The sequence below is a fragment of the Clostridium sp. KLE 1755 genome (genome assembly GCF_000466465.2).
In the GTDB taxonomy this organism is placed as follows: domain Bacteria; phylum Bacillota; class Clostridia; order Lachnospirales; family Lachnospiraceae; genus Eisenbergiella; species Eisenbergiella porci.
On record NZ_KE992670.1, the window covers coordinates 1 to 57,671 of the forward strand.

At 47.1% G+C, this 57,671-nt stretch carries 50 protein-coding genes and 1 tRNA gene; 42 read left to right on the forward strand and 9 right to left on the reverse strand.

Features of this window, described 5'->3' with window-relative positions; all coding sequences use genetic code 11:
- The first annotated feature begins 63 nt into the window (after positions 1–63).
- The 9 genes from HMPREF1548_RS05350 (at position 64) to HMPREF1548_RS05395 (ending at position 7,989) form a co-directional block, all read left to right on the forward strand.
- Positions 64–636 carry a nitroreductase family protein gene (locus tag HMPREF1548_RS05350; RefSeq protein ID WP_021634809.1) on the forward strand — a complete coding sequence of 191 codons (573 nt, stop codon included), beginning with the start codon at positions 64–66 and terminating at the stop codon, positions 634–636.
- Between the two features lie 83 nt (positions 637–719).
- Positions 720–1,382, forward strand: coding sequence for a TetR/AcrR family transcriptional regulator (locus HMPREF1548_RS05355; protein WP_021634810.1), 663 nt, complete (start codon positions 720–722; stop codon positions 1,380–1,382).
- 90 nt (positions 1,383–1,472) lie between these two features.
- The gene (locus HMPREF1548_RS05360) at positions 1,473–2,387 is read left to right on the forward strand and encodes a DUF4097 family beta strand repeat-containing protein (protein ID WP_021634811.1); all 915 of its coding nucleotides are present in this window, start codon (positions 1,473–1,475) and stop codon (positions 2,385–2,387) included.
- A gap of 56 nt (positions 2,388–2,443) precedes the next feature.
- Complete coding sequence (locus HMPREF1548_RS05365) at positions 2,444–3,742, forward strand: hypothetical protein (RefSeq protein ID WP_021634812.1); 1,299 nt, start codon at positions 2,444–2,446, stop codon at positions 3,740–3,742.
- A gap of 224 nt (positions 3,743–3,966) precedes the next feature.
- Complete coding sequence (locus HMPREF1548_RS30810) at positions 3,967–4,149, forward strand: YARHG domain-containing protein (protein ID WP_021634813.1); 183 nt, start codon at positions 3,967–3,969, stop codon at positions 4,147–4,149.
- A 20-nt stretch (positions 4,150–4,169) separates the two neighbouring features.
- A complete protein-coding gene (locus HMPREF1548_RS05375) occupies positions 4,170–4,949 on the forward strand; it encodes a putative periplasmic lipoprotein (protein WP_021634814.1) in 780 nt (259 codons plus the stop codon).
- Between the two features lie 124 nt (positions 4,950–5,073).
- Positions 5,074–5,214, forward strand: a complete 141-nt coding sequence (locus tag HMPREF1548_RS29830; RefSeq protein WP_021634815.1) for a hypothetical protein — start codon at positions 5,074–5,076, stop codon at positions 5,212–5,214.
- A 49-nt stretch (positions 5,215–5,263) separates the two neighbouring features.
- Entirely contained in the window at positions 5,264–6,652 is a 1,389-nt protein-coding gene (locus HMPREF1548_RS05380; RefSeq protein WP_198168614.1) for a DUF2971 domain-containing protein, read from the forward strand.
- 875 nt (positions 6,653–7,527) lie between these two features.
- The gene (locus tag HMPREF1548_RS05395) at positions 7,528–7,989 is read left to right on the forward strand and encodes a low molecular weight protein-tyrosine-phosphatase (RefSeq protein WP_035321212.1); all 462 of its coding nucleotides are present in this window, start codon (positions 7,528–7,530) and stop codon (positions 7,987–7,989) included.
- A gap of 18 nt (positions 7,990–8,007) precedes the next feature.
- Here the strand turns inward: HMPREF1548_RS05395 and HMPREF1548_RS05400 are convergent, their stop codons facing one another.
- Positions 8,008–8,937 (reverse strand): AraC family transcriptional regulator, encoded by a 930-nt coding sequence (locus HMPREF1548_RS05400; RefSeq protein ID WP_051358326.1) that lies wholly within the window; start codon positions 8,935–8,937, stop codon positions 8,008–8,010.
- Between the two features lie 201 nt (positions 8,938–9,138).
- On the opposite strand from HMPREF1548_RS05400, the gene HMPREF1548_RS05405 reads away from it, so the two are divergent.
- The 7 genes from HMPREF1548_RS05405 to HMPREF1548_RS05435 all read left to right on the forward strand — a co-directional run bounded on the left by HMPREF1548_RS05405 (position 9,139) and on the right by HMPREF1548_RS05435 (position 19,262).
- Entirely contained in the window at positions 9,139–10,461 is a 1,323-nt protein-coding gene (locus HMPREF1548_RS05405) for an alpha-glucosidase/alpha-galactosidase (RefSeq protein ID WP_021634822.1), read from the forward strand.
- 560 nt (positions 10,462–11,021) lie between these two features.
- Positions 11,022–12,419, forward strand: a complete 1,398-nt coding sequence (locus HMPREF1548_RS05410) for an SMI1/KNR4 family protein (RefSeq protein ID WP_021634824.1) — start codon at positions 11,022–11,024, stop codon at positions 12,417–12,419.
- Positions 12,420–12,692: 273 nt separating this feature from the next.
- Positions 12,693–14,030, forward strand: a complete 1,338-nt coding sequence (gene glmM / locus HMPREF1548_RS05415) for a phosphoglucosamine mutase (protein WP_025487717.1) — start codon at positions 12,693–12,695, stop codon at positions 14,028–14,030.
- Positions 14,031–14,230: 200 nt separating this feature from the next.
- Positions 14,231–15,472 carry an ABC transporter substrate-binding protein gene (locus HMPREF1548_RS05420; protein ID WP_021634826.1) on the forward strand — a complete coding sequence of 414 codons (1,242 nt, stop codon included), beginning with the start codon at positions 14,231–14,233 and terminating at the stop codon, positions 15,470–15,472.
- Positions 15,469–17,208 carry a sensor histidine kinase gene (locus HMPREF1548_RS05425; protein ID WP_021634827.1) on the forward strand — a complete coding sequence of 580 codons (1,740 nt, stop codon included), beginning with the start codon at positions 15,469–15,471 and terminating at the stop codon, positions 17,206–17,208. Before HMPREF1548_RS05420 ends, HMPREF1548_RS05425 begins: the two co-directional genes overlap by 4 nt.
- The gene (locus HMPREF1548_RS05430; RefSeq protein WP_021634828.1) at positions 17,192–18,712 is read left to right on the forward strand and encodes a response regulator transcription factor; all 1,521 of its coding nucleotides are present in this window, start codon (positions 17,192–17,194) and stop codon (positions 18,710–18,712) included. Before HMPREF1548_RS05425 ends, HMPREF1548_RS05430 begins: the two co-directional genes overlap by 17 nt.
- Positions 18,713–19,022: 310 nt before the next feature.
- Positions 19,023–19,262: an HPr family phosphocarrier protein gene (locus tag HMPREF1548_RS05435; RefSeq protein WP_021634829.1), complete on the forward strand. Its 240-nt coding sequence runs from the start codon at positions 19,023–19,025 to the stop codon at positions 19,260–19,262.
- A 72-nt stretch (positions 19,263–19,334) separates the two neighbouring features.
- Here HMPREF1548_RS05435 and HMPREF1548_RS05440 read toward each other — a convergent pair whose 3' ends face one another.
- A complete protein-coding gene (locus HMPREF1548_RS05440; RefSeq protein WP_021634830.1) occupies positions 19,335–20,159 on the reverse strand; it encodes an AraC family transcriptional regulator in 825 nt (274 codons plus the stop codon).
- Between the two features lie 374 nt (positions 20,160–20,533).
- Here HMPREF1548_RS05440 and HMPREF1548_RS05450 point away from each other — a divergent pair, with 374 nt between their 5' ends.
- The 14 genes from HMPREF1548_RS05450 (at position 20,534) to HMPREF1548_RS05515 (ending at position 37,848) form a co-directional block, all read left to right on the forward strand.
- Positions 20,534–21,313, forward strand: coding sequence for a response regulator transcription factor (locus tag HMPREF1548_RS05450; protein ID WP_051358327.1), 780 nt, complete (start codon positions 20,534–20,536; stop codon positions 21,311–21,313).
- Positions 21,310–23,031 (forward strand): cache domain-containing sensor histidine kinase, encoded by a 1,722-nt coding sequence (locus tag HMPREF1548_RS05455; protein WP_021634833.1) that lies wholly within the window; start codon positions 21,310–21,312, stop codon positions 23,029–23,031. The genes HMPREF1548_RS05450 and HMPREF1548_RS05455 overlap by 4 nt, the downstream gene beginning before the upstream one ends.
- Positions 23,032–23,215: 184 nt before the next feature.
- The gene (locus HMPREF1548_RS05460; protein WP_021634834.1) at positions 23,216–24,130 is read left to right on the forward strand and encodes an ABC transporter permease; all 915 of its coding nucleotides are present in this window, start codon (positions 23,216–23,218) and stop codon (positions 24,128–24,130) included.
- Between the two features lie 12 nt (positions 24,131–24,142).
- On the forward strand, positions 24,143–25,045 hold the full coding sequence (locus tag HMPREF1548_RS05465; protein ID WP_021634835.1) for a carbohydrate ABC transporter permease: 903 nt from the start codon (positions 24,143–24,145) through the stop codon (positions 25,043–25,045).
- A gap of 52 nt (positions 25,046–25,097) precedes the next feature.
- Entirely contained in the window at positions 25,098–26,756 is a 1,659-nt protein-coding gene (locus tag HMPREF1548_RS05470) for an extracellular solute-binding protein (protein ID WP_035321219.1), read from the forward strand.
- 76 nt (positions 26,757–26,832) lie between these two features.
- Entirely contained in the window at positions 26,833–28,323 is a 1,491-nt protein-coding gene (locus HMPREF1548_RS05475) for a sulfatase family protein (protein WP_035321222.1), read from the forward strand.
- Between the two features lie 345 nt (positions 28,324–28,668).
- Positions 28,669–29,943, forward strand: a complete 1,275-nt coding sequence (locus HMPREF1548_RS05480) for an L-cysteine desulfidase family protein (RefSeq protein WP_021634839.1) — start codon at positions 28,669–28,671, stop codon at positions 29,941–29,943.
- A gap of 17 nt (positions 29,944–29,960) precedes the next feature.
- On the forward strand, positions 29,961–30,938 hold the full coding sequence (locus HMPREF1548_RS05485) for a uroporphyrinogen decarboxylase family protein (RefSeq protein WP_025487710.1): 978 nt from the start codon (positions 29,961–29,963) through the stop codon (positions 30,936–30,938).
- 59 nt (positions 30,939–30,997) lie between these two features.
- Entirely contained in the window at positions 30,998–32,329 is a 1,332-nt protein-coding gene (locus HMPREF1548_RS05490) for an ABC transporter substrate-binding protein (RefSeq protein WP_035321224.1), read from the forward strand.
- A 70-nt stretch (positions 32,330–32,399) separates the two neighbouring features.
- Positions 32,400–33,314: a carbohydrate ABC transporter permease gene (locus HMPREF1548_RS05495; protein WP_021634842.1), complete on the forward strand. Its 915-nt coding sequence runs from the start codon at positions 32,400–32,402 to the stop codon at positions 33,312–33,314.
- A gap of 11 nt (positions 33,315–33,325) precedes the next feature.
- Complete coding sequence (locus HMPREF1548_RS05500; RefSeq protein ID WP_021634843.1) at positions 33,326–34,153, forward strand: carbohydrate ABC transporter permease; 828 nt, start codon at positions 33,326–33,328, stop codon at positions 34,151–34,153.
- An 8-nt stretch (positions 34,154–34,161) separates the two neighbouring features.
- Positions 34,162–35,475 (forward strand): M20/M25/M40 family metallo-hydrolase, encoded by a 1,314-nt coding sequence (locus HMPREF1548_RS05505; protein WP_021634844.1) that lies wholly within the window; start codon positions 34,162–34,164, stop codon positions 35,473–35,475.
- 64 nt (positions 35,476–35,539) lie between these two features.
- Complete coding sequence (locus HMPREF1548_RS05510; RefSeq protein WP_021634845.1) at positions 35,540–36,607, forward strand: M24 family metallopeptidase; 1,068 nt, start codon at positions 35,540–35,542, stop codon at positions 36,605–36,607.
- Between the two features lie 59 nt (positions 36,608–36,666).
- Positions 36,667–37,848 (forward strand): iron-containing alcohol dehydrogenase, encoded by a 1,182-nt coding sequence (locus tag HMPREF1548_RS05515; protein ID WP_021634846.1) that lies wholly within the window; start codon positions 36,667–36,669, stop codon positions 37,846–37,848.
- A 119-nt stretch (positions 37,849–37,967) separates the two neighbouring features.
- On the opposite strand, the gene trxB is transcribed toward HMPREF1548_RS05515, so the two are convergent.
- Together trxB and trxA are read right to left on the reverse strand one after the other, a co-directional pair.
- Positions 37,968–38,882, reverse strand: a complete 915-nt coding sequence (gene trxB, locus HMPREF1548_RS05520; RefSeq protein WP_021634847.1) for a thioredoxin-disulfide reductase — start codon at positions 38,880–38,882, stop codon at positions 37,968–37,970.
- 33 nt (positions 38,883–38,915) lie between these two features.
- Positions 38,916–39,242 (reverse strand): thioredoxin, encoded by a 327-nt coding sequence (gene trxA, locus HMPREF1548_RS05525; protein WP_035321226.1) that lies wholly within the window; start codon positions 39,240–39,242, stop codon positions 38,916–38,918.
- A gap of 286 nt (positions 39,243–39,528) precedes the next feature.
- On the opposite strand from trxA, the gene HMPREF1548_RS05530 reads away from it, so the two are divergent.
- The gene (locus HMPREF1548_RS05530; RefSeq protein WP_035321249.1) at positions 39,529–40,965 is read left to right on the forward strand and encodes a spore germination protein; all 1,437 of its coding nucleotides are present in this window, start codon (positions 39,529–39,531) and stop codon (positions 40,963–40,965) included.
- Between the two features lie 97 nt (positions 40,966–41,062).
- Entirely contained in the window at positions 41,063–41,731 is a 669-nt protein-coding gene (locus HMPREF1548_RS05535; protein ID WP_021634851.1) for a hypothetical protein, read from the forward strand.
- Positions 41,732–41,790: 59 nt separating this feature from the next.
- Here the strand turns inward: HMPREF1548_RS05535 and HMPREF1548_RS05540 are convergent, their stop codons facing one another.
- From HMPREF1548_RS05540 to HMPREF1548_RS05550, 3 genes are read right to left on the reverse strand one after another with little or no spacing between them, the layout of a single operon-like run.
- Positions 41,791–42,510: a hypothetical protein gene (locus HMPREF1548_RS05540; RefSeq protein ID WP_021634852.1), complete on the reverse strand. Its 720-nt coding sequence runs from the start codon at positions 42,508–42,510 to the stop codon at positions 41,791–41,793.
- Entirely contained in the window at positions 42,503–44,689 is a 2,187-nt protein-coding gene (locus HMPREF1548_RS05545; RefSeq protein WP_021634853.1) for a M1 aminopeptidase family protein, read from the reverse strand. Before HMPREF1548_RS05545 ends, HMPREF1548_RS05540 begins: the two co-directional genes overlap by 8 nt.
- The gene (locus tag HMPREF1548_RS05550; protein WP_035321232.1) at positions 44,686–45,552 is read right to left on the reverse strand and encodes an ATP-binding cassette domain-containing protein; all 867 of its coding nucleotides are present in this window, start codon (positions 45,550–45,552) and stop codon (positions 44,686–44,688) included. Before HMPREF1548_RS05550 ends, HMPREF1548_RS05545 begins: the two co-directional genes overlap by 4 nt.
- 304 nt (positions 45,553–45,856) lie before the next feature.
- Here HMPREF1548_RS05550 and HMPREF1548_RS05555 point away from each other — a divergent pair, with 304 nt between their 5' ends.
- The 3 genes from HMPREF1548_RS05555 to HMPREF1548_RS30405 are packed head-to-tail and all read left to right on the forward strand — an operon-like array spanning position 45,857 to position 47,760.
- Positions 45,857–47,179 (forward strand): AAA family ATPase, encoded by a 1,323-nt coding sequence (locus HMPREF1548_RS05555; RefSeq protein ID WP_021634855.1) that lies wholly within the window; start codon positions 45,857–45,859, stop codon positions 47,177–47,179.
- 4 nt (positions 47,180–47,183) lie between these two features.
- A complete protein-coding gene (locus tag HMPREF1548_RS30400; protein WP_243003165.1) occupies positions 47,184–47,432 on the forward strand; it encodes a hypothetical protein in 249 nt (82 codons plus the stop codon).
- Complete coding sequence (locus tag HMPREF1548_RS30405; RefSeq protein ID WP_021634857.1) at positions 47,410–47,760, forward strand: RloB domain-containing protein; 351 nt, start codon at positions 47,410–47,412, stop codon at positions 47,758–47,760. Before HMPREF1548_RS30400 ends, HMPREF1548_RS30405 begins: the two co-directional genes overlap by 23 nt.
- 87 nt (positions 47,761–47,847) lie before the next feature.
- On the opposite strand, the gene HMPREF1548_RS05565 is transcribed toward HMPREF1548_RS30405, so the two are convergent.
- Positions 47,848–47,935, reverse strand: a tRNA-Ser gene (locus tag HMPREF1548_RS05565).
- Between the two features lie 149 nt (positions 47,936–48,084).
- Positions 48,085–49,365, reverse strand: coding sequence for a cation:proton antiporter (locus tag HMPREF1548_RS05570; protein ID WP_021634858.1), 1,281 nt, complete (start codon positions 49,363–49,365; stop codon positions 48,085–48,087).
- Between the two features lie 122 nt (positions 49,366–49,487).
- Here HMPREF1548_RS05570 and HMPREF1548_RS05575 point away from each other — a divergent pair, with 122 nt between their 5' ends.
- From HMPREF1548_RS05575 to HMPREF1548_RS05605, 7 genes are all read left to right on the forward strand, one after another.
- Positions 49,488–50,447, forward strand: coding sequence for a LysR substrate-binding domain-containing protein (locus HMPREF1548_RS05575; RefSeq protein WP_021634859.1), 960 nt, complete (start codon positions 49,488–49,490; stop codon positions 50,445–50,447).
- 52 nt (positions 50,448–50,499) lie between these two features.
- Positions 50,500–52,011 (forward strand): sensor histidine kinase, encoded by a 1,512-nt coding sequence (locus tag HMPREF1548_RS05580; protein WP_021634860.1) that lies wholly within the window; start codon positions 50,500–50,502, stop codon positions 52,009–52,011.
- Between the two features lie 85 nt (positions 52,012–52,096).
- Complete coding sequence (locus tag HMPREF1548_RS05585; protein WP_021634861.1) at positions 52,097–52,798, forward strand: response regulator transcription factor; 702 nt, start codon at positions 52,097–52,099, stop codon at positions 52,796–52,798.
- Positions 52,795–54,081, forward strand: coding sequence for an ABC transporter substrate-binding protein (locus tag HMPREF1548_RS05590; RefSeq protein WP_021634862.1), 1,287 nt, complete (start codon positions 52,795–52,797; stop codon positions 54,079–54,081). Before HMPREF1548_RS05585 ends, HMPREF1548_RS05590 begins: the two co-directional genes overlap by 4 nt.
- Positions 54,082–54,404: 323 nt before the next feature.
- A complete protein-coding gene (locus HMPREF1548_RS05595; protein ID WP_035321235.1) occupies positions 54,405–55,709 on the forward strand; it encodes an ABC transporter substrate-binding protein in 1,305 nt (434 codons plus the stop codon).
- A 141-nt stretch (positions 55,710–55,850) separates the two neighbouring features.
- Positions 55,851–56,771, forward strand: a complete 921-nt coding sequence (locus HMPREF1548_RS05600) for a carbohydrate ABC transporter permease (RefSeq protein WP_021634865.1) — start codon at positions 55,851–55,853, stop codon at positions 56,769–56,771.
- A 12-nt stretch (positions 56,772–56,783) separates the two neighbouring features.
- Positions 56,784–57,635, forward strand: a complete 852-nt coding sequence (locus tag HMPREF1548_RS05605) for a carbohydrate ABC transporter permease (RefSeq protein ID WP_021634866.1) — start codon at positions 56,784–56,786, stop codon at positions 57,633–57,635.
- Positions 57,636–57,671: the final 36 nt, after the last annotated feature.

Sequence of the window (57,671 nt, forward strand, 5' to 3'; positions counted from 1 at the left end):
AATTTAAGCTTAATCAGCAGGCACTAATTACCAGATACGGTGCAAAATGAAAGGAGATTTTTTATGAAAATCACAGAAGCTTTAAGGGCACGCAGAACATATTACGCGATTAACAGAGAGTTACCTGTTTCTATCGACCGGGTAATTGATATGACGAAAGAGTTAACGGAACTGGTTCCCGACGCCTATAATATGAAGAGCAGCAGAGTGGTTGTCGTATACGGTGAAAAGCAGGATCAGCTCTGGAACAGGATATATGATGTTTTTGAAGGTAAAATTGCCCGTGATAAAATCGACAGTTTTCGTGCGGGCAGCGGTACAATCCTCTACTTCTATGACAGAAAGGTCGTGGAGAATTTCCAGAAACAGTTTCCGCGCTATGCAGACAATTTCCCGATATGGGCATCTCAATCCAGCGGTATGCTGCAGCTTTCCATCTGGAGCGGTCTTAGGGAATTGAATATCGGGGCGTCTCTGCAGCATTACAATCCTGTGATCGACAAGGCTGTGAAAGAGCTTTTTAATCTTCCGGAAGGATATGTACTTGTAGCAGAAATGCCATTCGGCGGAATTGTGGAAGAACCTGCGCCGAAAGATAAGGAAGATATCACAAAACGTGTTTTTTCTGTCTGCTGAATGAAAGAATACATTATTGACATTCATACATTGCGGCAGTAATATATAAATGAACAGTTCATTCACTGGGAGGAGGACGGTACATGAATGACCGCATAAAATCAATCACAGACGCGGCGGCCTGTTTATTCTTACAACAAGGATATTCCAAAACGCAGATTAGCCATATTGCAAAAGCGGTCGGTGTTTCTGTTGGTACAATTTATCTTGATTTTACCGGGAAAAAGGAAATTATGCACTTTGTTTTAAAATGTACCATTGACCCTGCGTTTATCAACCGGAATTTTGAAAGACCAGTCACTGATGATTTATTTGACGGTTTGGAAAAAGATATTGTTGCCGTATTTGAAAAAACAGGAAATGATTTTGCAAAACACCTTGAAAATAACGCTGCTGATTATGACCTTGAAACCCTTGTGTCTGACGCATTTGACCTGCTTGCAAAATATGCCGTCGGCTGTCTGTTTATTGAAAAAAATCAATTTGATTTTAAGTTTTTAGCAGATAATTACAGGGTATATCGCAAAAAATTCTTTGAAACTATGAAACAATACTTAGCGGCCTTTATTGAAAGCGGAAAAGTACGTCCATTGGAACAAATTGAACTATCCACCATGTTGATTATTGAAATTTTATCATGGTGGGCAATGGATATAAGATATACATCCTTTGAAACACAGGACATTTCCCCTGAACTTGCCAAAAAAGTCTGTATAGACAATATTCTATCTGCATATAAGGCGTAAGTAAAAATTTAGCGGGCAGACAACTGCCCTCTAATTTTACCCATAATATGAATGAATAATTCATTTTTATAAGGAAGAGAGGGTTTCACTATGAAAATGAAAAGAAAATTTATCAACAGCTTACTTTTGGCTGCCTGTCTGTTTATCCTGTCAGGCTGTTCACACGTGCCGCCAATCCAGGCCGCAAACGAACTACGCTTTAATCTGAACTCCATTTCAGAAATAACTATATCCTATGATGAAGAAGCTGTTACCTTTTTTCAATCAGATAGTGACGAACTGGTAATCAGGGAATATATGACTGAAAACAAAAGCCGGTATTATGCTGATGTGAAACAAGACAGCGGAGGCATCCAGATTAACGAGGGTGGTAAACCATTTCTCAAAAGTAATTTTACACGGTATATTGAAGTATATTTCCCGGAAGAATATCGTGGAAATCTTACCGTTACAACAACTGACGGCAACATTGAATTCACCGATGTAACCTTAGACCTGAATTCGCTACGTGTTGACAGTACCGCCGGGACAGTTCAGTTAGACAATGCCAATGCTTCTGTTATCCATTTATCATCTACAAGCGGGAAAATGGATTTAGGAAACATAACGGGAGAACAAATCAGGCTGGATACAACAAGCGGAAAATTCACTTGCGCAAAACTTGCAGGGAATGTTGCTTATACCTCCACAAGCGGTGACATTGATGTAAAAGCTGCTGTCGGTTCTGGAAGCTATCGGGCAAATAACTCCGGTAAGATAAAAGTAATCTATACTGATGTGACAGGTAATCTGACATTTTTCAATAAAAATGGCAGTATCGAATTGACACTCCCGCAGGATTTGGAATTTGAGTTTGAGGCGACTACAAAAAATGGTTCTGTTTCCACCTCATTCCAGGAAAGCATCAATATTGACGGACGTACTACTCGTGGAACTGTCGGCAATTCGCCCATGGTCACGGTGAAAACAGAAACTAACAATGGGAATATAGAGGTTACGCAATAAAAAAGATAAATCGCAGACAGGTTATTGTTTACTGTATATTTATAGGGGTAACAAATATGAATGTCGGAAAATCTATAATTACTGGTATTATCGGGTTTGTTGGGATTGGTTTTAAAGAAAAGGTAATCAGTTTTTGTCAGCGCAAGGCAAACAAAGTGCAAATACCCATAAATAAATGTGAGAGCTTGGATTTTGTTGAAGCAACACACAGGCACAAGGTTTATCCGCTTATGTACTGTTATATGGAGTTAGACAGAAATTTAGACATTGCTCAATTACAGACTGCTGTCATTCGTTCCTGCCAATATGTGCCGGAAATCCTCCAGGCTTATGATTTTGCAAGAGGACGTTTTATTGACAAAGGTTTTACAGTAGGTGATATCATAAGCCACGCTTCGGACTTGCCACAATGGAAACTAGATAAAAGGCCGCAGCTTCAAATTGTGATAAATGATGAAAAAAAGAAAATGATTATCAGTATGAGCCACATTCTGGCTGATGGCGTGGGCTTTTTACAATATTTGTATTTATTATCTTTTCTTTATAACGGACATACACCTGCTTTTCCATTAGAGAATTGCAGGGATATTGCACCTGTTTTGAAAAATGTCCATATTGGGCGGACAACGGAGCAGACGCGGCAGCATAAGCATATTACAGTGCCGCCTTTAAGGAAAAGCAGCAATGGGAAAAAACAATTTTGTTTATGTAGCCATATTTATCCTGAAGACTTTTCTGCTCTTTATTGTAAGAGCAGAAAACAAAATGTGACCCTTAACGACGTGTTTATTACTGCTTATGCCCGTGTAATATCCCGATTACATGAGATACAGACTGTAGTTATCCCCTGTCCCGCGGACCTGCGGAAATTTTCATCCATGCAGGGGAAATTTACCGTAGCGAATATGACGGGGATTTACAGAAAGATTGTTGTTGAGATTAAACCGCAACACTCTTTCAGCCAAACCTTGTCACAGGTACATATTGAAATGGAATTACAAAAATCACGTTTTCGTTGCCTGGTTGGTATTCGATCGCTAGACTATACGTTTCATAAAATACCGCGATTTATACTTGCTCTGGGAATAAAATGGTTTTACCGTTTATTCCCTGTTTCGTATACGAACTTTGGGAAAATCGACCATACAAAATTGTTTTTTAATAACTGTAAAATCACGAGTTGTTATACAACAGGGACTTACAGATTTCCACCCGATTTTCAAATATCCATAAGTACTTTTCAAAACGTGTGTACACTGAATTGCACTTTAACAGGACAAGACACGGACAAAATGACCGGGCAGCATATTTTAGATGAAGTTAAGAACGAAATTATAGATTGGGGGAACACCTGATGAAAGCATTACGGTCAAGAGGTAACAGCAGTTTTGATTTGGGTTAGAGTCATGATATGGCAAGAAAAGTGAAAATAAGATAAGATTTGTATTATTGTAGATTCTTGTGGGATATTTTATTATAATATGAATTGGGTAGACAGTTTCTATCTAATTCAACTGGGAGGTTATTGCATGGAAAAGATCATGAAAGGTGATTTTTAATAGAGTAATAGACACTTTAAATGGCAAAAAATGAAATATATGCAAGGCATGGGTATATTTTCAAGAATGAAGATTTGTATAATTATTTTATGGGGTGTGTAAGGTATCATCCAACTTGTGAAGCAAAAGATTTTGATGATAGTGTGTTAAACGAATATGAAAAAGCTAATCATGAGATATTGGCATCGATGGATACCTTTTAGAAGCGATAAAGGAGTAACTTATGAAAAAAAAGTGTGTTTTGTTTGTATTGTGTATGATGTTTCTAGTGGGGTGTTCTGAACAAAACGAAGAACAAAAAAAGCCCATAATTGAAGAAAATATAGAAACGGAAAGCAATATCATCGTTGAAGAAGAAACGGTAGAAAATAATGATATTCAAACAGAAAATGCTGCACCTACAAAAAAAGAAGTTCTGGCTATGAGAGAATTGGTATTAGATGGAATGTCCGATGATGAAAAGGAAAGATTAACGGAAAATATTAAAGTTGCAAATCTTCAAATGGAATACGCTTATCTAAATGATAATATATTCGACAAATTATCTGATAAAGACAGTTTGTTTTGGAATTATTTTGACCAGAAAGGTGATATACAAATTGGTTGGGCGTATGAAGGCAATAAGAAAACAGTTATGAATGAAGAAGGCATTACTGAAAGTGAATTCTATCAAAAGTATGGGGAACCAGTAATGGAGTACAATAGATTTGATGGAGCAAATTTTGTGGAGCTTATTCAGGATATGCAAAAATCTGTTCAAAATGAAAGTTTATCAGCAGATCTCCAGCAACTGATTGATCTGACGAATTTGGCAATAGAGACGCATGAAGTAGAATATGCAAATGAAATATATAAGATATTACATGATCTCGATTATTTTCTTTTGAGATACGGAATTGAAGATGTCGGAAAATATACAAAAGATGGGAGTGTAGTAGCAAAATATTACGGTGTGCTTATGGTATATGAAAAAGATAAAAATACAAGTTCGAACGAAGGATAACTTAGTGTCCAAACTACCTTTAAGTAGCCAAAATGTACAAACCAGCAGGTAAAACACAGACACCCTTTTTGATTTTAACCAGCCCATAGGACTGCATCTGAATCCTGATAACCGTTGGGTTCGGATGGCAGATAAAGTGCCCTGGGATGTGTTTGAAGCAAGGTATACCGGCCTGTTCCCGAGACACACGGGAAATGTTGCAAAGCCGCTGCGTATGGCACAGACGGATTTAGATGTGCTGAAGAAGTGGAATAATCAGAATTGAGGAAAAATAAATGTTAATATACCATTATAGACCGATAGAAAGTGCATTGTTGGAAATTGAAAAAGGAACATTCCATTTTGCGTCTCGTGAAGAACTGAATGATCCGATAGAAGGTTATGTCCGTGTTTTCTGGCAGGGAGATAAGGCTGCATGGGAAGGTTTGTTTAGAAATTATATATGCAGTTTGAGTCAGGCTATTGATTTGTATCTCCTTCGTGGGGATGAGGAAATGCTTCATCATGAGACATTACTCGTGAGTTTGCATCGTTATGATAATGTCCCGTTAGGGGATATTCTAAAATCTTTAGGAGATGGTTTCCTCGCAGATGAAGAAATTCAAAAGCTGTCAGCTTTTTATGGAAATAATCGGACGAAAGTATTCGATGGAGAGTTACAAATGATTCTTCATTTTATACATAATAAAGCCCTTATACGCTGCATTCATAACTGTAAGGATTGTAGAATGATACCGGAGGAAACTGCTGATAGCCTATTAAATATGTTTAGAACGAAAGAAAATTCGTTTCCGTTTGAACTGATGGAAGCTGAATTCCTGAACGATGAATATCGCTCAGAAATTATAAAGAAAGCAAAAGAAGTTTTTGAAGATGCGAGAGATTTCCAGTATGTTCGATTAGGATTTGAGGATGATACTTTTTTATATGGTAACCATAGAAATGAAAACGGCCAGATTTCCAAGGAGCAGACGATTACAGAAGCACGTCAGCGCAGAAATTGGATGACAATTGCAGTGGATTTTCCTAAAGTGTATATAGAACAGTTGAAGGATATGATATATCCCGCAAACTATGTGGTTTGTTTCTCAGGCAGAGATAATGATTCTGCCATGTGGGGTAATTATGCGGATCATCACAAGGGAGTTTGCCTGATTTACGAAACGGATGAAAACAACAACATGGCAATTATTAAAAAGAATAGTACTATACATTTAAAAGTGAAGCCAGTTCATTATGAAGGGGAAATGACGGAACGTAATTTCTTTGAAACCTTTGGAAGACTTACTTTTAAGGAAATAGAATCATGGTTAACAGGTGTTGATGGGGTCAGCAGTGTTTTAGATACGTTCTCAGACGAGGAGGAATGGCGAAAAAGGTACTGGGAAGTGTTTGATGCAAAAACATATCGGAAAATCAAAGCATGGGAGCATGAAAATGAATATAGACTTTCACTGGACAACATGTTCTCCGAATATAATGAACCAGTGAACAGAAATTTGAAATATTCACCTGAACATTTCAAAGGGCTGATTTTTGGTATGAATATTTCAGAGTATGATAAAATGAGGATAATGGAGAAATTGCTTACACGTGCAGATGAACTGAAGGAGTTTAAATTTTATCAGGCAGAATATGATGATGAAAAGCAAAGCATTTCAACACGTGAGAAACTGTTTTGGAGACTGGATAACGATAAGTGAAATCATGAATTTTCTATGAGTTTTTCTACCCATAAACTCAGAAGTGTAGGAAGGACATTTTGCATCCGGTAAAATATCTGTGAGGTCAGGAGAAAACAGGTTGCTATTGTTATGGGCATTTAAAATGGCATAGCGGACAACGGCGGTAAAGAAGACATGTTTTCCTCTATGGAGCAGAGAACGTCTGCTTTTTCTTTTCCGATGAAGGAAATGCTGTCCGTTATCAGTTCTTCCATTTGGTTTCCTGCCTGTGTTTCAAACAATCAACTTCAGTCTGTATCTGTAAAACTCTGTTTTCTGTCTCTTACAAAAATATGTAAGCTGATTGATGATCATCTGGATGCAGAATTTATTTTGTGGAACGGTTCCGGAGTACAGATAAAACGCAGATTATTTGAGAAGTATGTTGACGAATATTTGAATGCAAAATAGTCAGATTTCAATAGATTAAGAGTCAGGTTTATGGTATAGTTATGTTACTAATGTCAGAGCCTGACTCTTCTTTCATGCCGTAGGGCAATCAGAAAAGAGAGATAAGAATGTCCGATAGACGAATGAGATGCCTATTATTACACCACATGTTTGAAGGCACATGTTCTGCTTCAACATATCATGGGGCATTCAGATATCAGTGTAACATTGAATACCTATACCCATGTTAAGTTTGAATATGCAGAGGAGGAAATGAAAAAGGTTGCTGGTTGGAAGAAAATCCAGTGTCATATGAAATCTCATGTTTATGACAGATTTATGACACTTGATGGAAAAGATATAACAAAATAAGCAGATTTATACCAGGAAAGTTTCGTTTCACAATGCCGCAGAAATGCTGCAAAATCAAGGAAAAACCAGAGTTTTCAAGGAGTTAAGCGAACATGATAAAAGTATTATTTGTCTGTCATGGCAACATCTGCCGCTCCCCCATGGCAGAATTCATCCTGCGTGACATGGTAAGAGCCAGAAACCTTGCGGCCGAATTCCACATAGAATCCGCCGCCACAAGCACCGAAGAAATCGGCAACCCGGTGCACCACGGAACCCGCCGCAAGCTCTTGGAGCACGGCATTTTCCAGGAGGAGATTTCACAAAAACACGCCCGCCAGATGAGAAAAGAAGACTACAATAAATTCGACTACATCATCGGCATGGATGAAATGAACCTGCGCAACATCATGCGGATCCTCCGTTCCGACCCGGAAAACAAAGTCCATCTTCTCCTGGACTATACAGACCGTCCCGGCGCCATAGCGGACCCCTGGTACACAGGCAATTTTGAAGCCACCTACCGAGATGTATGTGAAGGCTGTGAGGGCTTCTTAAACAGCCTGGGAAAATAAATAAGCAATTAAATAATCCTATCCCCCATAATTCCCCGCCAGTCGCCTGTACTGCAGCGGCGTCCGCCCGGTGGTCTTTTTAAACTGCCGGCAGAAGGACGGGGAATCCGTAAAACCGCAGGAATATGCAATTTCCGTTATATCCCTGCGTGTTTTCTTCAGCATATCCATGGCAGCCTCCAGCCGCAGATCCAGTAAATACTGCTGAACACTTTTCCCGGAATGTGAAATAAATATTTTATACAGATAAGTACGGCTCACCCCCACCTGCCTTGCCAGCTGCTCAATTTTTACCGGATAACTGAAATTATGCTCCAGATACTCCACAGCCTGGCGGAAATAAATTTCCTGCAGCGTTCCGGTCTGGGAAGCATTCCCGGATTCCGGGAGAAGATGCGCAGGAAGCTGTTCCTGATACATGCAGGAGAACAGCAGATAAAAATTCCCCAGGATTTTCAGCAGGTTCTGGCTATTTTCGTGAAAACTGTCCTCAAACACAATTGTCTGTGTAAGCAGCCGCTGTGCACTCTCCTCGTCCGGTGCCCGGTAGACAACCTGGGAATCCGTAAAACCACAGTGACGCAGCAGCGTCCCTGCATCCGGACCATCAAAGGCAATCCAGGTGTATTCCCACGGCTCTTCTTCGTCCGCCATATATTTTGTCGTTTCACCGGGAAGGATCAGGAACGCATCCCCTTTTTTCAAAGCATATTCGGAATTGCCGCGCATATACCTGCCCTTCCCGCTCCTGATAAAATGGATCAGATAATGAGTCCTTACGGCCGGGCCGAAAAAATGTCCCGGGGCACAGGACTCGCTTCCGGAATAATAAAGACGCAGCGCAATGCGCGTCTGTGACTCTGTTAAAAGCCGGATTGTCTCCCGGATGTTATTTTTTTCATCTGTTATATGCCTCAATTCATTAACCTGCGTCAATTCATTTTTCATAAAAACCTGTCCTTCCGATATCCGGTTCCATCCGCGTCCGCCATACCCTTCCGCCCTACGGAAAGAAAACACGAAAGGAAACATAAATACAAAAATAAGAAACAATTAATATAGAAAAAAAGTCCAGAAATCTTAAAATAAAAGCAGATACCATGATTTTAAAGGAATCATAAGTTAAATGCAAGAGAAGGAGGAACTCTCATGGTAAAAATTACTTTTCTGGGGGCAGGAAGTACGGTATTTGCAAGGAATGTCCTTGGGGACTGCATGTGCACACCGGTGCTCAGAGATGCGGAAATCGCATTATACGACATTGACGGAGAACGTCTGAAGGATTCAGAAATCATCCTGAAGGCTATCAACCATAATGTAAACGAAGACAGAGCGGTTATCAAAACCTATCTTGGTGTGGAAAACAGAAAAGAAGCGCTGCGTGACGCTGACTTTGTTGTAAATGCCATTCAGGTAGGCGGCTATGAGCCCTGCACCGTAACTGATTTTGAAATTCCCAAGAAATACGGCCTGAAGCAGACTATCGGTGATACGCTGGGAATCGGCGGCATCATGCGCGGACTCCGTACCATTCCCGTAATGGAAGGCTTTGCAAGGGATATGGAAGAGGTCTGCCCCAACACCCTTTTCCTGAATTACACCAACCCTATGGCAATTCTCAGCGGCTACATGCAGAGATATACGAAAATCAGAACCGTAGGCCTTTGCCACAGCGTTCAGGTCTGCACCGAAGGACTTTTGAAGGGTCTGGGAATGGAAGACAAGCTGGAAGGCGCCACGGACTATATCGCTGGCATTAACCATATGGCCTGGCTTTTGGATATCAGGGACAAAGACGGAATCGATCTTTACCCCGAAATCAAAAAGCGTGCGCTGGAGAAGAATAAAAATGAAAAGCATAACGATATGGTGCGTTATGAATACATTAGAACCCTTGGCTATTACTGCACAGAATCCAGTGAACATAACTCCGAGTATAACCCGTTTTTTATTAAGTCCCGTTATCCGGAAATGATCGATAAGTTCAATATTCCGCTCGACGAATATCCCAGACGCTGCATCAAGCAGATCGCGGACTGGGAGCAGGAAAGGGATAACATCCTTAAGGACGGCAAGATAACCCACGAACGTTCCAGGGAATATGCTTCTTATATTATGGAGGCAGTCGTAACCAACCATCCTTACCAGATTGGCGGAAACGTACTGAATACAGGCCTGATTGACAATCTGCCTTCCGACGCATGCGTGGAGGTTCCCTGCATGATCAATGCAAAAGGTGTAAATCCCTGCCATGTAGGCCGCCTGCCCGTACAGCTGGCCGCCATGAACCAGACAAACATCAACGTACAGCTGCTTACCATTGAAGCTGCGAGGACAAGGGATAAGAACTACATTTACCAGGCAGCTATGCTGGATCCCCATACTGCGGCAGAGCTGAATATCGATGATATCCGCAGCATGTGCGATGAGCTGATTGAAGCCCATGGCGAGTACATGGCAATGTATAAATAAATGCATTCCGGAGGCTCTGCCAGTACACGAACCATGGCGTACTGCGTGCGGATAAGCAAAAGTAAAAAAGTAAGAGCTACTCCGGACAGCAGTTTTAAATGAGAGAAAGCCTTTCTTAGGAAGGTATTTCCAAAAGAAGAAGTAAGCTAAGAAACAAAAGGCTAAGAAACAATAAGCGGTTATACAAACGTTGGTTTTGTATAACCGTTTATTGTTTCTATCTATATTCCATAAATCATTTCCCGCCAATAAGAAAATGCCATATAATATTTATATTTAATACCGAACTGCGCTCATAGACTTAATTCCCATAAAATATTATAATATTCAAGACACTTTATATCCTTTATCAAGATAAAAAGCCATTTAAAAAAGAGGACTAAAAGCCAGATAAAAACAAGTGAACAAATAAACAAACCAATCAGAAAAAAAATCATATTGCCGCGTGCAAAGGTGCATATTACCGCACGGACAGGCACAGGCTGTAAATCACCCTGAAAACTACTCATTAATGCAGCATCGCAGGCAAGACTACAATATACAGGATACAGGAGATAATTATGGAAGAAAAATACCACCCATCCCCGGACTCCCCAACAGAAATACCATTCCAACCAGCCCCTGCCTCTTATCTGAAATCCCTGGTAACCCAGGCCGGAGCCCGGGATCCTTCCCATCTGATATTTGGCGCGGATCGCCACAAATACAAGCTGAATCCCCCTGCTTCACCGGAGCAGGTACGCCGGTTTGAGGAAAAACATAATCTTCTGCTTCCCGAGGAATACAAATTTTTCCTCACTCAGATAGGGAACGGAGGGGCAGGCCCTTACTATGGCCTCTATTCTCTTGAAGAAGCGGAACGGTATACGGAATACCTGGAAACAACGCAAACCGCTGTAAAGGAAAAGGATGAAGAGGCCCCAGCGCCCGCCTTCATCGACCGGCGCATGACGCCGGAGGACTGGGCCGTCCGCATGGAGGAGCTTGATAACTGCAGCGATGAGGAATACGACTCATTGATGTATAAGCTCTGCGCGGGAATGCTGGTCATCGGAACCCAGGGCTGTACCTATGACACTGTTTTGATGTGCAGAGGAAGTGAGCGCGGTAAAATCGTCTATATCGACTGGAACCTGGAACCGGGGTACGGCCCCTTTTTTACCGGAATGCCCTTTCTTTACTGGTACGAAATGTATTTTCAGGAAATCCTTCAGGATCACAATCTTACCTCCTACGGATACCTGTGCCTGAAATCCGAAGAAGAGCTTGTTAAGGACTTCTGCGAAATGGACAAAAAAACAGGGGAGGAAGACAACAACATGGACTTTCCGCCCCTGAACAAGGAACAGCTTCTGTCAAGCCTCTTCCGGTTCAAAACCGCCGCTGCAGAAACCATAGATTTTCTTGTAGCATTGAAGGAACCAGAATTGGATGCCATGAGGACGGAGCTTCTTTTCCGTTTTGATTTACACAGGGGCCGGGAGGTCTTTGAACAGCTTTTGTCAGGAAGCAAACCTGACGCTGCCATTTGCTGCGCCAGAAGACTGCCGGAGGGTGAAAAGTGCCGCTATTACCAGCCCATGCTGCAGCTTTTATATAGAGAAAATATTACAGAAAAAAACAGGCTTCTGTATTTCCTCCATGACTGCAAATGCCGCCGTGCCGGGGATATCATCGCTTTTGCAATGGATAACAACAATAAAGAGGAAACAAGAAAAACCGCTGTCTACGTCATCGGCACCTGCGATGATAAAATGAACTATGTGAGAGAGCTTTCCGAATTAATGCGGGGAGAGTCCTACTGGCTGGCCCATACGGCGCTTCAGGCTGTCTTCAGAAGCAAATGCAGGGGGCTTGACGATACCTATCTTTGGATGTGGGAGAAATATAAAACCGACCGGATGATGAGCGCAAATCTGAAAATCGCCTTCCAGACAAATGGAATCAGCCCACAGTAGAATCATCAGGATAAACGCATCAGCGTAGGCGGCGTCCTTCCTGCCGTCCGAAGCTTCAACTGCCAGCTGTCTTTTTTCCCGGGCAGGAAGGACGCCGCCTACGCTGATGCGTTTATCCTGGCAGAATCATAAAAATGTCAAAATCCGCGTTTACTTTTCCTCATCCTCACATATGCTACTTTAGTACAAAAAAAAGATTTAATAGTGCAAATTTTCCAAAACTGTGATAAAATGGCAGACGGAAATCGTGGTTGACCCATGAAAGGAGATCATATGAAGTATTTTGGTACCGATGGATTCAGAGGAAAAGCAAACGAGGTTCTGACGGCGGACCATGCCTTTAATATCGGAAAGTTCCTGGGCTGGTATTTTACGGACGGCGCCCATAAAAAGGCGAGCTGCGTTATCGGAAAGGATACCAGACGCTCCAGCTATATGTTTGAATATGCCCTGGCGGCAGGCTTAAGCTCAGGCGGCGTAGATGTCAACCTGCTTCACGTTACCACCACGCCCAGCGTATCCTATGTGACAAAGAGCGGGGATTTTGACTTTGGCATCATGATTACCGCCAGCCATAACCCTTTTTATGACAACGGAATTAAAATCATAGACAAAGACGGCTTTAAAATGGAGGATGCCGTACTGGAAAAGGTGGAGGACTATCTGGACGGCAAGGTGGAAATCACCTGCGCCCGCAATGAAAATATCGGTAAAATTACCGACTACATCCAGGGAAGAAACCAGTATATCAGCTATCTCACCTCCACTACCATACATTCCTTCCGCGGCTACAAGGTGGGTCTGGACTGTGCCAACGGCGCAGCCAGCAGCATTGCCAAGACGGTATTTGAAATGCTTGGCGCCCGCACTTATATGATTCATGATGAGCCGGACGGCCTGAATATTAACGTGGACTGCGGTTCCACGCATATTGAGTCCCTGCAGAAGTTCGTAGTGGAAAAAGGTCTGGATGTGGGCTTTGCCTTTGACGGCGATGCTGACAGATGCTTTGCTGTGGACGAAAAAGGAAATGTTCTGGACGGCGATTTGATTATGTATCTGTGCGCCGTGCACATGAAGGAAAGGAATGCGCTGATTGACGATACGGTGGTTGCCACAATCGCTTCCAACATGGGAGTGGAAAAGGCTCTGGAAAAGCAGGGCATCCGCATGAAACGCACGCCGGTCGGCGATAAATACGTATCCCTTGAAATGCAGGAGCATGGCTACAGTATAGGCGGCGAGGAATCCGGACATATTATTTTTAACAAATACAGCACCACAGGGGATGGAATTCTGACCGCCATCCGGGTGATGGAAATTATTGTGGGAAAGAAAACCATGCCTTCCTTCCTGACCGCAGGAGTCACCCTGTTCCCCAAGACACAGATTAACAAACGGGTGCAGGATGCCGCGGCAGTATTGGAAAATCCCGTGGTGAAAGAGGCCATTGACCAGGCTTCTCTGGAGCTTGACGGCTCAGGCCGCGTGCTGATCCGCAAAAGCGGCACGGAGCCGGTGATCCGGATTCTGGTGGAGGCCCGTGAGGAAGAGGTCTGCCGGAAGCTGGCTGAACAGATTGCCGCGAAGATGGAAGAGGCAGGACAGTAAAAATAAGGCATACAGGAAAATAAAGAGCTGAGGCAGGGGAGCCATAACGGAAAAGATTTCCGTAAGGCTCCCTTCTTTCATACGAATATGATATACTTTTAGTAACTATTCAACAGGCCAGCGTTTTGTGCTGACCATAAGAAAATGATTCAGTTAGTAACCATTCAGCTGGTCCGCTGTAGAAAACAGGGAGATTGAAAATGAACGTCAGAAAAATCGGGCTGAGGGCAGGCATGGCATTTCTTCTTACATTGCTGCTTTTTACGGCAGGCTGCGGCAGGCAGGCGCAGGAGGAGGAAAGCGCACCTGAAAAAACGGTGGTAACGCTCTGGCATTACTGGGATATCCCAGCCTGCCAGCAGACTCTTTCGAAGCTGGTGAAGACATTTAACGCATCCCAGGAGCGCATTACGGTGGAAATAAAATATGTACCGGATGAGGATTTTAAAAAACAGCTTGCCCTGAGCATGGCGGATGGAACCATGCCGGACATTGCGGTGGTGGATTCCTCAGATTTCCGGTTTTTCCATAATATGAAGCACTTTGCGGATTTGACAGGGAAGCTGGAGGTGCTTCCCGAATATCTGCCCCAGGCGATGGAACCCTGTGAAATTGACGGAAGGGTTTACGGCCTTCCCTTTGGAATGAACTGTCCGGCGCTGATTTACAATAAACAGATGCTGGAGGAGGCAGGCTGCGCTGTGCCTGCAACCTGGGAGGAATTCTGCGATACGGCGGTCCGTACCACAAACGAATCCCACTACGGGTTTGCAGTGGCGGGAATACAGAGTGAGGAAAGCCTGTATGCCTTTCTTCCGGTGCTGTGGTCTATGGGAGGGGATGTGACGCGGATAGACAGTGAAGCGGGCAGAAACGCATTCAGCCTCCTTGGGACGCTTTCGGAACAGGGCGTTTTAAACAGACAGAGCGTGAGCATGACGCTGGCGGATGTGATGCACCAGTTTTCAAAGGGAAAGACGGCGATGATGTTCAATACCTGCATGACAGTGGGGTATATCCGCAAAAACGCGCCGGATATAGAATTCGGCATTGCCCCCATTCCCTCGGATGGGGAAAGGATAACCACGGTAGGAGGCGAAATCATGGCCGTATCGGAGGATGGACATGTGGAAGAGGCGCTGGAGTTTATGCGCTACCTGGCAGAACCCCGGAGGATGCAGTCCTATATGGATGATTTCGGCTTCCTTGCCCCAAGGGATGACGTCATGGAAAAGCAGTTTCCCGACGACGAAGAGCGTAGAGCTTTTGTAGGGCTGTTTCAAACGGCCAGATGCAGGGAATTTGCACCCTGGTGGCCCAGCGTATCAGGAACGGTGACCGAAGCCATGGAAAATGTCATTCTTGGGGCCGACGTGGAGGAAACCTTAAAGGAAGCGGAGAAAACCATTACGCTCCTGCTGGAGCAGGGAGGCGGCGAATGAAAAGACCCTGGGGAATTCGTATCAGATTGATTTTTATGCTTCTCACATTGCTTTTTATCCCCATCCTGATTTTTGCAGGGGTATCCCAGCTGCGGCTGAATTCATCCATGGAGGAAAGCCTGGACAGCCGGGTGCAGGCAGGCCTGGAAAAGTCCAACCGCAGTCTTTCCCTTACCCTGGAGAAATATTATACGCTCCTTTACGACTTCTGCACGGATGACGATATGATAGATTTGGTGGAAAAATTCAATGCCGGCGCAGAAGATATGGAATCCGTTAAAATCCGTATCCGCAGGGAACTGAAGCACATCTGCAACCGGAATGACGGCGTGATTGGGCTGGCTGTTTTTACAGCGGACGGAACCTGCCTTTACTATGACGGCCTGTCCTCCTCCACCAGCGAAAGCCTCTGGATAAACAGCAGCATGAACCTGCTGCAGGATGAAGTGGAGATGTATCAGCCCATAAAATACGCCACAGTGGCGGGAAATGATCCGGTATATGTTTTTTCCATCCAGAGAAGGCTGATTGATTACAGGGATATCCATAAGGAAGTGGGAAGCGTTCTTATCAGCGTGGATGAAAGAGTGCTGCAGGACGCCATGAAGGGAACCGGGAGTGAAATCTTTGTTCTGGAGCAGGACGGCAGAGTGCTGAGCGCGCCGAACAACAGCATGATCGGGTCCACCATCAGGCTGGATCAAATCAGCCGCATCGGAAACAGGTCATATTCGGAATATAAGGCGGCATCGGTAACAAACGAAAAGAGCGGCTGGAACATTGTGGAGTTCTATCCCCTGTCCCATTACCAGAAAACCATGCGGGATCAGTTCTGGCTGCAGGTGGGAATGGTTTTCGGCGTCTGCATTGTCCTGGTGTCCGCCGTACTGATTGTGATTCATCCTGTAATAGTGTCCGTGGAAGCCGTTTTGAAGGCCATGCACCGGGTGGAGGAGGGCGATTTTACCACCCGGGTGGAAAAACGGGGCAACATGCCCGCGGAGGTTGTGGAGATTGCGGACGGCTTCAACGAAATGGTGGCGCAGACCGATTTGCTGCTGGGACAGGTCAGGCAATCCGCCCTGGAACAGAAAAACGCGGAAATATCCGCCCTGGAGGCCCAAATTGATCCACATTTCCTCTACAACACCCTGGATACCATTAACTGGAAGGCGATTGCCAGAGAGGAATATGAAATCAGTGAAATGGTTGGGGATTTGGGAGATATCCTCCGTTATGCCATCAAGAATGCAGGCGGTGTCACCACACTGGGAGAAGAGATCGCCTGGCTGAAAAAGTACACCCGCCTCCAACAGGAGAAGCTGGGAAAGGAAATCCAGATTTTCTGCAGCCTCACCTCCGAAGCCGCAAAATGCCCCATGCATAAGCTGCTTCTGCAGCCCTTTGTGGAAAACAGCATCAGACACGGGCTGCATGGCAGCAAAAAAGAACCGCTCCTGATAATAACCGGAGAGCTGGAAAACGGTATGCTCCGGGTAAAAATCGAAGACAACGGAAAGGGTATGCCTGAAGAAACGGTGACAATCCTGAATCAGCCGGATTATCACAGGGAAGACCATTTCGGAATAGAAAATGTGAGAAAAAGGCTGCGGCTCTATTACGGGGAGGCCGCCAGCGTTCTCTTTGAAAGCCGCCCGTCCGAATATACGAGGGTGACGTTGTGTATTCCCGTAATGGAGGAAAAGAAAATTGAGAATTGTGATAGTGGAAGATGAAGCGCCCATCAGGGAAGGCATGGAAGGAATCCTGAAAAAACTCAATCCTTCCTATGAGCTGGCGGGAAAAGCCGCCGACGGCATTGAGGGCCTGGAGGTCATCCGTCGTGTAAAACCGGATTTAATCATAATGGATATCCGCATGCCTGATATGGATGGCCTGACCATGCTAAAAAAGCTGCGGGAAGAGGGCGTTGCCAGCAAGGCCCTGATCCTGAGCGCATATTCTGATTTTTCCTATGCCAAACAGGCCATGGAGCTTGGAGTGAGCACCTATCTTCTCAAACCTGTAAAAATCCAGGAGCTGAAAAAAGTGTTGAAGCAGATGGAGGAAGAGGTACAGGAGAAAAATCACCAGGGAACGCTGCTGAGCCTGGAAAGCATGACCCGCAGCGCATTGACGGGAATTCTGGAAAAAACGGAGGAAACCGCCGCCGCGCTTGAGAAAAAATATGATATTAAAGCAACGGATCCGATGACCGTTTTCATCATTTGGCTGGGACGGTTTTATGATGAAAGGAAGGACATTGTGCTCCGTATCCTCGGTGAGGTGGACGGGCATGTGCAGGGCTTCAGCAGCGTGGTGACCGCATTCCCGGAACGGACGCAGTGCACGATGGTGCTGTACCATATGGAGCAGGATCGGGACTGGGAAGCTTATTTTAACCGTTCCGTAGTCCCTATGCTGCTTTCCAATACCGACAGCAAAGCGGTGTGTGTCTGGGATGAATGCGGGGGCTTTTATGAACTGGAGGAAAGCCGGAAGCGGATACGCCGGCTTCTGGAATGGAGCCTTTCACTGGGCAACGGGAAAATCATATCTGAGCGGCGCATCGCGGACATTCCCGTATATCCGCTGAAATATCCGCCGGAGCTGTCCCTGCGGCTGAAACAGTCCGTCATCAAGGGCGATGAAAAGGAGTTTAAAGCCTGCTTCACGGAATTCCTGAATTACTGCAGGGATCAGGTGCATAAACCAAAGGATATCAAGGAAGCGTGCATTACATTTCTGTGGACAGCTCTGAATACGGCCCGGGAATACATAACCTTTGAGGAAAATGAGCTGGAGGTTCCGGAGCTGCTGGAGGCCATAATGAACGCTTATACCTGGGACGACGTGGGTGTGAGCATGAAGCGCCTGTTTGACGCCATCATGGCGGGGGGAATTACCGGAAAGCAGGAAGTAAGCCCCCTGATCGCCCGGGCGAAGCGCATGATTGAGGAATACTACAGCCAGGGCATTACCATGGAGGAGGTCGCCAGGAAGCTGGCTGTTTCCCCGGAATATCTGAGCCGCCAGTTCAAAAAGGAAACCGGCATATCCTTTACGGAGGAGGTCCGGAATGTGAAAGTGGAAAAGGTAAAGACCCTGCTTCTGGGAACCAGCCAGAATCTGACCCAAATCGCAGCAATGACCGGCTTCTCCGATCCGAAATATATGAGTAAGGTATTTAAAGAGGAGGTAGGCGTCCTCCCCGCGGAGTACCGCCAGATGAACAGCTGAACCCTTATTATCATGGAGGAAAGCCGTATCCGACAGCGGTACAGGCCGTATTTTCCCCTTTTCCAAAAAGGATAACACCCCGTTTCACCGTTGAAAAAGGACACGAAAACCCACTTTTTCACCGTGAAACGGGTTACAAAGTGCAAAAATTTCCCCCAATATTAAGATTTTCCTCCTAACAGGGAGGAATTTTTTTTGTATGATAAATACAACGAAAAAAGAAACTAATCGATGACGGCTTACAGATGCGCCAAACGTAAAAAGCGAACATAAAGAACACAACAAAAGATGAATTTCAGGAGGTATTGAAATGAAATCAGTTAATATTTATCTGGAAAATGCAGCGGCGGCAGAATCCTTCGTACAGACCATGAGACAGTTCGAAGGAGAATATGACCTGGCTCTCGGAAGCTATACTGTGGATGCCAAATCCATCCTGGGCGTATTCGCCCTTGGTATCGGAAAAACTCTGAACCTTGTATTTGTGAACTCCAAAGGAGAAGACGAGGATGTATTGAATGCAGTGGAACGTTACCGTATGGCTGCATAAATACGATTTGTATAATTAACAGTTTCCCCCAAACAAAGACGGTTCCCCGGAAAAACAGGGAACCGTCTTTGTTTATTGAGGAATCCATATTTCCACCAGGCAGGTATCCTCCGCGTCGTTCCAGGACACATATTTTTCAATGGTGGGAAGCGGCCCCTTATGGAACCTGCTGGAGGGCAGAAACTCCGTGTTAATCTGGCGCCAGACATTTCCCAGCGTATTGTCCGAAATCTTACCGCTTGCCTCGAACTTCAGCCAGGTGGTTGCAGGATATTGGTACACACTGTACTCATCCCCGTCGTAATCCTCACATTCCACGGCGCACATATAGTCGTTATTTCCCTCATCGTCAAAACCGAAGCATAATCCCAGGTCAAAGAAGCTGCCGGTAAGCGAACGGATCCGGTCATTGCTGCCGTCGCTCTTTACGATGGCCCAGGTACCGCCGCCGTAGGGCGTAATCCTCCTTATACCGATGACCTGAAAGGCTTCTTTCTCCACTACGCTGTAATTCATTTTTTCTATCCCCCTGATATTAATTTCAAAAGTGAGGCGGCAGTAAAAAACCAGGCTGGGGTTGGATTTCCTGACCTCCGCAGGAGTAATGCCGTACAGGTTTTTAAACGCCACCCGGAAGGCATCGTCCGACTGGTAGCCATAATCCATTGCGATGTCAAGTAGCTTTCTGTTAGTATTCAACAACTCATATGCCGCCATGGTCAGCCGCCGCCTTCTCACATATTCTGAAAAAGGAATCCCCACAATCTGTGAAAAAGAGCTCTGAAACATGGAATACGGACATGCCGCAATCTTGCTGATTTCTTCTTCGGAAATCTCTCCGTGTACCGAAGCCTCCACATAATCCATCACCTTGTTAAGCCTTGTCGTCCAATCCATTATCCCTCTGTCTCCTCCTTACCTTCAGTATATCCAAACTGCAGAATCCCGCCCGATAATTATACAGTTAATTTTAACGGATATGAGAGGAAAAGGAAAGCATATTCTCCCCGGGATCCAGGTGGGGTGCAGGATAAACGCATCAGCGTGGGCGGCGCCCTTCCCGCCATCCGAGGCTGCGGCTGCCGGCCGGAAGGGCGTCACCTACGCTGATGCGTTTATCCTGAGGTGGGGCGTGTCCTGTAACCGGAAAAGAATGGAATTGTGGAATCGGGGAAACGATGGTAGACTAAAATAAAGTAAAAAGAGTCAGAACAGTAGTAAAATGGAGCGTTGTTCTGCGGAATGCCTGAATATACATGGAGGCGGAGAAGATGGATACATACCGGGTTTATCTGGTGGATGACGAGCCATGGGCGCTTGTTTATCTGGAGAAAATTGTAAAGTGGGAGGATTTGGGCTTCAGGATTACAGGAAAATTTGAGAATTCCATGGAAGCCTTTAACCAGGCGGTCTCCGATCCTCCGGATGTTATATTTATCGACATACGGATGCCGGAAATGGATGGTTTGAGCTTTATGAGAAAAGCTGTGGAAGCGGGTCTTCCCTGCCGGTTTGTTGTTATCAGCGGATTTGCAGAATTCAGTTATGCACAGGAGGCCATACGCATGGGTGTGGTATGCGATTATTGCCTGAAACCCATTGCCAGGGACAAGCTCACAGTGTTGCTTGGCAAGTTGCATTTGATATTAGAGGAACAAAAGGAAAAGCAACAGGAAAAAGAAGAGATCCCCCTGACGGAAAATCCGGTATTTCAGGAGTTGCTGACTTATATGCACGGACATTTCCAGGAAAAGCTGGTGCTGAAGGAGCTGGCGGAGCAGTTCCACCTGAATGCCAATTACTGCTGTGCACTGTTTAATAAGGATACCGGCGGTTCTTTTTCCGAATATCTCACCTCTATCCGAATGAAGGAGGCGGAACGCCTCCTGACCCATACCACGCTGTCACTGGAGGAAATTGCAGTGCAGTGCGGCATCCAGGACTATTACTATTTTAATAAGGTATTCAAAAAATACAGCGGCGCAACACCCAGCCAGTATCGGAAGCAAAGGAAAAACCCGGAGAACCGGGCTGCCATGGAGGAGATATGAAACTGAGTTTTAAGAAAAGTATTGTGCTTATTATATTTGCGGCGGTGTTAATCCAGATTGGCAGCCAGTTCATATATATACACAGAATTGCGGAAAATTCAGCGAAGCGTCTGCTTTCCTATACCAATACCACCGTGAAACAGATAGAAAACAACCTGGATTCAGCTTTTAAAAGCATTGCCTATACCACCACCTATTTTTCCATCAACTCCGCCGTACAGCAGTTTCTGTCGGAAGAAGAGCAGCTGGAAAAATATAAAATGCTTACCTTCGTGAATGATACCTGCCAGGCAGCCATGGCCATGAATTCCCAGATACAGACAGCTCTGTTGTTTGATAAGGAAGGAAATTGTGAATTCAGCTACAGCTCGTCGGAAATGAAATTCCATGAGGAGCTGAAGAAAATCGAGAGGGAATGCTACCGGGAAGCTGTAAATAATCGTTTTATTTTCTATCAGGGTGACGACGGCCGGGAAATGCTTCTGTGCATTACTCCTATTTATTCCAATAAGGCGGCCATTTTTACCGAGAGCCAGCGCATTGGCACAGTGATGCTTGTCATACGGCCTAATGCCATCATGAAGGTTTTAGAGGAAACCGGGAATTCGGAGGAGGTAGAGTTCTATCTTCTCGATCCGGAGGGGCGGATCATGGCGGCCAATTCCGGCGCGGATACCCTGGAAAGGGATCTGCGCGGCTTTACCTATCTGGAACGGGAAATCTGGGGAGAGCAGGGCTTCCGTATCGTTGCAAAGATTAACAACCATCAGGTGGTAAAAGAATATGACCTGTTTAAAAGCCAGATGCTGCTCAGCTGTGCCATAATGGTGGGAATGCTGCTGCTAATTGGGTGGCTTTTCAACCAGACCATTGCCCATCCCATTGACAGGCTGATCGGGGAAGTTGCGGAGCTTGGCACGAACCGGAGGAAAAAACAGATTACCGGAAAATACCACTTCCAGCTCACCCCCCTTGTTGATAAAATGAATGAAATGCTCAGAAACAACGACCAGATGTCGCATCGGATCTTTGAAACACAGAAAAGGCTGTACGAGTCGGAGCTTGTGAAAAATGAGAGTGAAATCTATGCGCTCAGAAGTCAGATTAACCCCCACTTCCTTTACAATACGCTTCAGTGCATGGGTGGAATCGCCCTGATGAATGATCAGCCCGTAGTGGCGGAAATGGCAGCCAACATGGCTGAGATCTTCAGATATTCCATTAAGGAAGGTGATAAGGTTAGCATGGAGGAGGAGGCGGATTTCCTGAGAAAATATCTGGATATCTGCGATGTGAGATTTAACGGCAGATTTAAGTGGAGGATAGAACTGGAGGAAGGACTGGAAAGCCTGCATATTGATAAAATGATTCTGCAGCCGCTTGTGGAGAATGCGGTTTACCATGGACTGGAAAAACGGACTGCGCCCGGAGGAATGCTGTGGATTCAGGGAGAAAAAGAAGGCAAGAGCCTGATTTTCCGTATCACCGACAACGGCTGTGGGCCGGATGAAGAGCAGCTTGCACTCCTGCAGGCAACCCTGGAAAATAAAGAGCTCCTGGAGCAGGAAAGGCGCGCCAGGAAGAGGATAGGGCTTGTAAATATCCAGAGCCGTCTGAAGCTGATGTATGGGGATGCAGGCGGCCTGACATTCGGCCGGAAGGAGGGAATGACAATAGTAACGGTGAAGCTGCCCATAGATATACAGGAAGGGCGGTAGTTTCCGAAAGCGCGTGGATCGTATCGTCACGCGCTTTCCTTATGCCTGCTGCAGTCTTCTTTTGTCTGCCATATTTTTTGTCATAAACTGAGTTTTTTACAAAAATAACTGATTTCGTTTCATAGGCTCTTTTTTATTCCTTTGTTAAAATAATCTTATCAAAAAGAGAAAGGAATGAGGGGTCTTGAAAAATAAAGCACTGTTCAGAAAAAGTCTGAAGAAGAACGGAATCTTATATTTATTTCTTTTGCCCATGATAATCTACATCCTGATTTTTAACTATATGCCTCTGGCAGGGCTGCAGATTGCTTTTAAGGATTTTGTAGCTACCAAAGGAATTTGGGGAAGCGAATGGGTGGGTTTCAAATATTTCCAACAGTTTTTCAGTTCTCCCATGTTCTGGAAGCTGCTGAAAAATACGCTGGTAATCAGCCTGTATCAGCTGGTGTTCAGTTTCCCTATCCCCATAATACTGGCGCTGATCCTGAATTATACACCCAATCAGAAACTGAAAAAATTAACGCAGACCGCCACCTATGCGCCGCATTTTATTTCCACAGTGGTTCTGGTGGGCATGATGTTCGTATTCTTCGATCCTGCGGCCGGAATCGGAACCACTATCCTGAAGGGATTCGGAATGAATAATCCCCAGGTGCTCACCGACCCTGCCTCATTTCCCCACCTGTATGTCTGGTCCGCCATCTGGCAGACTACCGGCTGGTCGTCAATTATATATATAGCGGCGCTGTCCGGAGTCAGTCCGGAGCTGCATGAGGCAGCGATTGCGGACGGAGCCAGCAAGCTGCAGCGTATTATTTACATTGATATCCCCATGCTGATACCTACGGCAGTGATTCTGCTCATTCTAAACTGCGGAAATATCATGAACCTGGGCTTTGAAAAGGTGTATCTGATGCAAACGGCGCCCAACCTGTCCACATCAGAGGTTATAAGTACCTATGTTTACAAGATCGGTCTTCAGGGACAGCAGTATTCTTATGCTTCCGCTATCGGCCTTTTCAACAATATAATCAACTTTACAATCCTCATTCTCGTCAATCAGATTGCGGGAAAAACGACGGAAAATTCATTGTGGTAAGGGAGGGTGATTATGGAAACGAAAAAAATTAAAGCCGGAAGGGAAGACCGGATTTTCAATATTGCGGTGACCGTGATTTCCCTTGTAGTGCTGGTCATTGTACTGTATCCACTGTACTTTGTAATCATTGCTTCCATCAGCTCTCCGGAAGACATATCCCTGGGAAAGGTAACCTTTCTTCCCTCCGGTATCAATTTTGCAGCATATAAATTCGTTCTGGAGGAATGGAAAATCTGGAGAGGCTATCTGAATACGATTTTTTATACTTTTTTCGGTACTCTTTTGGGTACCAGCGTTACCCTCATGGCAGCCTTCGCCCTGTCCAGAAGGGATTTGTTCGGCAGGAATGTAATTACCAAGCTTTTTGTATTCACCATGTTTTTTTCCGGCGGACTGATTCCCACTTATATGGTGGTCAGCAGCCTGCATCTGGTAAACACTAGGACTGTTCTGGTTGTGATGGGAACTGTGACCGTATATAACATGATCATTGCCAAGACCTTTTTTCAGAACAGCCTTCCTGAGGAACTGTTTGAAGCGGCGGAACTTGACGGCTGCGGGATTGGAAAATTCTTTTTCAAAATCGCGGTTCCCTGTTCAAAAGCGATTATTGCCGTGATTGCACTGTATGTAGGCGTCAGCCAATGGAACTCTTACTTTACGGCAATGATTTATGTGACGGATCAGAAAATATATCCTCTGCAGCTTGTGCTGAGGGATATCCTGATTCTTGGACAGCAGCTGACACAGATAACGGATCCGGCTGAAATCGAGGCTCTTGTGGAACGCCAGAAGGTAGCACAGATAATCAAATATGTAGTCATTATCGTTTCTTCGCTTCCGGTCATCTGTGTATATCCGTTTCTGCAGAAATATTTTGTAAAAGGCGTTATGATTGGTTCGGTCAAAGGTTGACGGACCTTCAGATAAAGATACAAGCTATGAGAAGAAATTGGAGGGAGTAATTATGAAACTCAAAAGATGGATTGCAGCGGCGGCAGCCGCCGCCATGGTAATGTCTGTTCTCGCAGGATGCGGGAATACAGCGGAATCAGAAAAAACAGAAAGCACAGCAACAGCGGCAGGTAGTGAGGCCGTGGATACGGCAGCGGCCTCAGTGGCTGTCAATAAGACGGGATATCCGATTATGAATGAGGATTATACCTTTAAAATTGTATATCCGGTAGCCTCTACGGACAAAATCGGCGGTTGGGAAAACAAGGATTTTGTTAAAAAAATAGAAGAGGAAACAGGCCTGAAAATTCAGTGGATGGGAATACCTGAAGCATCCTATAACGATCAGGTGGCAATCATGATTGCTGCGGGAGATCTGCCGGACGCATTTATCGGCCAAATACCCAACTTTGCACAGTTCCTGGATTCCTTTGTCAAGATGAACGATATGATAGACGAATATGCCCCCAATCTGAAAGCGTTTTATGACAAATATCCGAATATCAAGCTTGCCAGTGTATTTCCTGATGGTTCCATGTACGGACTGCCGGAGGTGCAGCTGGATGGCTATGTAGCCGGTAAGAGTCTTGCCATTAATAAAAAATGGCTGGAAAATGTTGGGATGGAGATGCCCGAAACTGCGGACGAACTGTTTGATGTACTTATGGCATTTAAAACGCAGGATCCCAATGGAAACGGACAGGCAGATGAAATTCCCTTTGCTTTTTACAAAGACAGGAAATTTGATTTGCTCAAATCCGCCTTCGGTTTTGCCGGCTATGATGAGAAGGACTATAAATATCCTTACTTGCAGGTAGTGGATGGAAAAGTTGATTTTTATCCTGTTTCCGATAATTACTATGCCTATCTGCAGTATCTGAATAAGCTGTATTCCAACGGGCTGATAGATCCCAACGGTTTTATTCAGGAAGAGGTAGATATGATTGCCAAGGGTACCAACGCCCAGATTGGCGTATTCCCCAACTATTCCTATGATGACATTACTGTAGGCGATTATGCAAATGAGTATACATACCTTCTTCCTTTAAAGGACAGCAGCGGGGAAAGACATTATCTTCCCAGCTCATGGTCAGGCTCCGTAATTGTAAACCAGTTTTCCATTACAAAGAACTGCCCTTATCCGGAAGCAATGCTCAGACTTTACGATTATATCAACAGTTCTTTTGAAAACAGGCTTCTTTTCGGGTGGGGTCCCAAGGATATGGCCTGGGTTGACAATGGCGACGGGACGATTTCCAAGAAGGCAGATCCGGTTCTGGAAGGCTATAACAGCTATGCTGAGGTGCGCCACACTTTATCCATGGGCATAAAAGGTGTATTCTTATGGACTGAAGAGGATAATGCAAAATTCGCAGTAACTTCCGATCGTGAAATCAAATATATGGAGAGACAGGATCCTTATATGGAATGCGCCGTAAAGGAATTTATACCTGAAGGCCAGGATTATCCTGAAAACACCCAGGAAATTAATGTACTTCTTACGGAGTTAAGGACCTATATGGATAATTTCATGGCGGAAAGCGTAATGAATGGAATTGATGACACCAAATGGCAGAAACATCTGGAAGACTGCAAAAAGTTTAATTATGAAAAATATACGGAGCTGAATCAGGAGTATTATGATAGAATGATGAAGCTGGCTGAAGAATAAGCAATGAAAAGGCCATAGGCTGGCGATTACGGCCATGGCCTTTTTCTTTCATAGGAAGAAAGGATGGAGAAAAATTATGAAAGCAATCATGGTAATGTACGATTCCCTGAACCGTCACATGCTTTCCCCATACGGCTGTGACTGGACACAAACCCCGAATTTCAAACGCCTTGCGGACCGCTGCGTCACATTTGACAAATGCTATGTGGGAAGCCTTCCCTGTATGCCCGCACGGCGGGAAATCCACACAGGACGTTACAATTTCCTGCACAGAAGCTGGGGCCCCATGGAGCCCTACGATGATTCCATGCCGGAAATCCTGAAGAAAAACGGCATTTACAGCCATCTGATCAGCGACCACTATCATTATTGGGAGGATGGAGGCTGCACCTATCATAACAGATACAGCAGCTGGGAAAATGTGCGCGGTCAGGAGGGGGATCACTGGAAGGCCTGCGTAGGTGAGAAAGAACTGCCTCCGCATCTGGGAGAGTGCGTTAAGCAGGACATGGTGAACCGGGAATACGCGGATACCGTGGAAAAAATGGCACAGACCAAAACCTTCCAGGCCGGAATCGAATTCCTGGACAGAAACCATGAAAGCGATAACTGGTTCCTTCAGGTGGAGACCTTTGATCCTCATGAGCCCTTCTATGTACAGGATGAGGATCTCATGGGCTTTGAGCCGGAATATGACGGCCCATTTTTTGACTGGCCGGGCTATCATCCCGTAACGGAGGAGGAGAAGCCGTATGTCCGGCATGTACGCAATAAATATGCTGCCCTTCTCAGGATGTGCGACCGCAGCCTGGGCAGGATTCTGGATAAAATGGACGAATATAACCTGTGGGAAGACACCATGCTTATCGTTAACACGGATCATGGCTTTATGCTGGGAGAACATGACTGGTGGGCAAAGAGCAACCATATCAACTATTACGAAGAGATTGTACATACACCACTGTTTATCTATGATCCCAGAAGCCGGGCTGCGGGCCGCTGTGACTGCCTGGTCCAGACCATTGATCTGGCGCCCACCGTTCTTGATTTCTTCGGCCTTCCGGTTCCGGATGATATGCTGGGACATCCGCTGGGCGATACGATAGCGGAGGGTAAACCGGTGCGCAGCACCTGTCTGTATGGAACCTGCGGTTCCCAGATCAGCTGTACCGACGGCCGTTATGCCTATATACTGGCGCCTGCGGATAAGAACAATAACCCATTGTATAATTATACACTCATGCCCACCCATATGCGTTCCATGTTCCCGATACAGGAGCTGCAGGAGCTTGAACTCAGCGAACCGTTCTCCTTCACCAAGGGCTGCCGCCTCCTGAAAATTAAAAATCAGGAAAAGAAGGAATACCTGGATGAAAACGGAGAACACCCTTATGAAACGCTGCTGTTTGACCTGGAGAAGGATCCCGGGGAACGCTCCCCCATATCTGATCCTGCGTTAGAATCATACTTCAGGAAGGAAATAGCCCGTCTCATGAAGGAAAACGATGCGCCCGCCGAGCAGTATGAGAGGATGGGGCTTTTGGAGGAAGTAAAAGAAATTCAGTAAAATAAACAGCCTAAGGCTGCTAAACTGTAACGAAAGCACTGCAATAACCGGAAAGCCCGGGGAACGGTTAAGCTTCTCCCCGGATTTTCCGGTTATTTTGCTTCATATATCTGATATGCCGTTCTCATTTTGCCCCTTTGCCATTCAGCTGATAAAGTATACATAATTTCTTATATTCTCTGTTTTTCACAAATTGAATCCCTGATTTTTATGCAATCACACAAAAGTAAAAAATGTAGTAAAAACAGCTTGCTTTTTTAGGGAAGCAAGGTTATATTCTAATTATCAGATTGCTAATCATATCAGCAATATATATAAAGAGAACATTATAAGTATGAGGATAATATGATGGAATATGACAAGATCCTGAAAATACTGAAACAGGAAATGGCGGCGGCCATGGGATGTACGGAACCGGTAGCCATTGCCTATGCCTCAGCAAAAGCCAGGGCAGTGCTGGGAAGGAAACCGGACAGAGCCAGAGTAAACGTCAGCTGCAATATACTGAAGAATGCCATGGGAGTTGGTATCCCCGGAACTGATATGGCGGGCCTGGAAATGGCGGCTGCGCTGGGTATCATTGGAGGCGACAGTGAGGCAATTCTGGAGGTGCTTCACAGCATAACCCCGGAACACATTGCGGAAGCAAAAGCATTTGCAGAAAACTGTGTGGAGGTATCCTTAGAGGATACGCCCAAGAAACTGTACATAGAAGTGATTCTGGAAACGCAGGGACATTCCGCATCCGTGACCATAGAAGACAGCCATACCAATATAACAAGAATTGTCCATGATTTGATTTGCATTTATGACAAAAGCGGATGCGAGGAGCTTCCCACAGAGGAATATGACAGGTCTGTTCTTACGGTGGACAGCATATATGATTTTATAAAGCATGTGGACAGCAGCGAGCTGGAATTCCTTGACGGCTGTATCAAAATGAACTGGGCCATTGCCCAGGAGGGACTGAAACGCGGTTATGGATTGAATGTAGGGCGGAGCATTTACGATGATATAAGAAGCGGCGCAACGGCGGACGATGTGCAGAATTATGCAATAGCGGTTACCGCGGCAGCAGCGGATGCCAGAATGGCAGGCTGTGCAATGTCTGTAATGACGGTCTGCGGCAGCGGAAATCAGGGACTGACGGCAACGCTTCCTGTGATTGCGGCCGTTTATAAAAGGAATGGCAGCTCCGAGCTTCTGTACCGTTCCCTGGCTCTGAGCTGCCTGATAACAATCCATGTGAAAAGCTATATTGGAAAGCTCTCCCCTCTGTGCGGCTGCGGAATGGGATCCTCTATCGGCGCCTGCTGTGCATTTGTGTACATGCAGGGCGGCGGACTGGGCCAGATTAAAAGGGCGATTAACAACATGATAGCGGATGTATCCGGCATTATATGTGACGGCGCCAAGGCAGGCTGCGCACTTAAGATAGCAACGGTAATTTCCAGCGCCTTCCAGTGCTCCATGCTGGCATTGAAGAATTATGGCGCAGGAGAGCTGGACGGAATTGTATCAGGAGATGTGGAAAGCACCATCAGGAACCTGGGGGAACTGGGAAACAGAGGAATGGCCGATACGGATCAGGTGATTCTGGACATGATGGTTTGCAGATAAAAAGGAGGAAAATAAAAATGGATAAAAGGACAAGAGTATTAAACGCAATGAATAAGAAAGAGGTGGACCATGTTCCGGTAGGCTTTTGGTTCCACTTTGCCGGAGAAGAGGCCTCCGGAGAAGGCTGTATCAAAGCACATCTGAAATATTACAGAGAAACGGATCTGGACTTCGTAAAAATCATGTGCGATGGCTATTTCCCTTATCCGCTTCCGGAAATCAGGGAAGCCGCCGACTGGAAAACACTGCAGCCGCTGACAGCAGATCATCCCTTTATCAGGGAACAGGTGGAAAGAGCAAAGGCTATTGTAGATGATATCGGAAAAGAACGCTGTGTGTTCTATAACGTATTTGCACCCTTTTCTTCCCTGAGATTTGGTGCGGAAGCGGTTGGATTAAGCGATGCTGACGTAATGGAATATATAAGAACCGATAAAAATGCGGTAATGCAGGCGCTGGACGTAATTGCACAGACCAATGCCCTGCTGGCAGAACTGCTGATTACCGAAGCCGGCTGTGACGGTGTTTACTACTGCGTACAGGGCGGGGAATATGACCGCTTCACACCGGAGGAATACAGGAAAATAATTACCCCCAGTGATTTGTATGTCCTTGAACATGCGAACAGATATTCCGAAAACAATATCATACATATGTGCGGTTGGGCAGGAAACAGGAACCAGCTGGCAATCTGGCAGGATTATCCGGCAAAAGTGGTAAACTGGGCTGTATTTGTGGAAGGTCTGACCCTGGATGCCGGAAGGTACTTTATCGGAGGAAGAACCTCTCTGGGCGGATTTGAAACGCATTGGGATGAGCATACCCAGCAGGGAATTATTTATACCGGCACTAAAGAGGAAGTGCAGAAATACACTACGGATATGATTCTCAATCATGGAAAAATCGGCCTGATGCTGGGCGGGGACTGCACAATTGACGCCAAGCTTGACTGGGAAAGAATCCGCTGGGTGGTAGAGGCGGCAAGAAGTATCTGATATAAAAAGGGATAGGCCCTTTTTGATAAAAGCAATGAATGAGAGAAAGGAAGAGTATTATGAAAAAGTGGAGCAAATTTGCAGCATTGGGGTTAACATTTGCCATGGTTCTGGGAACGACGGCATGTGGCAGCTCTTCAACAGGGGCAGAGGCCGGCAGCAGTGCCGAGCCGCAGAGCCAGGAAGCAGCTGTGGAAAGCACAGGCGCCGCAGATTCCTCTGTGGCGGATGCAGCGGAGGAAAAGACCTATGAACCTACCACGCTGACCTTCTGGAACGGTTTTACAAGCACCGACGGTGAAGTCCTGCAGCAGATTGTGGATGATTTTAATGCGACAAATGAATGGAACATTACAATTGAAATGGATGTTATGCCCTGGGCAACCTTTAATGAAAAGCTTCCCGCCGCGATTGCAGCCGGAAACGCACCTGATTTCGTGCTCTGTTCCTCAGGCTATTACGCACCGTATGTGGAAGCGGGCAGCTTCCAGGATGTGAGCGATTTCTATGAGCTGCCGGAAGTAAATGCAGATGATTTTGATAAGAACGTTGTTGACCTGCTGTATTATGATGATCTCTGCGTAGGTATCCCCATGCAGATGGTATCCCACTATTTCTACTGGGATAAGGATTTGTATGCAGCCGCAGGCCTGGATCCGGAATCTCCTCCGGAAACCTTTGAGGAAATCGTTGAGAATGCGAAGCTTCTTACAGACAAGAGTAAAAACCAGTATGGCTTCTGTGTTCCTGTCAATAACAACGTAACTGCGCAGTATGCTATGTATGCCTATGGCGGCGGCTATGTAAACGAAGACGAAACCAAAGCAGAATTCAATTCCGAAGCCAATGTAAAAGCCTTTGATGCACTTAAGACACTTTATGAATGCTCACCTAAGGATACGGATGACAATACCTACATCAGCGGACAGCTGGCACAGTTTATCAATGGGCCCTGGATTATCAACGGGCTGCGTGAAAATGAGATTAACTATGGCGTTAAGGCGGTTCCGGCCTGTGTTGGAGTAGAACAGGACGCAGCAGTTATCCCGGTCGGATTTTCCGTACCCAAGACTACTTCAGATGAACATAAGGAACTGGTGTATAAATTTGTAAACTACTGGAATTCTGAGGAAATCTGTACAAAATGGACTAAGGAGTGCGGTACTCCCGCATATCTGATTTCCGCTCAGGCGAATTTTGCAGACGATCCGCAGACCTCAGCACTGTCGGAGCCTCTTTCCTACGGACATATCGAATGTAAAATCCATGGTGTCAACACCATTTCCACAGATGGCTTATATCCTGCAATGGAAGAAATTTTTGCAGGCGCCGATATAAAGACCACACTGGATAAATATAATGATGTAATACAGGGAATTCTGGATAAATAAATTCTGTCAGGATTATATAAAGGATGCGGCTGCTTTCAGCGGCATCCTTTATTCAGAAGGGAGCCTAAGGATGGAAAAGAGCAGCCCAATTAAGAAAAAAATAGCAAAATGGACGGGAAAAGACAGGGTAGGCTATCTGTTTATTTTCCCTGCAATACTTGTTTTGTTTGTATTTACGATTGTCCCTTTGATAATATCTTTTGTTATCAGCCTGACAAATCTGGACATATTTCTTGCCTGGCCGGATTTTGTGGGTCTGGATAATTTCAAACGGACCCTGGCCGATGAAAGGGTATGGAATGCATTCAAAAACACTTTTTATTACGTTGTGATATCCGTACCTATTCAGCTGATTGTAGCGCTTGTCCTGGCCTACTGGTTGTATAAACCTACAAAATTCAACAAGCTTTGCCGCTCTGTGTTCTACGTGCCGGTGCTTTGTTCCTTTACAGCAATCGGTATTCTGTTCAACCTGATTCTGAACTCAACGGTAGGCTACATTCCTTATCTGATCAGCCTTGTATACGGTGAGCCGATTGCCCTGCTCAGTGAAGTGAAATTTGCCATGCCGATAATCATATTTATTTCCGTGTGGAAAGCCTTTGGCAAGACACTGATTATATTGGTAGCGGGTATCAATGATATTCCCGGGACCTATTTTGAAGCTTCCGAAATTGACGGCGCGTCAAAAACACAGCAGTTTTTCCATATAACGCTGCCAAACCTGCTTCCGACCATTAATTTTACTCTGCTGACAACAATAATCGGAGCTTTCCAGGTATTCGACGTTGTTTATGTGACGACAGGCGGAGGACCGCTTTATAAAACGGAAACGATGGTTCAGTACATATATAACAGGGGCTTCTCGGATCCTTATGATCTGGGGTATGCATCGGCAATGTGTATTGAATTGTTCTTTGTAATCGCCGTCATCATTCTCATATTTAAGGGATACATGGAACGCAAAATTGCGAAAAACATGTAGGAGGAGCCGGAATGAAGAAAAAATTAAAACCCTATAATATAATCAGAATACTGATATGCGTCTTCGTTCTCTTTTTGATTGTATTTCCCTTTGCCTGGCTTTTCCTGAGTACGTTTAAGCTGCAGAAGGATATTATCAAATGGCCCCCTACGCTTTGGCCCAAGGCCTGGACAATAAAAAACTATATCCAGGTATGGTCAAGGATCCCATTGGCCACCTACATAAAAAACACGGTTATTTTCGCGGGCATTGTATCCGTATGCTCCGCTCTGCTGGATTCCCTGGCGGGTTATGCGTTTGCCCGGCTGGAATTTAAGGGGAAGGAGACCATTTTCAATATCGTTCTCCTTACGATGCTGATTCCGTTCCAAATCATCATGATTCCGTTGTACCTGGAACTGCATACCTTCGGTATCCTGAATACCTATATTGGTCTGATCCTGCCCAGAGCGGCCTCCACATACGGAATGTTTTTCATGCGTTCCTTCTACATGGGGCTTCCAAAGAGTCTTGAGGAGGCGGCAAGAATTGATGGCATGAACGAGTTTGGAATTTATACGAAAATCATGTTCCCGCTGTGCAAGCCTGCGTTTGTAACCTTTTTCATTTTTTGCCTGACGTCTAACTGGAATGATTTGATCTATCCCCTGATGATGACAAACTCCACCAAAATGAGAACCCTGTCGGCCGGACTTGCCATGTTTGTCGGCGAGGGTGTCAGGGAAACCGGCCCCGCTCTGGCAGGCGCCCTGATTTCCATGCTGCCGCTGCTGATTCTTTACTGTTTTGCACAGGAATTCTTTGTGGAAGGAATCGCCGTATCCGGCATGAAGGAGTGAATCGTAATATGTTTGAAAAAATTGGTGAAAAGCTTTCCGCTATGGTCGCAATACCTACTGTCAGCGGTAACAGGAATAGAACAGACTACCATATTGGGGAGTACCGGGAATATCTGCAAACAGCCTTTCCCTGCCTGTTTGCAGCTGCTGTGCCCACGCCGGTGGGGGAGGCTCTCCTTCTGAAAATAGAAGGCAGGGGAGAAAAGAAGCTTCCGGTGCTGTTTACCGGCCACATGGATGTGGTGCCTGCAGACGATGCCTCCGCCTGGAGGTATCCGCCTTTTTCCGGTAAAATCGTAGACGGCTGTGTATGGGGAAGAGGATCGCAGGATATGAAGGGGCCTCAGTGCGCCCTTCTGTCCGCTTTTGATGAGCTCCTGCAGGAAGGGTGGAGGCCCGGAAGGGACATCTGGATTTACCTTTCCTGTGATGAGGAAACAGGAGGAGAGACTACAATCCGCGCTGCGGCTCTTTTGAAGGAGAAAAATATCCGGTTTGAAACGGTCTTTGATGAAGGCGGAACCATTTGTGAAGACTTTATGGGATTATTGAAGGGAAAGGCGGCGCTTTTCGGCCTTTCTGAAAAAGGTTCCCTTGAATACCGTTTTACTGCAAATTCCGAAGGCGGCCATTCTGCGAACCCTCCGGCGAATTCGGCAATTGTAAGGTTGGCCGATTTCATCCATGAGGTGGAGCATACGGAAATTTTTTGCAGAAAGCTGAGTGAAGGGAACCGGGCAATGCTTCGGAGCATCGCAGCATATTCCCATGGAGAAAAGAAAGAAAAGCTTTTGCGTGCTTCTGAGGAAACGGACGATTATCAGACCCTTTTTGAACTTTGCCCGGAAGCCAGGACATTGTTGGGCGCTACGATAGCCTTTACCATGGTTGAAGGCGGAACGGCTTTTAACGTAATGCCCAAAAAAGCGGTGCTGACGGCAAATGTACGTGTCGCTTCCGTAGAAACGGAGGGTGAGATAACGGTAAAATTAAAAGAAATTGCCGAACGTCATGATCTGATCTGTGAGCTTGCAGGCGGAAGGGATGCCGCGCCGGAGAGCAGGGCGGACAGCGAAGGCTATCGCAATATGAGTGAGAGCGTAAAGGAAATTTATCCCGGCCTACCCATCATTCCCTTTGTCCTTGGCGGAGGAACCGACTCCAGACATTTTCAGGAACTTACCGATAATGTGCTCCGGTTTTCCCCCATGTATGCGGCGCCAGAACAGGGAAGAGGAGTTCACGCAGACAACGAATCCGCCGACATTCAGGCAGTGGCGGATGCGGCGGCCTGCTATTATTCCCTTCTGAAAAAATACTGACCCTATTCATAACTGTGAGGATACTGAACAGTTATAACTTTCAAAAAAATTGGAGGAACCAACCATGAACAAAATAACCCGCCTCCAACAGGCAATGCCCGCCTCCATGCAGGCGATAGTCCTGCGTGACGGCGCCAACCGGTTTTACCTCACCGGCATGAAATCTTCCGCAGGAACCGTGCTGGCCACCAGAAACAAAGCATGGCTGCTCATTGATTTCCGCTATCTTGAGGAAGCCGAAAACAAAGTGAAAAACTGCACGGTTCTGGAAGAAAAGAACCTGTATGCCCAGATAAAAACACTGCTGGAGGCAGAGCAGATCACCTCCCTTTCCGTCCATGCCGGGCTGGTATCCCTGGAGGAGTTCAGGAAGCTGCAAGCAGGCCTGCCGGGAATCACCCTGGATGGCTCCGAGGCCCTTTCAACCCTCATGGACACCCTGCGCAGGGAGAAGGATGAGGACGAAATCGCCTGCCACAGAAAAGCGCAGCAGATTACGGATCACACCTTTTCCCATATTTGCGGTTATATCCGCCCCGGCGTGACGGAAACGGACATTGCAAGGGAAATCGGCGTTACCCTCACCGCCCTTGGTTCAGATGATAAAAACTTCAACTTTATCGTGGCGTCGGGCCCCAACAGCTCGCTGCCCCATGGTTTTGCCACAAACCGTCTGGTCAGGAAGGGCGATTTTGTCACCATGGATTTCGGCGCGGTATACGGCGGCTACCTGGCGGATATGACGCGGACGGTAGCGGTGGGAAGCGTATCCGACGAACAGCGCAGGGTCTATGAAACCGTGAAGGAAGCGCAGAAAAGAGCCTTTGATAAAATCCGACCCGGCGCAATCTGCCGTGAGGTGGACGCGGCGGCCAGGGATTATATCTATCAGCAGGGCTACGAGGGCTGCTTCTCCCATGGGCTGGGGCACAGCGTTGGCGTGGAGGTCCATGAGAACCCCCGCTTTAATGAAATCTGCACCGACCGCCTGATCCCGGGCATTGTCATCACCGTAGAACCCGGAATCTACCTGAAAAAAAGATTCGGGGTCCGGATTGAGGATATGATTGTGGTCAGGGAAAACGGCTTTGAAAATCTGACAAAAAGCCCGAAGGATCTGATAATCCTTTAAAAAAGAAATATAAGGGAAGCGCCCGCGCAGATACATGGTGCGCTTCAGAAAGCAGGAAAATGAACGGATTTGAATTTCAATGCGGTACTAAAATGATTTTTGGAAAAGAAACCGAGCTTCGTGTGGGAGAAGAACTGAAAAAACAGGGCGCAACAAGAGTCCTTTTTGTATACGGAGGCTCTTCCATTAAAAAAAGCGGACTATATGGAAAAGTGGTAAAAGCGCTTCAGGATGCAGGCCTGCCCTTTGACGAGCTGCCGGGCGTGGTTCCCAACCCGAGGGTTTCCCTGGTAAGGAAAGGGATTGCGCTGTGCCGGGAAAAAGGGATTGACTTTCTTCTGGCAGTAGGCGGCGGGAGCGTCATTGATACCTGCAAGGCCATGTCCTTCGGCGTATACTATGACGGGGATGTATGGGATTTGATTTCCGGGAAGGTGAAACCCGGTGATAGAAGAGTGCCTGTGGCGGATATCCTCACCCTTCCGGCAGCAGGCAGTGAAGAAAGCGACAGCTGCGTTATCTCGGATGAAACCACACATACAAAAACCGGATTTGGCTCACCTCTGATGCGTCCTGTATTCTCCATCATGAATCCGGAGCTTACCTATACGCTGCCTCCTTACCAGACGGCATGCGGAAGCATGGATATCATGGCCCATGCCATGGAACGTTACTTCAGCCATACACAGAATGTGGAAATGACCGACAGGGTGACGGAAGCAATCCTCACCACCGTAATCCATAACCTTTCCGTCATTCTGGAAAAACCGGATGATTATGCGGCAAGGGCGGAAATCATGCTGTGCGGTACCTGGGCGCAGAATGATATGACAGGCTGCGGCAGGGCGCAGGACTGGTTCAACCACGGACTGGAGCATCAAATCAGCGGTTTTTACGATATCGCCCATGGCGCAGAGCTGGCAATTTCCTTCCCTGCATGGATGGAGTTCCTCTGCGGCAAAGAAGAATGCATCCCCAAGCTGGCGCAATATGCTGTACGGGTATGGAATGCGGAAATGAATTTCGACAACCCGGAAGAAACAGCGCGTGAAGGCATAAAACGGCTGCGCGGCCTGATTAAGGAGGCCGGGCTTCCATTAACCTTAAGCGAGGCCGGCGTGGGAAAAGAGAAATTTGAGGAAATCGCCGATAACATGACAAACGGCGGCTCCCATACCTGCGGCGCCTTCTATGCATTCACCAGGGACGATATTCTGACGCTCCTTGAGATGATGGCGTAACCTGAACCAGAAAGAAGACATGTAAAAAGGGTCCGTGAAAAATGACTGTTCATTTTTCACAGACCCTTTAACTGCCTGTTCGGGCGCAATTCATTCCTGCGCCCGGCAGCATCCTTTCATTACATCAGATATTCTTCAACAAAATGGGAAGCCGTAGCGCCGTCCGCCGCCGCGGTAACTATCTGCCTGAGCGGTTTGGTACGCACGTCCCCCACGGCAAACACGCCCGGAATGCTGGTGCGCGTCGTTTCATCCGCGATGATATAACCCTGGGGATCAAGCTCGATCTGCCCGCGGAAAAGCTCCGTATCCGGAACGCGCCCGATTGCCACGAAAACTCCGTCAACAGGAATATCCCTTATGCTTTGATCCTTTACGTTTTCGATCCGTACGCCGTTCACCCGTTTGTCATGAAGGATTTCTATAATTCTGCTGTTCCATAAGAATTCCACGCCGCTTTTTTCCAAAGGCTCCTGATAGATCCTGGATGCCCTCAGGCTGTCACGGCGGTGGACCAGATATACCTTGCTGCATATCTTGGAGAGGAACAGGGCATCCGCCGCCGCGCTGTTGCCGCCGCCGGCTACGATGACCGTTTTATTTTTATACATCTGCCCGTCGCAGGTGGCGCAGTAGGCAACGCCCCTTCCGCGCAATGCGTTTTCTTCGGGGAGTCCCAACAGCCTGGGAGATGCGCCTGTGGCTATAATAACGGTGCCTGCGTTTATCACGCCTGAGGTTGTGGTGATCTGCTTTGGAGAGGAGGCCAAATCCACGGACACGACCTCGTCGAATTCCGTTTTCACGCCGAAACGCTCCGCGCCCCGCTGCATTTTTTCACCCAGCTCAAAGCCATCTATCCCTTCGTCAAATCCGGGGTAATTGTCCACCTGGCCGGTGGTTGCCATCTGGCCGCCCGGCGACAGCTTTTCCAGCACCAGGACGGAATAGCCGCTTCTGGCACAGTATAATGCCGCGGAATAACCGCCGGGGCCGCCTCCTATGATAGCTACGTCTGTATAATCTGATTTCATGGAAGACTCCTTTCTTTCTTCAGCATGGCCGCTTTATTCCACACCGTTTTCCTTCAGCCATTCCGTTACCTGGCCTCTGGACTGGGGAGCGATAATCACTGCGGGTTCCTTTCCCTTTTGGAACAGCATCAGCGTGGGGATGGTCTCCACCGCGTATTTTTCCGCAAGCTCAGGTTCATCGTCAATATTGATTTTGCCGATCACAAGACGGCCTTCATAAGCTCCGTCAAGCTGATCTACCACAGGGCTTAACCTGCGGCAGTAACCGCACCAGGGCGCCCAGAAATCCACTATAACCGGAAGATCGGACTGCAGTACCTCTTTTTCAAAATTTGCTTTTCCTATAGTAGTAACAGACATAAATAAGCCTCCTTTTATCTTTTGTAAATTGTTGTTTGGTTTCTGTAAAAATTGCAATTACAGTTTATACTGTAACTATAGTATATACAGTAATACTTGTCAATAGTAAATCTTTAAAAAGCAGAAAATATATAAAAAGTAAAAATATAATAAAAGTGCAAAAACAGGTCTTAGGAACAAAAGAATAGAGATTCCGCCGCCGGCACATACTATCCTGTAGGAAAAAATAAGAAACTGTCCACATGGCAAAGCAGTTATGAAAATAAAAATAGAGGATAAGCCCATTATGAATAAGCTATCAGAAAATATTGACGACAACATACAAACGGCAGGAGAGCTTTTTCCCATTGGAACCAGCTTCGATCTCATCACAAGGGATCTGTATCTGGGCGATACCAGGGGCTACTGGATAGGAATCAACGGATTCTGCAAAACAGAAATCCTGCAGCAGATTTTTTCCGATCTGCAGAACCCTCTCTATATGAAGGATTCCGTCGTGGAAAACATACAGAATTATATGAATGCCAGAATCGGGTATGCACAGGCAAGCCTTACGGATGACTGGGATACAATCGTTAGAAACGTTCTCAGCGGCCCTTCCGTTCTGCTGATAGATGGTTTTGCCCAGGCGATCATCCTGGATGTGCGTTCCTATCCGACCCGCGGCATCGACGAACCGGATACGGAGAAGGTGACAAGGGGATCACGCGACGGTTTTGTGGAAACCATGCTGTTTAATACCAACCTGATACGCCGGAGAATCCGTTCTCCCCAGCTTACCTTCGAAATACAGAATGTCGGCACGGAAAGCAAAACCGATGTGGCAATCGCCTATATAAAGGGCTATGTAAACGAGGAGCTTCTTGATACCCTGAGGAAAAAGCTTCAAAGCCTGCAGGTAACCTCCCTTACCATGGGCTCCAAGAGCCTGGAGGAGCTGCTTGTGCATAAAAGATGGTATAACCCGCTTCCATGCATACACAGCACGGAGCGTCCCGATGTGGCCTGCAGTTATCTGATGGAAGGTTATCTGCTTTTGATTGTGGACAATTCCCCGGAGGCGCTGATTCTGCCCTGCACACTTTTCCAGTTTACCCAAAGCCCGGAGGATTATTATAAAAGCCCGATTGTGGGCAGTTATTTCAGGCTTGTGCGCTTTGTCTGCATTTTTATCAGTCTGCTCCTGATGCCCATTTTCCTGCTGATAACCGCTTATTACCCGGATATTACAGAAAAGTGGCAGCTGCTGGCAGACGGCACGCTTCCGGCGCCGACCCTGATTTTTTATGTGCTGGTAGTGGAATTCGGCCTGGACCTGTTCAAGTATTCCGCCTCGCTCAGCTCCAGCCGGTTTGCCGGCTCCCTGTCCATTGTGGGAGGGCTGATTATCGGGGACATTGCTGTCAGCCTGAACTGGGCTACGGTGGAGGTCCTTTTCTATGCCGCGGTGACCCTTCTTACCAGCCTTTCCCTTTCCAGCATGGAATTCAGCGACGCCGTCCGGGTGTACCGCATCTTTTTGATACTGATGACTGCGGTCTTTAGGCTTTGGGGGTTTGTGGGAGGTCTGTTACTGGTAATCCTCTCCGCCGTCACGACCCCCACCTTTGCGGGCACAAGCTATTTGTGGCCGCTTTATCCCTTTAACTGGGCGGCTCTGAAAACGCTGCTGTTCCGATATCCTACCTTCCGCGCACAGCCCAGTAAAATCTGGAAGCATTGACTTATACGGGGCGCATGGTACTATGAAAGGGAAGCGATAACCGTCTTGACCCTCCCCTGCGGGGGAGGGTGTATCCTCAAAGCAGGAGGAAAATGCCATGGAAAGAGAAGAACTGTTGGAAAAGCTGAGAAAAAAAGACACGGCGGAGAGCTATGCCGCACAGGTATATGAAGAACATATTTTGCTTACGGATCTGCTGGACATCCTGGAAACGGAAAAGACAGCCGCTAAATATATGGCGGAGAAGATTGTGCGTTACATAAGCGAAGACAGGCCGCAGCTATTGTACCCCTGTTTTGACCGGCTTTTTGCCCTCCTGGACAGCGATAATGCATTTATCCGCCTGGGGGTCATCCTGTCCGTCCCCAATCTGCTGGAGCTGGATTCGCAGACGGAAAGAAAATGGGAAAATTGCGCCGGGCGCTACCTGCGTCTGCTGGATACGGATGATATTGCGGTGTTCGGAAATGTCGTACAAAGCATTCCCAGGATTCTGAAGGCCTATCCGGAAGCGGCGGATACGGTGCTTCCACGCCTCCTTGAAACAGACAGCCATAATTTTTACAGGAAACAGGAGCTTTCCCCGGAATGCAGAAACGTGGCTGTCGGCCATGTGATCGACTGCTTTTCCGTCCTCTTATGTCTGCCCGGCTATCAGGAGAAAATGATTGCCTTTGCGGAAAGAAACCGTGACAATGAAAGAAAACAGGTGCGTGGAAAGATTGCCAGGTTCCTGAAGTACGCCAAAGGGCGGGAAAAAGCGTAACGCTTGATAAAGTGCAGCCGTTACGGCAGATTCCCCGCGATGCAGCCTGGGTAGAAAGCTCAGGAAGCCTTTTTCCGCCGCCATATGGCCAGAAGGAGAAAAGCAGCTCCGGCAAGAAGAAAAATAATCTTCGATACAAGCATGCCTGCCGGCAAGGAAAATGCCGGATCAGGCAGCCCCAGGGTGAGCGGATATTCCGTAAAGAAGGAATATCCGTAAAGATCAAGTTTCATGGGAAGTGGGACAAATCCCGCTGCGAGGGCGAACGCCATCAGCACAAACAGCAGGAGGGAATGTATATGTCCGGCCAGCAGCCCTAGGCCTGTCAGGAACGCAAGTGATGGCAGCAGTGCTAAGGCGGCCGTCAGCAGCAGCATTCCCACCGGCACGCTGCCGCCAAACAACGCCGTCAGAAAGATGATTCCCAGGGCTGTGACGCTCAGCGCCAGCAAGAGCCAGGCCGTGACCGCGGCGGCGCATTTTACCAGAAGATACCGTCCGGGAGGCACGGGAGTGGAATCCGTGAGGATCCAGAAGCGTCTGGATTTTTCATTGCACTGGTTCCATTGGAAAAACAGCAGCGCCATGCCCAGAAGCGGCAGGAGGCGGGACAGATAAGCGCCGAAGCTCCAGGGGGAAAACGGAGCCGTATGGGCCGCGCCCCGGATGGTAGCGGTCTTAAGCGTATTCCAGCCGAAAAACAGACATACCGCCAGCAGGCCCCAGAAGAATTTGCTCCGCACGGTTCTGCGCAGTTCGTATAAATAAATTTTACCCAAGATTCAAATCCTCCTCCGATAGATTACAGGCGTCAAGAAAATCCTGCCAGGTGAGATAGGGATAGGACGGATTGGTTTCTCCGGTGAACAGCCCGGACAAAATCTGATCCATAGCTTCCTCACCGCCCACCAGCTTTTCCGCTTTCAGTATTTTCAGCGGCATTTCGCAGTAACGCCGGACGGTGGACTGGCTGTTGGCGATATCGGCCCTGTACTGCTCCGGCAGCGTTGACAGGAACTCAGGATTGCGTACGTAGAAATCCTGATAATAATCCGCCACCCGGGACTGCCACACATCTACATAATACTTTTGCGCATAGTCCGCGCCGTGAAGCTCCTTCATCAGCCGGTAGGTGGTGTAAACCGTCAGACCTTCGGCGGACCAGGGATCTGCTTCGGAGACAGGTTCGACCATATTGCCCAGCCCCCACCACTGATGAATAATTTCGTGGGCCATGACTTCACTGCCGCCTGCCCCTTTCAGGGGATCCTTAAGGCCTGCTTCGCTGAAGCTGTCTTCGCCCATGACGCTGGCGCCTCCGGCCGCATATCCGCCTCCCACGGCGCCGATTTCGATAAGCCGCATACCTTCATCCCCATAAAAAGACAAAGGACCATAATGATCGGTACAGTATTCAAATACCTGTTTCAGCGTATCATTTACGCGGCACTCCTCCATTACCCGCTGGTGCCTGGCACTGTAGAAAAATTCCACGTTCAGCCCTGCGGCGTCAATCTGCTCGGAAATATAATTCCCGGCATAGAGTATCAGGCTCCAGCCCGCATCATGCAGAACCCATTGCGTGGAACCGTTTTCAGTTTTTTTTGCTTCCACTTCGCCTGTGCCAAAAAGAACCGGACGCAGCCCGTCAGGCAGGGTGATCCTGGCCGTAAGGGGCGCCTGTTCCCTGGTGCCCTCCGCAAAATCCCGCGGCATAGGCGAAAAATCCTGATGGGCAAGATAGATATAGTCATCGCTGATTTCAGTTTCTCCCTGATACAGGGACATAATATTCCATTCCTTTGGGAATCCGCCGTATTCAACTATCAATTCTATGTTCTCATCGGCAGGTATATCCAGCTCTATTGTTTTTTGATTGATAGAGTCATCGTTCAGGTCACGGAAGGGAACTGCCCTGCCGTTCGCCGTAACGGACCGGAAGGTGTAGCCCGGATTAATCCAGAAGGAGATCGTCTGGGGCTGTCCGGAATCATTGTGCAGGGTAAAGTCCGCCGTCCCCCGGAAGAGTCCGCGGGAGAGAGAAGGCTGCGCGTCCACGGTAATGGCGGAATAGGTCACGTGCTCGTTATAGTCAAAGTCGTAGTGTGCATCGTAATCAATTTCTTTTTCACTATGATCGATAAAGGGCTGTTTCGTGTAGGCCAGAAAGCTCGCCGCTGCCAGTACAACGGACAGTACGGGAAGATAAAACTTTCTTGCATTCCGGATCAGGGAACCGAAGGCGCCTTTGCCATATCGCCTGGTACACAGCAGGCACAGACACCAGAGCCCGCCCAGTGCCAGCAGCCAGAAAAGCCGGTTCCAGCCCAGGGACATAAGCCTCCGCAGGTTGCCAAAATCGTCGGAAAGATAAGCCAGGGCAGGATTTACCCACCGCAGAAGCCAGTTTTCGGACCAGGCGGTCAGGCTTAAGAGGAAAAAGCCTGTGAAGGCAACCAGTGTGATGTCCAGCCTTCGCACGAGCTGATAGGCTGAAGCGGTAAAAAGAATGGCAAACCAGAGCGCGGGCAGAATTACCAGCAGATAGACTGCCGCACACAGGCCCGGCCGGAATATGGCGCCGGTTAACGCAGCCGTAATGGGGAGCCATATTAATACAGCAGCTATAACGGTAGCGGCAGCGGCCGTCAGCAGGGCCAGCGTCCGGGAGGCCTCCGCAGCGAGAGGGGAAACCATGGAATCCGTCAGGACATCGGTGCGGCTGCGGTGGACACGGTCCAGCTCCAGAACGGTGAGCAGCGCAAAAATCAACGCGCCGGCCAGCGCACCTGCCAGGGCGGGATTGGCGAGAAAGGTACAGTTCAGCGAACCGGAGAGGGGGCTGTAGAGCGTAAGGCCAAGCACCGGCGCGGCTATGGTAATACCGAGAGCCGCCCAGGTCAGCCTGCTTCTGAAAAGCCGTCCCAGCTCCACCCGGAAGAGAGAATGGAATTTCATTGTGTTTTTCCCTCCTGTGTGATGAGATATAAATAAGCGTCCTCCAAAGTAGGTTCCACGCTGCGGGCTTCCTGGGGCAGAACCTCTGCCACGCCCCGGCACAGCACGCCCTCCGCTGTATTGACCCGTGAAATGATACGGAGTGCGGAAGTTTTTTCATCCCCGCCCTGTTCCAGGAATACCCCTACATGTCCCCTGGCCTGCAGAACCAATTCCTCAGGCCTTCCGATAAACAGAATCTGCCCCCGGTCAATCACAATGAGCCGGTCGCATACGGACTGTACATCCTCGATGATATGTGTGGAAAGCAATACCAGCTTATCCTGCGCTGTCTGGGAGAAAAAATTACGGAAACGGATACGCTCTTCCGGATCCAGGCCGACCGTAGGCTCATCTAAAATAAGAAACTCCGGCGTGCCCAGCAGCGCCTGTGCAATTCCCACTCTCTGACGCTGTCCTCCTGACAGGGTTTTGATACGCGCCTTCCTCTTTTCCTCCAGGCCGGTAGCCAGGATAGCGGATTCGATGGCGGCCTTACTGTCACGGATACCCTTCAGCGCCGCCATATAATCCAGAAATTCCCGGACCGTCAGCTCATCATACAGGCCGAAATCCTGGGGGAGATAGCCCAGCTTTTCCTTCAGCTTTTTTTCACATCTGGACAGGGGGACATCATCAACGCTGATGGTGCCGCCTGTGGGAAGAAGCCCGGCCACAAGCAGCTTCATCAGGGTCGATTTCCCGGCGCCGTTAGGGCCCACCAGGCCTATAAGGCTGGGACTTTCCAGCGTCAGGCTGATATCCTTTAAAGCCTGCCTGCCGTTAGGATAGATCATGCTTAAGTGGTTTAAATTAATTCGCATGGATAAATTCCTTTCTGTTCTTTCTGTTTCTGAAGGAGTACTACTTGCTTTTGGTATACTTAAGAGTATAGTAGCTGTTTCTTAAAAAATGATCTTCATAATTCTTAATAAAAACTGACAATTGGTGAAAACAACGATAATTAGGTATAATAGTTTTACAAAATATGAAAGGAAGTCTACTGTATTATTAAAAAACATTTTGCAAAGATTACGCAAAATTAATATAAAAAATTGACTTAATGCCATACTATACAATATAATAAAGCTATATTTTTGTAAAATTTTTGCAGAATGGAGGGGAAGTATGTTATTGGAATTTCGCACATCCAATTACAAGTCATTTAAGGATGAACTTGTCTTTTCACTAACACCAGCACCTAAACAAAAAGGACTGGATTACAGTATATTGGAAGAAAAAATTGGTAAAAAAACATACAAGGGACTGTGTTCCGCTATTATTTATGGTCCTAATGCATCGGGAAAAACCAATATTATAGGTGCAATGGATACTTTTAAATCTATTGTGCTTCGGGGTAATATCCGAAATGATAACGATAAAAGTGATCCTAATGCGGCGGCCGGTACGTTGGAGCTGATTCCGAATAGTTCCAGTCAAAATAATTTACCAGTAAGCTTTGCGGTTAAATTTATCTCAGAAGAAAGGCTGATTGAATATTCCTTTACTGTTGATTTGGGTGGCTTTTTGGAAAGCCATTATAAACGGCGGATCCTGACTGAAACATTGTCTGTCGATGGTTCTGTTATTTTTTCCCGGAATGGGGGGCTTAAGATTGAGGACCTGACGGTAATCAGGAATATGCTGGTCAATGCTTTTGAGCAGAACGCCGAAGGTGCAATAGCACTGGCTGTCAGTAATCTGAATGAAGAAGAATTATTTTTGATGAATGGCTTTAAGACTATGTTCAGTTCCAAGCTGGTATCACTGATAAGTGAATGGCTGGATAATAAATTTATGGTCATATACAGGGCTGATGCCCTGCATCTGATTCGGAAATTCAGTGATGCCGGGAAGAAATCCGTATATGTGGAGAAAACCATAAACGAAGCAGCCGCTTGTTTTGGAATTAATTCCAATGCGCTGGGCTATATAGTTGATGGGGAAAGTAACGAAGCCAAATTATGTTCTGTTTTTAAAAATATGGAAAAAGGAACTGCAATTCCTGCAGAGTTGTTTGAGTCTTATGGGACTATCCGATTTGTAAATATGTTTCCACTGGTAGTTAATGCGCTTCTAAACGGCGGGACGTTGGTGGTTGATGAATTCGATGCGTCCCTCCATCCGATGGCTCTGATGAATATAATAAATATCTTCCATAATGACGAAATTAACATCCACCATGCACAGCTGATTTTTAATACACATAACCCTATTTTCCTGAATGCTAATCTTTTCCGGCGTGATGAGATTAAGTTTGTAGAGCGTGATGAGGCGAATCACTGCAGTATACATTATGCACTCTCAGACTTTGGAACTGCAGGGAAAAAAGGTGTCCGAAACAACGAGGATTACACGAAAAATTATTTTGTAGATCGGTATGGGGCTATCCGGGATATTGATTTTACACCTATTTTTGAAGAACTGCTTCATCGTGGAAATGAGGTGTAAAGTTATGAGGAAGGAAACACGAAAATACTACTTTTCCGTTGAGGGAGAGACCGAACACTGGTATTTGAACTGGTTGCAAAATACAATTAATGCAGAATCGGATGCAAAATTCCGCGTCAAGTTGGACAGTCAAGTCCAGAAAGATCCGCTTGTTCGTATTAAAAAACTGACAATCTTGGGAAAAACTGAAATTACCCATATATTCGACCGTGAAAGTGAAGACGAAGTACATGTACAGCAATTTTACTTTTGAACTATGGATTATTCTCCATAAAGCGGATTGTAATGGTAGCCTGACCAATCGGCGCCAATACCTTGCTCCGCTTAATCGTGCATATGGGGAGGATTTTGAGAACCTTTTTCAGTATAAGCAAGAGGAGAAATTTAAAAGGATTCTCAGTAAACTGACCCTGGAAGATGTTCGTTCTGCTATTCAAAGGTCAAAAGTAATTATGCAGCGTAACCGTACAAATGGTTGTGTAGAACAGAAATATAAAGGTTACAGTTATTATAAAGAAAATCCATCACTTTCCATATGGGAGGTGGTGGAGAAAATCCTGAAAGACTGCGGACTACTTTAAATGTGATCGGTATGTTTGAACAGTTTTAGGTAAAATAAAAACCAGATAATAAAAAAAGCCGCCGGTATCTACCGACAGCTTATTCAGCGGAGATGGTGGGATTCGAACCCACGTGCCCAGTTAAGGACAAAACGATTTCGAGTCGTTCTCGTTATGGCCGCTTCGATACATCTCCGGACATACTGAGTGCTGCCGTAACCGGCAGCACTTATATTCTATAGTAATTTTCCGTATTCTGCAAGTGGTAAATTTCAATTCTGCGGTCGGATTTTCACTTCTGGCAGCTGTTCAGTCCCTTCAGAGTTACCATTTTTACATCACAGTTTACTCCGCATTCTTAACCGGTTTTTTTCCGGGATACTTTTTTACCTTTTCCTTCCCCGTATTCCTGTCGGCTTCCGGTTTTGTTTCCCTCTTGATTGTTCCGGAAAGGAAGAAGGAAAGCTTTGCGCTGGCCGGCCCCACCAGCTCATAGAGAACAGAGGAGGATAAAATAATGGTCAGCAGAAGATTGCCGATTTCCGCAGGAAGCAGCCGCTGTCCCAGGAAAGCAAGGCCAATTGCCACCCCTGCCTGGGGAATCAGCGCCAGCCCCATATAATTTCGGTGGGAAGCCGGCATTTTAGTCAGGACGCAGCCCAGATACATTCCGCCGTACTTCCCGATGATGCGGATCAGGAAATAGGTGATTCCAATAACCCCGGCTGTTTTCAGCGCAGTAAGATCAAGGCTCATGCCGGAAACAATGAAAAACATGGAAAGCACAGGAGGCGTAAAACGATCCACCTGACGGAACAGCTTCTTATCCTCGGTAAGATTAATATAGGAAGCGCCGAAAACCATACAGGAAAGCAGCGGCGACAGCCCGAAAGCGGAGCACAGCCCTGATATCCCCGTGAGCATGGCGATGGCCAGAATCAGACGGTTATCCTTGCTCCGGGCGGGCGTCAGCAGCCTGGAAAGCAGATAGCCACAAAGGAAACCTATTCCCAGCGCCGCCACATTATAAACAACAGGAAGAAGCACATCCATTATCCGGATATGGCCGCTGCTTCCGGCATTGATGACAGCCACCACCACACTGAAGGTAAGCAGGCAGACCACATCGTCGAGCGCCACCACCTGCAGCAGCACATTTACATAATCGCCCTTGGCATGATACTGTCTGATGGTCATCATCGTGCTCGCCGGTGCGGTAGCCGTGGCGATTGCGCCCAGAATCAGGCAGAAATCCCAGGACAGGTGAAAAATCAGCCGCATGCTTACCGTAACAAGCAGGCCGGCCAGCAGAGATTCCCAAAGTGTAACGGTTACCACCTTCCAGCCCGTTTTCATTAAAACATCCTTTTTAAAAAACTTTCCCACGCCGAAAGCGATGAAGGCCAGCGCAATATCGCTGACAAACCCCATATGATCCAGGATGTGGGAGGGCACCAGCGCCGCGACCTGCGGCCCGATCAGCACGCCCGCAAGGATGTAGCCGCTCACATTCGGAAGATGCAGCCGTTTGGTCAGGCGGGTGAGAAGAAACCCCGCAAAAAGTATGATAGATAAAGAACATAAGACGAGAGTCGCCTCGTCCAGATTATTATAAAATTCTTTCATGAAAAAAGACCCCCTTGTATTGCTATATTCCCCTTCTATGGTACAATTATATCAACGAAAACCATAAAGGCAAATTATGATTTATAACTATCTCATTATGAAAATTTATGAGGAGGCATTCCATGATAGATCCCAAGCTCGTCACTCTTCTTACGGTTAATGAACTGAACAGTTTCACCAAAGCGGCGCAGAAGCTTTCGCTTACCCAGCCGGCTGCCAGCCAGCATGTCAGGCAGCTGGAGAAGGAGCTTGGGGTTACCATTTTTGTCCGCGGGGAGGGAAATCTCAAGCTGACGAGCGAAGGAGAAATCGTTATCAAGTACGCTAAAAGAATAGTAAGCCTGTATCAGAACCTGCAGCAGAGCCTGAAGGATGAAAGGAGGCATGCCCGGAAAATAACGGTGGGCATCACACATACCTCCGAAAGTAATATCATGGTGGAGGTACTGGCGAAATACAGCAGCTTCAGCGAAGGTACACGCATAACAATTATTTCTGATGCCATAAACAATCTTTATATGAAACTGAAAACCTATGAGATCGATCTGGCCATTGTGGAGGGCAGGATTACGGATCCCAATTTCAATTCGGTCATGCTGGATACAGATTCCCTGATTCTGGCCGTATCCAATAAGAACCCGCTTTCCAAAAAGAGCATGGTGACCCTGAATGAGCTGAAGAAAGAGAACCTGATTCTGCGCCTTCCGGATTCAGGAACCCGAAATCTTTTTATTTCCCATCTGGAGAGCAATAATGTATCACTGGATGAATTTAATGTCATACTGGAAGTAGACAACGTGGCAACCATCAAGGATTTGGTGCGCCGGGATTTCGGCGTTTCCATACTGGCAAGGAGCGCCTGCGCAAACGAACTGAAAAAAGGGAAGATGGCGGGACTGCCCATTGAGAACCTGAGCATGACAAGAGAGATCAATATGGTATACCATAAGGATTTTGAACATACGGATCTGCTGCAGAATATCATGCGTATTTATAATGAATACTCCGTGGCCGGAGCCGTGGAAGGAAAAGTGCGGCCCAAGGAAGTCCATTTCGTTGACACTCCCGACCAATTATTGTAAGATACAAGCGGATCCGAAAAAATGCCTGTTTTACAGGCTGTGGAGGCTTTAAATGGTATATTTGATACTTGTGTGCGCAGTGATGATTATGCTGCTTCTTTTTACCCGATCCGAATACCGGACCATGCAGCTGATATCCATGTTTCTGGTTCTGTTTTTCTTCCTGACATCACTGTGCTTTTTTATTTTATATTTTTGTAAATCCTCATTTAATCTGAGTATATTCCTGCGTTATTTCCTGGTGCCCAGGGGGATGGCGGCCAGGCTCTATTCCCTGAAGATTTCCAGGGAAGCCGTAATAAACTGCCTGAATATCAGCAGTATTCTGTTTACGGCAAGCAATCTGGTGTTTGCAGCCTCCTTCATGAAGCAGGAGGAGAGGAAAAAATGCAGAAGGCTCTGCCCCGCAGCGGCAGCCTTTTTCCTTCTGGAATACATCATTTGCAGCCCTGGAATTTACATCCGCGCCTATTCGTTCCTCTATCCGGCCCACATGACGGTTTCCGGCGTGGAAAGGCTGTGGAACGGCATGGGAACGGCGACCTCTGTCATGAACCTGCTGCTCCTTTTTCTTTGTCTGGGAAGTATACTGGTGAGCCTGCTCCGGGTGCCTCATATTAAGGTGTACCGGATGTCCCTGATCATCATTCTGATATCGTATTTTATGCTGATCCTATGCTATCTGATGTTCATGGGGCGCCTCCCGATGCAGATGATAAAGTACTCGAAGGCAATGGATGTTGTTACCTATAAAATGCTGTTTATGAACAGCTACATCCCGTTATACCGCGCGCTGCCCTACCTCATTTTACTTTTTATCATCCTGATGCTTGCCTGGAGCTACCGATTGAATGAGCTTCGGACTAAGATGGAAAATTATAGCCTGGAGGTATCCCAGAGCATCAATGCGGTAAACATGTCCACCCGGGTTTTCTGCCATTTTATGAAAAATGAACTGCTCAACCTGCAGGCCGAGGTGGAAAATCTGGAGGTGAGAGAGGAAGACAGCAGGGACAAGGAGCTTCTGGTGGAGCACTGTGAAGCGCTTTACGGGCGGCTGGACGATATCCACAGGCATATCAAGGACAACACCATGAATTTCCGCAGGCTGCGGCTGGGAGAGCTGGTACGGCAGACCGTGGAGGATACGAAATCTTCCAGGCCGGAAACGGATATAGAGTGGTCGGTGAGCATTCCCGGTGAGGACCCGGAGGTATTTGCAGACAGGGAATTTATCGGCCAGGCGCTCATTAACCTTCTCAACAATGCCTGCGATGCCCTCAGGCAGGTGGAAGGGAGAACCAGGAAAATTCAGGTAATGCTGCTGGCTGACAGCCGATGGGGAATTATCGATGTAAAGGACAACGGCTGCGGAATACCCGAGGAAGACCTGGTGAATATCTTCACCCCCTTTTTCACCTCAAAGCCAATGACAAAGAGCTGGGGCATGGGCCTGACACTGACACATAAAATCATTACCGACTCCGGCGGTAAAATCGATGTGGAAAGCGAAGTGGGCCAGGGAACCGTATTCCACGTATACCTCCCGGTTACCCGGATATAGCATGCATGCAGATAGGAGTAAAGCTGAAGCCCTGCCTTCAGCCTTCCTGATTTAAGTGCGTGCCTTGCACGCAGATAGGAGTAAAATGATAAAAGTATTAATTGCGGAGGATATGCCCGCGCTTTTGAAAAAATACCAGCGTCTGCTGGAAAAAGACGGCGAGCTTGAAGTGGTTGCCGCCGTTCAGAACGGCTATGAGGCGGTAATGAAAACCGTGCTCTGCCAGCCCGATGTCATTCTGATGGATATTGAAATGGAAACCAGGACCGCAGGCCTGGATGCGGCCAGCCAGATCCTGTCCCAGTATCCCCAGGTAAAAATCATCATCCTCACCTCCTACGAGGATGATGATAACGTATTCCAGGCCTTTAAGCTGGGAGTATCCGATTATGTGCTGAAAAATTCCGGACAGGAGGAGCTGATCACCTGCGTGAAGGATGCCTATTACGGCCGTTCCCCCATACGGCCTGTGATCGCGGAGAAAATCCGCCGCGAATTCCAGCGGGTAAAGCAGAGCGAAGACAGCTTCCTGTATAATCTCATGCTGGTAACCCAGCTGACCCAGACGGAAATTGATATCCTTGATCTGCTTCGCCAGGGCTATGAACGTCCGGAAATCTGCGCCATGCGCTGTGTGGAAATGACAACCCTGAAAAGACATATCCACAATATCCTTAAAAAATTCGATCTTGATTCCATGGCGGAAGTGGTAAAAAGGGTCAATGACCTTAAAATTTATGATTACCTTCATAATGTAAAAAATATGGATCTGAAGGACGCAAAATGAAGCAGAAAATAAGACATTTCCTGATACTTACGATTTTCCTGCTTTCCCTGTCCTTCCTTGCTTCCTGCCAAAAAGTGCAGAAGGAGCAGGATACGCAATACAGCGACAGCCAGCCGGCGGGAAAGCAGAAAATTATTTGCTATGATGTAACGGTCAGCGCTCCCTACATGGAAGATCTGGTCAAAGTTTTTAATGCACAAAGCAGTACGACCGAAGTGGAAATGCGCTACCTGGAGGATTCTGAATATGAAGACCGGCTGAATAAGCTTCTGGAAGAAGGCGGCCAGGCGGATGTAATCTGGCTTCGCCAGCCCTCCAAATCCAACCGCATGGCGGAGGCGGGACAGCTCTTTGATCTGTCCCAGCTGGTGGGCGGCAGCGCACTGGACATTTCCAAATACGGCCAGTCCCTGGATATCGTAAAGTTAGATGAAAGTATATACTCCCTGCCCTTCATCCAGAATATCTGGCTCCTGTTTTACAACCGTGATATTTTTGACGGCCTGCACATGGACTATCCCGGACAGATGACCTGGGAGGAATATGCGGACCTGGCGGCACGCATTGACGGCACGGCGCCAGACGGACAGAAGAGGTGGGGCGGCTACCTTCCCATATGGGTTCCCAACCTGGGGGCGCTGGAGCTGGGAGAATATCTTTATGATGACGAGCTTCCCGCCACAAAAGAGTTCCTGCAGCTGATGGACAGACTCTACAACCAGGATCACAGCCATCCCAACCCCGTGGAAATGGAAGAAATTTACACCCCTGGCTATGAAGCCTTCCTGGACGGTGGAATCGGCATGATGATAAATGGTGACTGGACCATACAGATCCTTCAGAACCTGGAAGCCTCCGGGACCGTTAGCTGCCGCTGGGACGCGGCGCCGCTTCCCCTGTCGGAGGGCGTGGAACCGGGAACCTCTGTGGGGAGCAACTCCTACCTGGCGGTTTATTCCGGCAGCAGCTATCCGGAAAATGCCTTTGAATTCCTGGAGTTTGCCTGCGGAGAAGAAGGGGCCTCCATCCTGGCCTCCCACTACTGCTTCCCCTCCTATTTTACGGAAGAAGGCAGGGAAAGCTATAAGCAGAACGCAGGCGCCATCCATGTGAACTTTTTCTTTGACGCCATCCTGCAGAATGAAGAAGGCAAGCACGTTCTGTATCAGGATCTGAGGGATATTTTTGATAAAGAAGCCGCCTCATACCTGAAAGGGGAAAAGACTCTGGATCAGACCATGAAGGATTACCTGAAGGAACGAAACAACCTGAACCGAAATTGAAGAAGGGCAGAAATTTCAGCTCCCCCATTTTAACGCTTCACAGTAAGTATATATGTTTCAAAGAAAATACGCCTGATTACTGTTATTGCGTACATCAGTTTCAGAGGGAGGGTGTAGAAAAATTCATCCTCTTTTTGCAGTTCTGCTGTTGCACCCCAACTTTAAAATTTATGCCAAACGCCTGATTTACGGTAAAAACCGAAGAAATCAGGCGCTTTTTTTATGCCTGTAAGGTGTAGATTTTTTGTGACTTTTCAGAATGAATGTAAAAGCTATAATGAAAACATCAAGTGACTGGAAACAAAAGTTCAAAGGAGGACATTATGAAAAAGAAAGCATTAAGCATTCTTCTTACGGCTGCCATGGCAGTAACCCTGCTGGCAGGATGCGGAAGCTCTTCCGACAATGCAGGAAGCACCGCAGCATCAGGAGACACAACCGCAGAAAGCGCCGCAGGCTCAGAAGCTGCCGCAGGTTCTGATAAAACAGTAGTAAATTTCTACTACTCCACCGACCTGGAAAAAGTGGCACAGAAAGAAATCGAAGCATTTAACACTGCCAACAGTGACATTGAAGTGGTGGGACACAGCATCGCAGAAGGCGATTATGACGATAAGGTTAAGGTAATGACAGCAGGCGGCTCCACAGACGCCGACATCTACTGGGTACGTACCCCTGCGCAGATGGCACAGTATACCGCCAACGGCGCTTTTGTAAACCTTGCCCCCTATGCTGAGAAATCCGGCGTGGATCTTTCCCCCATCAAGGAAACCTCCCTTGCAGGCGTTACCGACGCTGACGGCGCCTTTTACGGATACCCCACAAGCGGTTCCTGCTGGATGCTTTTCTACAACAAGGAACTGTTTGATGCAAAAGGAATCGATTATCCTGAAAACCTCACATGGAACGAATACCTTGACCTGATTAAGGAGCTCACCGGTGAAGAAGGCGGAACCAAATACTGGGGTGGCCTGATGCCTATCTGGACTCCCAACCTGGGCGCTGTCGCAGCAGGCGAATACCTGGATGACGAAAGCCTGACAAGAACCAAAGAATTTGCACAGATTCAGCACCGTATGTACGTGGATGACGCAAGCGCTCCCGGAATTGCAGAAATGACCTCCGGAACCTTTGACATCAAGGCGTACTTTGAAGCAGGAAATATTTACACCATGATCAACGGCGACTGGATGTTCAGACTGATGGAAGCTGATTTTGAATGGGGCGCGGCGCCGCTGCCGATCTTCGACGGCGAACCGGAAGGCTCCAGCGTTGGACAGAGCTCCTACCTGGTAATCTCCTCCAACTCCAAGCATCCGGAAGAAGCATACAAATTCATCGAATACTACTGCACCACTCCTGAAGGAACCACCATCATTGCCCAGAACCATGATGTTCCTTCCTATGCAACCGATGAAGCTCTGGAAGTATTCAAATCCGAAGTAAACGTTCCCGGTGTGGAATACCGCTTCTCAGCCAAGATCAAGGACGAGCAGAAGGGCCAGGAAGGCTATGCATCTCTGATTGAAGCTTACAATCAGGAATTACAGCTTTACCTGCTGGATGAGCAGTCACTGGATGCAACGTTTGAAAATTACGCCGAGTTACGTGACGAGATTATGAATTAAGACAGCAGAGTACCCGCGCAATCCGGCACCTCTATTACAGGGGCGCCGGATTTTGCCGGGTAAACATCCGCTCTTACGGACGGAGGGCGGCACACATGCACAGCTAATTTGCATGGCACAGCATGCAACAAAGGAGGGAATATGGCATCTTCCGTAAAAAAACAACCTAAAAAAAGGATGAGCAGGGCGGCAAGAAGAGAAGCTATCTCAGGTTACCTGTATCTGCTCCCCAATTTTATCGGATTTTTCATTTTTACAGCAATCCCGATCATCCTGGGGCTCTTAATCAGCTTCACTGACTACAACGGTTTCAAATGGAATTTTGTGGGACTGCACAACTACATCAAAATGTTCGGGGACTCCCAGTTCAAGGCGGCCCTGGTAAATAACCTGATCTACTCCCTGGTGAGCGTGCCGCTTACCATTGCTTTTTCATTGATTCTGGCCCTGGCCCTGAACCGGAAGCTGTTTGGTGGCGGATTTTTCAAGACCGTGTTTTTCTTCCCCAACCTGACCTCCATGGTAGCCATTGGCTGTATCGCCATGCTGCTGTTCCAGCCGGTAGACGGCCCCGTCAACCAGGTGCTGCGCGGCATCGGCATTGCCCAGGAGCATCTTCCCAAATGGTTCATGTCCACAAAAACAGCGCTTTTAACGGTTATCATCGTCGTTGTGTGGAAGCAGGCCGGTTATTACATGATCATGTTCATGGGCGGGCTTAAGAGCATTCCCAACCATTTATATGAAGCGGCCCAAATCGACGGCGCCAACTCCTGGAAACTGTTCTGGCATGTGACCTGGCCCATGCTTTCCCCCACAACCTTCATGGTAACCATCCTCTGCTTTATCGCGTCCTTCCAGGTATTCGACATCATCAATGTTACCACGCAGGGAGGACCCGGACGCTCCACCAGCGTGCTGGTATTCCGTATTTATAAAGAAGCCTTCGGAGAATGGAAAATGGGCTATGCATCGGCGATTGCATATTTCCTGTTTGTAATCATTCTGATCATAACACTGATTCAGTGGCAGGGTCAGAAAAACTGGGTAAACGAGGATTAAAGGAGGTTTGGCATGGCAAAATCAAAAGACGGACAGAACAAAAAGAAAATGAAAATCAGCACCGTCCTGATTTTTTTCTTCTGTTCTATTGTCGCATTTACAATGTTAGTTCCCTTTGTGTGGATGGTCAGCGCTTCCTTTAAGCTGAATTCGGAGATTTTCTCCTATCCCGTAAAATGGATTCCCGAGGTATTCCGTACCCTCAATTATGAAAAGGTATGGCAGAGCATTCCGTTCCTGCAATATTTCCTGAACACGCTGAAGCTGGCAGTCATTATCACACTGCTCCAGCTGTTCACCTGCTCCCTGGCGGCATTTGCATTCACCAAACTGCATTTCCCCGGCAGAGATAAGATATTCGTAGCTTACCTGGCAACCATGATGGTTCCCTGGCATGCAATCATGATTCCGCAGTTCATCGTGGTAAAGGCTTTCGGCATGTACAATACCCACCTTTCCCTCATCGTCCTGCAGGCCTTCAGCGCCTTTGGCGTATTCCTTCTGCGCCAGAACATGCTGAGCATTCCAGACAGCCTTCATGAGGCGGCCAAAATTGACGGCTGCTCCACCTTCGGCATCTACCGTAAAATCATTCTTCCCCTGTCCCAGAACGGCCTGGCTACCCTGACGGTACTCACCTTCAACAGCGTATGGAACGACTACATGGGCCCCATGATCTATCTGGACAGCGACAGGCTGAAAACCATCCAGCTGGGACTGGCAAGCTTCCAGCAGCAGTTTTCCGCAGACTACGGTGCCATCATGGCGGGTACGGTATGCTCCGTCATCCCGATTATCATTGTCTACTGCATCGGCCAGAAGTATATCGTGGAGGGCGTTGCCTTTGCCGGAGTAAAAGGCTGATTTCATGTAACAGCTCAGGACGACGGACCTCCTGGA

Bases quoted from the DNA above. Each gene is read 5' to 3' on its own strand.
- HMPREF1548_RS05350 (WP_021634809.1), top strand. From the start codon at position 64: ATGAAAATCACAGAAGCTTTAAGGGCACGCAGAACATATTACGCGATT.
- HMPREF1548_RS05355 (WP_021634810.1), top strand. From the start codon at position 720: ATGAATGACCGCATAAAATCAATCACAGACGCGGCGGCCTGTTTATTC.
- HMPREF1548_RS05360 (WP_021634811.1), top strand. From the start codon at position 1,473: ATGAAAATGAAAAGAAAATTTATCAACAGCTTACTTTTGGCTGCCTGT.
- HMPREF1548_RS05365 (WP_021634812.1), top strand. From the start codon at position 2,444: ATGAATGTCGGAAAATCTATAATTACTGGTATTATCGGGTTTGTTGGG.
- HMPREF1548_RS30810 (WP_021634813.1), top strand. From the start codon at position 3,967: ATGGCAAAAAATGAAATATATGCAAGGCATGGGTATATTTTCAAGAAT.
- HMPREF1548_RS05375 (WP_021634814.1), top strand. From the start codon at position 4,170: ATGAAAAAAAAGTGTGTTTTGTTTGTATTGTGTATGATGTTTCTAGTG.
- HMPREF1548_RS29830 (WP_021634815.1), top strand. From the start codon at position 5,074: ATGGCAGATAAAGTGCCCTGGGATGTGTTTGAAGCAAGGTATACCGGC.
- HMPREF1548_RS05395 (WP_035321212.1), top strand. From the start codon at position 7,528: ATGATAAAAGTATTATTTGTCTGTCATGGCAACATCTGCCGCTCCCCC.
- HMPREF1548_RS05400 (WP_051358326.1), bottom strand. From the start codon at position 8,937: ATGAAAAATGAATTGACGCAGGTTAATGAATTGAGGCATATAACAGAT.
- HMPREF1548_RS05405 (WP_021634822.1), top strand. From the start codon at position 9,139: ATGGTAAAAATTACTTTTCTGGGGGCAGGAAGTACGGTATTTGCAAGG.
- HMPREF1548_RS05410 (WP_021634824.1), top strand. From the start codon at position 11,022: ATGGAAGAAAAATACCACCCATCCCCGGACTCCCCAACAGAAATACCA.
- glmM (WP_025487717.1), top strand. From the start codon at position 12,693: ATGAAGTATTTTGGTACCGATGGATTCAGAGGAAAAGCAAACGAGGTT.
- HMPREF1548_RS05420 (WP_021634826.1), top strand. From the start codon at position 14,231: ATGAACGTCAGAAAAATCGGGCTGAGGGCAGGCATGGCATTTCTTCTT.
- HMPREF1548_RS05425 (WP_021634827.1), top strand. From the start codon at position 15,469: ATGAAAAGACCCTGGGGAATTCGTATCAGATTGATTTTTATGCTTCTC.
- HMPREF1548_RS05435 (WP_021634829.1), top strand. From the start codon at position 19,023: ATGAAATCAGTTAATATTTATCTGGAAAATGCAGCGGCGGCAGAATCC.
- HMPREF1548_RS05440 (WP_021634830.1), bottom strand. From the start codon at position 20,159: ATGGATTGGACGACAAGGCTTAACAAGGTGATGGATTATGTGGAGGCT.
- HMPREF1548_RS05450 (WP_051358327.1), top strand. From the start codon at position 20,534: ATGGATACATACCGGGTTTATCTGGTGGATGACGAGCCATGGGCGCTT.
- HMPREF1548_RS05455 (WP_021634833.1), top strand. From the start codon at position 21,310: ATGAAACTGAGTTTTAAGAAAAGTATTGTGCTTATTATATTTGCGGCG.
- HMPREF1548_RS05465 (WP_021634835.1), top strand. From the start codon at position 24,143: ATGGAAACGAAAAAAATTAAAGCCGGAAGGGAAGACCGGATTTTCAAT.
- HMPREF1548_RS05470 (WP_035321219.1), top strand. From the start codon at position 25,098: ATGAAACTCAAAAGATGGATTGCAGCGGCGGCAGCCGCCGCCATGGTA.
- HMPREF1548_RS05475 (WP_035321222.1), top strand. From the start codon at position 26,833: ATGAAAGCAATCATGGTAATGTACGATTCCCTGAACCGTCACATGCTT.
- HMPREF1548_RS05480 (WP_021634839.1), top strand. From the start codon at position 28,669: ATGATGGAATATGACAAGATCCTGAAAATACTGAAACAGGAAATGGCG.
- HMPREF1548_RS05485 (WP_025487710.1), top strand. From the start codon at position 29,961: ATGGATAAAAGGACAAGAGTATTAAACGCAATGAATAAGAAAGAGGTG.
- HMPREF1548_RS05490 (WP_035321224.1), top strand. From the start codon at position 30,998: ATGAAAAAGTGGAGCAAATTTGCAGCATTGGGGTTAACATTTGCCATG.
- HMPREF1548_RS05495 (WP_021634842.1), top strand. From the start codon at position 32,400: ATGGAAAAGAGCAGCCCAATTAAGAAAAAAATAGCAAAATGGACGGGA.
- HMPREF1548_RS05500 (WP_021634843.1), top strand. From the start codon at position 33,326: ATGAAGAAAAAATTAAAACCCTATAATATAATCAGAATACTGATATGC.
- HMPREF1548_RS05505 (WP_021634844.1), top strand. From the start codon at position 34,162: ATGTTTGAAAAAATTGGTGAAAAGCTTTCCGCTATGGTCGCAATACCT.
- HMPREF1548_RS05510 (WP_021634845.1), top strand. From the start codon at position 35,540: ATGAACAAAATAACCCGCCTCCAACAGGCAATGCCCGCCTCCATGCAG.
- HMPREF1548_RS05515 (WP_021634846.1), top strand. From the start codon at position 36,667: ATGAACGGATTTGAATTTCAATGCGGTACTAAAATGATTTTTGGAAAA.
- trxB (WP_021634847.1), bottom strand. From the start codon at position 38,882: ATGAAATCAGATTATACAGACGTAGCTATCATAGGAGGCGGCCCCGGC.
- trxA (WP_035321226.1), bottom strand. From the start codon at position 39,242: ATGTCTGTTACTACTATAGGAAAAGCAAATTTTGAAAAAGAGGTACTG.
- HMPREF1548_RS05530 (WP_035321249.1), top strand. From the start codon at position 39,529: ATGAATAAGCTATCAGAAAATATTGACGACAACATACAAACGGCAGGA.
- HMPREF1548_RS05535 (WP_021634851.1), top strand. From the start codon at position 41,063: ATGGAAAGAGAAGAACTGTTGGAAAAGCTGAGAAAAAAAGACACGGCG.
- HMPREF1548_RS05545 (WP_021634853.1), bottom strand. From the start codon at position 44,689: ATGAAATTCCATTCTCTCTTCCGGGTGGAGCTGGGACGGCTTTTCAGA.
- HMPREF1548_RS05550 (WP_035321232.1), bottom strand. From the start codon at position 45,552: ATGCGAATTAATTTAAACCACTTAAGCATGATCTATCCTAACGGCAGG.
- HMPREF1548_RS05555 (WP_021634855.1), top strand. From the start codon at position 45,857: ATGTTATTGGAATTTCGCACATCCAATTACAAGTCATTTAAGGATGAA.
- HMPREF1548_RS30400 (WP_243003165.1), top strand. From the start codon at position 47,184: ATGAGGAAGGAAACACGAAAATACTACTTTTCCGTTGAGGGAGAGACC.
- HMPREF1548_RS30405 (WP_021634857.1), top strand. From the start codon at position 47,410: ATGTACAGCAATTTTACTTTTGAACTATGGATTATTCTCCATAAAGCG.
- HMPREF1548_RS05570 (WP_021634858.1), bottom strand. From the start codon at position 49,365: ATGAAAGAATTTTATAATAATCTGGACGAGGCGACTCTCGTCTTATGT.
- HMPREF1548_RS05575 (WP_021634859.1), top strand. From the start codon at position 49,488: ATGATAGATCCCAAGCTCGTCACTCTTCTTACGGTTAATGAACTGAAC.
- HMPREF1548_RS05580 (WP_021634860.1), top strand. From the start codon at position 50,500: ATGGTATATTTGATACTTGTGTGCGCAGTGATGATTATGCTGCTTCTT.
- HMPREF1548_RS05585 (WP_021634861.1), top strand. From the start codon at position 52,097: ATGATAAAAGTATTAATTGCGGAGGATATGCCCGCGCTTTTGAAAAAA.
- HMPREF1548_RS05590 (WP_021634862.1), top strand. From the start codon at position 52,795: ATGAAGCAGAAAATAAGACATTTCCTGATACTTACGATTTTCCTGCTT.
- HMPREF1548_RS05595 (WP_035321235.1), top strand. From the start codon at position 54,405: ATGAAAAAGAAAGCATTAAGCATTCTTCTTACGGCTGCCATGGCAGTA.
- HMPREF1548_RS05600 (WP_021634865.1), top strand. From the start codon at position 55,851: ATGGCATCTTCCGTAAAAAAACAACCTAAAAAAAGGATGAGCAGGGCG.
- HMPREF1548_RS05605 (WP_021634866.1), top strand. From the start codon at position 56,784: ATGGCAAAATCAAAAGACGGACAGAACAAAAAGAAAATGAAAATCAGC.